The sequence below is a fragment of the Pontitalea aquivivens genome (genome assembly GCF_046507575.1).
Lineage (GTDB): Bacteria > Pseudomonadota > Alphaproteobacteria > Rhodobacterales > Rhodobacteraceae > Pontitalea > Pontitalea aquivivens.
The window spans coordinates 1-42469 of the sequence record NZ_JBKFEY010000022.1; the positions used below are offsets into that span (position 1 = coordinate 1).

The window sequence follows — 42469 nt, forward strand, 5'->3', positions numbered from 1 at the left end:
TCGTATTGTTCGCGGTGCAGCAGTGGCCCTGCTGACCAGTGGCTTCGTTACTGGCGCTGCGATGGCGCAAGACGTGACCCACAAGGTCGGTTCGACGCCCTCGGGCGTTCCCTTCACCTTCCTGGATGTGAAGACCAACCAGATCGATGGGGTGATGGTCGACATCATCCGGGCGATTGGCGAAGATCAGGGTTTCAAGCCGGAAGTCGAAGCGACGCAATGGAGCGCGTTGATTCCCTCGTTGACCAGCGGAAAGATCGACATCATTGCCGCCGCCATGTATGCGACCGAGGAACGCGCCAAGGTCGTAACGTTCACTGACACCGTTTACACCTATGGCGAGGGCCTTTTCGTCAAGAGCGACGATGCCGGCAGCTACAAGAGCCTGGATGATCTTGCGGGCAAGACCGCCGGTGTTCAGGTCGGAACCGCTTATGTCGAACCGCTCAAGGCCAGTGGGAAATTTGCGGATGTGAAGGTCTATGACACCATTGCCGATATCATGCGCGATGTGGCGCTTGGGCGGATTGATGTCGGTTTCGGGGACCGGCCAATCGTGGCCTATCAGCTGTCCCAGAGCGCGTCCGACGTGCGCCTTGTTCCGGAATACGAAAGCCAGGTGACGGGCAACGTTGCGATCGCAGTTCGTCAGGATGACACGGATCTTCTTGCCAGGATCAACGCAGGCCTTGCCAACATCAAGGCCTCGGGGACGCTTGACGAAATCATCGCGAAATGGGGTATCAACTGACCCCGCATCGGGGCGGCGCAGCTTTGCGCTGCCCCTTTCGGCATGAACTATTTCCGCAGGAGGTTGAATGACGGGGTTTTTCGCTAAGGCGGGTGATTATCTGCCGATCCTGATGGATGGTGTGTTCCTGACGCTGATCGTCACGTTCTTCTCGGTCATCCTCAGCACGGTTCTGGGTTTCGTCTGGGCCATCATGATGTGGTCACGGATCCCGGTTCTGGCGGGCATCAGTCGGACGTTCATCACAGTCATTCGCGGTATCCCGATCATCGTGCAGCTGTTCTACATCTACTTCGTCATGCCTGAAGTCGGGCTCAATCTCACCGCCGTGCAGGCCGGGATCATCGGGCTGGGCATCGCCTATTCTGCGTATCAGGCAGAGAATTTCCGCGCAGGGATTGAGGCGATCGACCGCGGGCAGATTGAAGCCGCCCATTCGATCGGCATGACCGATAGCCTGGTGATGCGACGGGTCATCATGCCACAGGCCGTCCGGATCGTCCTGCCGCCGTTCGGCAACACGATCATCATGATGCTGAAGGATTCCTCGCTCGTCTCGACCATCACGGTTGCGGAACTGACCCGACAGGGCCAGCTCATCGCGGCCTCGACGTTCGACAACATGACCGTCTTCACCCTGGTTGCATTCATCTACCTTGCCCTGAGCCTTCCGCTCACCTTCCTGACCCGGCATCTTGAACGGAGGTATTCCCAGTCATGATTTCAGTTCAGGACATCTACAAATCCTTCGGATCGCTCGAGGTGATCAAAGGGGTCAGCTTCGACGTTGCCAAGGGTGAGGTCGTCTGCATCATCGGACCGTCAGGATCGGGGAAATCCACCATTCTGCGCTGCATCAATGGCCTCGAGACGTATAACCGTGGCGCGATCACGATCGAGGGGGCAAAAGTCGACCCCGAGGATCGTTCGATCGTCGACATCCGAACGCAGGTCTCGATGGTTTTCCAGCGCTTCAATCTGTTCCCGCATCGAACCGCGCTGGAAAACGTCATGGAAGGCCCGGTTTTCGTCAAGGGCGTGAAGCGTTCCGAAGCGCGCGATCAAGCGGCAGAGCTGTTGGAAAAGGTCGGCCTGGCGGGCAAGTTCGATACGCGCCCGGGTCAGCTGTCGGGCGGACAGCAACAGCGCGTTGCCATCGCGCGCGCGCTGGCGATGCGGCCGAAAGCCATTTTGTTCGATGAACCGACCTCGGCCCTGGACCCCGAACTTGTAGGTGAGGTTCTCTCTGTCATGCGCGATGTCGCCTCGGAAGGCATGACGATGGTTGTCGTGACCCATGAAATGGGCTTCGCCAAGGCCGTGGCCGATCGGGTCTTGTTCCTGGAATCCGGGACAATCGTCGAACAGGGATCCCCTGATGAGGTGTTGCGCAATCCGCAGCATCCGCGCACGCAGGACTTTCTGCATCGGGTGATCCATCCAATGGATTGATGTCCAGGTGCAAGAAGCGGCCGGGGCCTGCCGGCCTCGTCATGCTGTCAGGACGAATTTTACCGGGTCGCTCAGCGGCCCGAAGTTTCCCGCCGGTCCGATGATCGTGCCGACATCTGGCCCCGGATTGCACAGTGCCGCAAGCGCACCGCCGCACGTCCGCCAAAGGCGCCAATGCTGTCGGCCCGGGCCATCCTTTGGCCGCTTGTGCCGATCGTCATGAACCAGCATAGATTGTGCCGGGCGACAATGAACATGGGTCCAGCCTGCGGCAGGCGCTGGCCGGTGCGCGGTGCGCGCTTGCCGCGAACGGCGCGCTCATGCACCCCGAACTGCCCGCCGGACAGGAGACCGACATGGCCGCGATCATCTTTGACCTCGATGGAACGCTTGTGGACAGCGTGCCCGACATTCACGCCGCGGTGAACCGGATGCTGGCGGACCATGGCGATGCCCCGATGGGCGTCGCGCAGGTGCGCAGCTTCATCGGCAACGGGGTTCCGGCCCTGATCGGCAAGGTGATGGCCGCACGGGGCGAGAACCCCGGCGATGCCGCGCGCCATGCCGGACGCGAAGCCTGTTTCATGCGCCACTACCTGGCCGCCCCGACCGAACTGGGCGCCCTGTTCCCCGGTGTTGTCGCCGCGCTGGATGCGCTGGCCGCGGCAGGGCACCGGCTGGGGGTCTGCACGAACAAGCCGGTGGAACCTGCCCGCGCCATCCTGCGCGATCTTGACCTTGCCGATCGTCTGCCGGTCGTGATCGGGGGCGACAGCCTGCCCGTGCGCAAGCCCGAACCGGCCCCCCTTCTGGCCGCCGCCGAGGCGCTGGGCGGCACGCCGGTCATCTATGTGGGGGACAGCGAGGTCGACGCCGAAACCGCGCAGCGGGCTGGCCTGCCGTTTTTGCTGTTTTCCGGCGGCTATCGCAGGATGCCTGTCGCAGAGCTTCCGAATGACGGGGTGTTCGACGCGTTCCCGGACCTGCCCGGTCTGGTTGCAAGGTTTCGTTGAAGCCCTGCGGTGGCCCGGCCCCGGTTCACCGGAACCCGGGGGACAGCCGGGATCTTTCAGCCGGGCCACCATGCGCGGAGGGGCGGGAAATACGTTCGGCCGCGATGGGGTATCGCGGCCGTTCGGTCGGATCGGGGACGCGCGGCGGGCGGGGCCGGCCGCGCGCGGGGATCATTCGGTCGGCGGGGCCAGCTTGGGCGTGCCCTGGCCGTTCGACAGCGGGTCATCCTGACGCTGGACCGAGCCTTCGAAATGCGCGCCGGATTCGATCGCAATGGTCTTGTGGATGATGTCGCCTTCAACCCGCGCGGTCGAGGTCAGGCGCACCTTCAGCCCGCGCACGCGGCCCACCACGCGCCCGTTGACAACCACGTCATCGGCCACGATCTCGCCCTTGATGGTGGCGCTTTCGCCGACCGTCAGCAGATGGGCGCGGATGTCGCCTTCGACGACGCCTTCCACCTGGATGTCGCCAGTGGTCTTGATGTTGCCCACCACCGTCAGATCCGACGACAGCACCGAAGCCGCAGGCTTGGCGCGCGCCGGTGCCGGCATGAAATCGCCTGCGGGCCGCGAGGGTGCCGCGTCAGGGGATTTGGCCTTTTCGGGTTCTGCCGCGGCTTTCGGGCCGGGATCGTGAATCTTGCTTTTAGAAAACATCTTTCGCCGCCTTGATGAAGGTCATCGGATTGACGGGCTTGCCGCCGACCCGGATTTCATAGTGCAGATGCGGCCCGGTGGACCGCCCGGTATTGCCCATATCACCGATCCGTTCCCCGCGCGAGACCTTTTGGCCGGTCTTCACATGCATTTTGGACAGGTGGCCATAGACGGTCTGGACGCCGAAATCATGTTCGATCCGGATCATGTTGCCATAGCCCGATTCCCAGCCTGCCTTGATCACGTGGCCATCGGCGGGGGCCACGATCGCGGTGCCGACGGGGGCTGCGAAATCCACGCCCGCATGCAGCCGGCCCCAGCGATAGCCATAGGGCGAGGTGAAGCGATGGCTTGCCCGCACGGGCATCGCAAAGGGCAGCTGGTCGGCCGCGATGCGATACATGTTCATTTCATCCAGGCGGCGCAGGATGTCCGCGGCGCGTTCTTCCTCGGGGGTCAGCCGGCCCTTGGACGAAAAGGCCACCGGCATCAGCGGCCCGCCCTTGCCCGAATAGCCGCGCCGGACCTGCGACAGGATCTGGTCGGGGTTCATGCCGGCGGCCTTGAACATCTTGTCCAGCGGTGCCATCGAGACGCTGACCGCGCCTTCCAGCGTGGTGAAGATTTCGTCGTTGCGTTCTTCCAGCAGGCGCTTTTCCAGGGCGATCTGATCGGCCTCGATGCGCGCGGTTTCGGCATCGCGGGCCAGCGCGTCGCGTTCGGCCGCGGTCTGGCCAAGCGCCACCGACAGCACATCCAGCGTCTGCGCCAGATCTTCGGATTGCGCGACCGCCCGGGCGGGGCCGTCCGCATCGCCCGCGGCAGCCGTGGCCAGTTCCGCCCGCGCGGCATCGCGTTCGGTCATGGTGCGGCGCAGGGTGGTCTGGATCACCTTGATCCCGGTTTCCAGCTCGCGCCGGCGTTCCTCGCTGTCCAGCAGCGCCGATTGCATGGCCGAGACCTGTTCCAGCGCGGTCTGGAACCGGCCCTGGGCGGCCAGCGCCTCGGCGGCGCGGGCATCGCGTTCGCGCGACAGGCTGTCCAGCCGGCGTTCGAAGGCGGTCTGCGCCAGCACCGCCTGTTCGCGCGCGGTGCCCGAACTGATCCCGTCGATGAACAGCAGCGAGGTGGCGATCACCGCCCAGCCAAAGACCACCCCCGTCACCCCCAGCGCCGTCGCCTGTGTCAGCGGCCGCAGCCGCACGAAGCGCGTTGCGGTGTCCGATTTCAGAAACAGCCGCTGTTCGGGCAGCCAGCGTTCCAGTGAACTGTTCAGTCGGTCGATGATGCGTCTGGGCAAACCCTGCGTCCTGTCCTGTCTTTAAACTGGTCCCTCCGCCGGATCGCCGGCGCCCCTTGCCGCCTGCTGCGGTCTGTCGGTTGTTGGCAGGGGCTTAGCAAGCGGCCGGACCGTCGCGCAACCGATTTTGCCCGCCCCGGGGGTCAAAGGGACGGGCAGGGCGCGCATTTGGCGGTTTCCCGCCGATCCCCGCGGGGGCGGGGAACCGGGCCTAGCGGGGCAGCGCGCGCACCGCGGCCAGCACCTCTTCGGCATGGCCCTTGACCTTGACCCTGGGCCAGACCTGCGCCACCCGGCCGGTGCCGTCGATCAGCACGGTGGACCGTTCGATCCCCATGTAGGTCTTGCCATACATGTTTTTTTCCACCCAGGCGCCATAGCGTTCGCAGGTGTCGGACGCCTCATCGGACACCAGGATCACGCCCAGCCCGTGCTTGGCGCAGAATTTTTCGTGCCTGGCCGGGCTGTCCTTGGACAGGCCCACCACCACCGCGCCCGCGGCGGCGAAATCGGTGGCCAGGCGGGTAAAGTCCAGCGCCTCGGTGGTGCAGCCGGGGGTGTCGTCCCTGGGATAGAAATACAGCACCACCGGCGCCGGGCGCAGCGCCGACAGCGTCAGCGTGTCGGTGGCGCCGCCATTGGCGGTGCGGGGCAGGGTAAAGTCAGGCGCGGTTTCGCCGATGCCGATCATGTCATCCTCCTGTCACGGGGTTCGGGATTTACGTTCTATGGCGTTGCGCGCAAATATAAAGGCGAAGTTGCGGCCCGGTCGCGCGGCCCCGGTGGGGCGTGGCGGCGCGGGGCCGCCCGGATTGGCCCGTTCGAGGTGGAATGACACAACCAGACGCCGCGCATCGGACCGAGGGGGCCGACCGTCCCGGGGCTGTGCCCGACGCACCCGCCCGCGGACCCGGACCCGCCCGCGGACCCGCAGGCGCGGGTGCTGCGGGTGCGCCGCGCCCGCGCGGGCGGGTCGGCATCTGGCTGTTGCTCAGCCTGCCGCTGATCGTGGCGGCGATGGCCTTTGCGGTGATGGCGCTGACCCATCGCCCGCTGCCCGCGCCCGACTGGCTGATCACCCGGCTGGAGGCGCGCGCCAATGCCGCGCTGGCGGGGCGGTTGTCGCTGCGGCTGGCCGAGGGTGCCGATCTGATCATCGATGAGGGATTCGTGCCCCGGCTGCGGTTTCACGGCGTGGTGCTGATGCGCCCCGATGGCCGGCCGCTGGCGGTGTTGCCCGAATTGCGCAGCACGCTGCACGCCCAGCCGCTGCTGCGCGGCAAGATAGCCCCCAAAAGCTTTCGCATCCGCGGTGCCAGCCTGTCGCTGCGCCGGCTGGCCGATGGCACGCTGGATCTGGATCTGGGCGGCGGCGCGATGGCCCTGCCGCGGCCTGAATCGCTGGCCGAACTGTCCGACCTGGTCGAGCGTGTCTTTGCCACGCCCGCGCTGGCCGCGCTGGAACGCATCGAGGTGCAAGAGGTCGCCCTGCGCCTGGATGACCGCCGCCTGGCCCGGGTCTGGCAGGTGTCGCAGGGCCAGATGATGCTGACCCAGACCGATCAGGACATCTCGGTCACGCTGGGGCTGGATGTGGGGGCGCATGACGAAAGCCCGGCGCGCGTGTCGCTGTCGGCCAGCACGCGCAAGGGCAGCGCCGAGGCCAGCTTTGGCGCGGCGGTCACGGGCGTGAAGGCGCGCGACCTGGCGGTGCAATCGCCCGCGCTGGCCTGGCTTGGGGTGCTGGAGGCGCCGATTTCCGGGGCGATCCGGTCGGGGATCGATGCGGCCGGACGGGTGGCGCGGCTGGATGCGATGCTGGAAATCGGTGCGGGCGCGCTGTCGCCGGTGCAGGGCGCGCGGCCCTTGGCCTTTGATGGCGGCAAGGTCTATCTGGGCTATGATCCGGTCAGCCGGCGCGTGACCTTCACCGACCTGTCGGTGCAAAGCCGCGCGCTGCGGCTGCGTGCCACGGGTCATGCCGATCTGAAGGATTTCGCCGCCGGTTTGCCCGGCACGCTTCTGGCGCAGGTGGCGATCAGCGATCTGCAGCTTGACCCCGAGGGGCTGTTCGAACAACCCGCGCGCTTTACCCGGGGCGCGCTGGACCTGCGGCTGCGGCTGCAGCCTTTTGCCATCGATCTGGGCCAGCTGCAGCTGATCGAGGGCGACCGGCAGATTTCGGCCAAGGGGCGCGTGGGTGCCGATGCGGCGGGCTGGCGGGTGGCGCTGGACATGGGGGTGAACCGGATCGGGCAGGCGGATCTGCTGGCGCTTTGGCCGCCGGCGCTTGTGCCGCGCACGCGGGTCTGGGTGGCCGACAATGTCGCCACCGGCCAGCTGCACAACGTGCAGGCCGCGTTGCGCCTGGCCCCGGGGGCCGAACCGCGGCTGGCGCTGGGCTATGAATTCCAGGGGGCCGAGGTGCGGGTGCTGCGCACCCTGCCGCCGGTGCAGGACGGGCGCGGCTTTGCCACGATCCGCGACACCACCCATGCGCTGCTGGTCGAACGGGGCCATGTTATCGCGCCCGCGGGCGGGCGGGTGGATGTGACCGACACGGTGATGACCGTGCCCGACATCCGCATCAAGCCCGCGCCCGCGCGTGTGCGGCTGGTCACCCGTTCCAGCATCCCCGCGGCGCTGTCGCTGCTGGATCAGCCGCCCTTCGAATTCCTGACCAGGGCCGGCCAGCCCACCGACATCGCGCAAGGCATGGCCCATGCGGTGACCGACCTGGATTTCGTGCTCAAGCCCAGGGTTCCACCCGATGAGGTGGGCTATGCCGTCACCGCGCGGCTGACGGATGTGCGATCGGACAAGATCGTCCCCGGCCGGCTGCTGGAGGCCGAAACCCTGTCGCTGCGCGCCGATCGTGCGGGCGGGCTGGTGCTGTCGGGGCGGGGGCGGCTGTCGGGCGTGCCTTTTGACGTCGCCTGGCGCCAGCAGTTCGGGCCCGAACACCGCGGGATTTCTTCGGTCGAGGGGCAGATCGGGATTTCCCCTGCCGCGCTGGACGCCTTTGGCATCGGCCTGCCGAAGGGCGCGTTGACGGGCACCGGGCAGGGGCGGATCGCGCTGGATCTGCGCCGGGGGGAACCCACGCGCTTTCGTCTGCAATCGGACTTGCGCGGGCTGGCGCTGGCGATCCCGCAGATCGGCTGGTCCAAGGGCGCGGCGAGTGCGGGCCAGCTGGACCTGTCGGGTCGGCTGGGCGCGCCGCCCGCGGTCGAGGCGCTGCGCCTTGAGGCGCCGGGCCTTGCCGCCGAGGGCAGCATCAGCCTGCGCGCAGGCGGCGGGCTGGACCTTGCCCGCTTTGGTGCGGTCACCATCGGGCGGTGGTTTTCCGGTGCGGCCGAATTGCGCGGGCAGGGTGCGGGGCAGGCGGCGGATGTCTTTGTCACCTCGGGGCGGGTCGATCTGCGCCGCGCCCCCTTTGGCGCGGGCGGCGGCGGCGGCGGCGACGGCGGTGGGGGCGGCGGTGGGGGCGCGGGCGGTGCGGTCCGGGTGGCGCTGGACCGGCTGACCGTCTCTGACAGCATCGCGCTGACCGGCTTTCGCGGCGATTTCGGCACGCGTGGCGGTTTCCAGGGCCGCTTTGCGGGCCGGGTCAACGGCGCCGCCCCGGTCGAGGGCACGCTGACCCCCGGCCCGGGCGGGCGCGCGGCGGTCAGCCTTAGCGCGCCCGATGCGGGGGCGACGCTGGCCGCGGCGGGGATCTTTGCCCGCGCGGGCGGCGGCAGCCTTGATCTGCGGCTTACGCCGGTGGGTGACCCGGGCAGCTATGACGGGGTGGCGGTGATGCGCGACCTGCGGGTGCGCGATGCCCCGGTGCTGGCCTCGATGCTGTCGGCGGCCTCGGTGATCGGGCTTCTCGAACAGTTGAACGGCGAAGGTATCCTGTTCTCGGATGTCGAGGGCGCCTTCCGCTTGACGCCGCAGGGTGTCACCCTCACAAGGGGCGAGGCCGTCGGCGCCTCGCTTGGGGTGACGATGACGGGCCGATATATTCCGGGGCAGGGCACGGGCGGCGGGCAGATCGACATGGCAGGCGTGGTTTCGCCCTTCTACCTTCTCAATTCCATTGGCCAGATCCTGACCCGCCGGGGCGAGGGGCTGTTCGGCTTCACCTATACGATGGCCGGCCCCACCGTGGCGCCGCGGGTGACGATCAACCCGCTGTCGATCCTGACGCCGGGGATGTTCCGCGAGATTTTTCGCAGGCCGCCGCCGAAGGTCGCGCAATGAAACTGTCGGATTTCGATTTCCACCTGCCCGAGGCGCTGATCGCCACGCGTCCCGCCCGGCCGCGCACCGCCGCGCGGCTGCTGCTGGCCGAAGGCGACCGGATCAGCGATCTGCATGTGGCCGATCTGGTCGATGTCTTCCGCCCCGGCGACCGGCTGGTTCTGAACAACACCAGGGTGATCCCCGCGCGGCTGACGGGCACGCGCATGCGCGCCACGCCCCAGGGCGCGGCGGTGGCGAAGATTGAGGTGACGCTGCTGGAACCCGCCCCGGGGGGCGAATGGATGGCCCTGGCCAAGCCGCTGCGCAAGCTGCGCGCGGGTGAGGTGGTCCGCTTTTCCGATACGCTGTCGGCCACGGTGCAATCGATTGGCGATGCGCAATTGCGGCTGGCCTTCAACCTGACGGGCGATGATTTCGACGCGGCCCTGGCCCAGGCCGGCGCGATGCCGCTGCCGCCCTATATCGCCGCGCTGCGCCCGCCGGATGAGGCCGACAAGGACGATTACCAGACCGTCTTCGCCCGCCATTCCGGCGCGGTGGCCGCCCCCACCGCCAGCCTGCATTTCACCGCCGAACTGCTGGCGGCGCTGGCCGCCAGGGGCGTCGGGTTCACCGAGGTCACGTTGCATGTCGGCGCGGGCACCTTCCTGCCGGTCAAGGTGGACGATGTGACCACCCATCGCATGCATGCCGAATGGGGCGAGGTCAGCGCCCGCGCAGCCGCCGAGATCAATGCCACGCGCGCGGCCGGCGGGCGGGTGATCCCGGTGGGCACCACCGCGCTGCGGCTGATCGAAAGCGCCGCAACCCCGGGCCGGGTCGCGCCGTTTTCCGGCGCCACCGACATCTTCATCTATCCCGGCTACCGCTTTCAGGTGACCGACGCGCTGATGACCAATTTCCACCTGCCGAAATCGACGCTGCTGATGCTGGTCTCGGCGCTGATGGGCAAGGACCGGATCGACCGGATCTATGCCCATGCGGTGGACAAGGGCTATCGTTTCTTTTCTTATGGCGATGCGTCGCTTCTGATCCCCGAAGGTCGCTGCGGCGCGTGACGGCCCCCCCCGGGGGGGCAGACTGGCCCGGCACTGGATTGTTCGCGAAAGGTTTTTCAGATGCTGTCGGTATTGCGCAGTTCCTGGGCCCTGCTTCTGGGCATCATGCTTCTGATGGTCGGCAACGGCATGCAGGGCACGCTTCTGGGCATCCGCGGCGAGATCGAGGCGATTGGCACATTCGAGATGTCGGTGGTGATGTCGGCCTATTTCGCGGGCTTCCTGCTGGGGTCGCGCACGGTGCCCGACCTGATCCGCAACGTGGGCCATGTGCGCGTCTTCGCAGCCCTGGGCAGCCTGATTTCGGCGGTGCTGATCCTTTATGCCGCCGCCCCGCACTGGATCGCCTGGGCGCTGATGCGGGTGCTGATCGGGTTTTCCTTTTCCGGGGTCTATATCACCGCCGAAAGCTGGCTGAACGCGGCCGCGACCAATGAAAACCGCGGCCAGGCGCTGTCGGCCTATATGATCGTGCAGATGATCGGCATCATCGCGGCGCAGGTGCTGCTGAACACGGCCGATCCGGCGGGATTCCTGCTGTTCGTGATCCCCTCGGTGCTGGTGTCGATCGCCTTCACGCCGATCCTGCTGTCGGCCGCGCCCGCCCCCGCCTTCGCCACCATCCAACGGATGAGCTTTGCGCGCCTGTGGGTGGCCTCGCCGCTGGGCTGCGTCGGCATCTTCCTGTTGGGCGGGATCTTTTCGGCGCTGTTCGGGATGGCGGCGGTCTGGGGCACCCGCGCGGGGCTGTCGGTGCCCGAGATTTCCGCCTTCGTGGCGGCGATCTATGTGGGCGGACTTTTGTGCCAATACCCGATCGGCTGGGTCTCGGACCGGATGGACCGGCGCAAGCTGATCCTGGGGCTGGCGGTGGCAGGGACGGTGGCGATGGCGCTGACCTTCGTGATGAATCCGCCCTTCGTGGTGCTGCTGGTCATGGCCGCGTTGATCGGGGGCATCGCCAACCCGCTTTACGCGCTGCTGCTGGCCTATACCAACGACTTTCTGGACAATGCCGACATGGCGGCGGCCTCGGCGGGGCTGTTGTTCATCAACGGGGTGGGGGCGATCGGCGGGCCGATCGTCACCGGCTGGCTGATGGCGGCGGTCGGGACGAACGGCTTTTTCCTGTATCTGGCGTTGCTTAACGCGGCGCTTGCGGCCTATGCCGGCTGGCGCATGACCCGCCGCCCGTCGTTGCCGGCCGAGGAAACCGGCGCCTTCGCGGTGATCTCGCCCACCGCCACCCTGCTGGCGGTCGAGGCCGCGCTGGAGGCCGCGCAGGACATTTCCCCCCCCGAAGCGCCGCCACAGGATTGATCGCGCGCCCCGCCTCTGTCAGCCTGTGCCAAAAGGGGGGGGCGCCATGGATCACATTACCGACATCCTTCAGTTCTGGGACCGGATCGGCCCCGAGGGCTGGTATCGCGGGGGCGATGCGCTGGACCATGATATCCGCGCGCGCTATGCGGGCCTGTGGGAAGAGGCGCGCGACGGGGGCTTTTCCGGCTGGCTGGCCACCGCACCGGGGGCGCTGGCGCTGATCCTGCTGCTGGACCAGTTTCCGCGCAACATGTTCCGCGATCATGCCGACAGCTTCGCCACCGATGCCCGCGCCCTGGACGTGGCCGATCATGCCATCGCCGCCGGCCACGACCTGGCCACCGACCCGCCGTTGCGCCAGTTCTTCTACCTGCCCTTCATGCATGCCGAGGATGGGGCCGCCCAGGACCGCTGCATCGCCTTGTTTGCCGAACGGATGCCGGGCGACAATCTGCGCCACGCCCGGGCGCATGCCGATGTCATCGCCCGCTTTGGCCGCTTTCCCTGGCGCAACGCGGCGCTGGGCCGGGTGACCGGCGCGACCGAACAGGCCTTTCTGGACGCCGGCGGCTATGGCGCGGCGCTGCAACGGATCGGCCCGGCGGAAGCGGGCCATTGAAGCGTGCGGAAAAATAGTTTAAGGCCAAACTAGTTTTTGATGGGGGAATGACATGGCAGCCGGAAGCTTCGACATGATCGTGATCGGCGCAGGCCCCGGCGGCTATGTCGCCGCCATCCGGGGCGCGCAGCTGGGCCTGAACGTGGCCATCGTCGAGCGCGAACATCTGGGCGGCATCTGCCTGAACTGGGGCTGCATCCCGACCAAGGCGCTTCTGCGTTCGGCCGAGGTGTTCCACCTGATGCACCGCGCCAGGGACTTCGGGCTCAGCGCCGAAAAGATCGGCTTCGACCTGGACGCCGTGGTGGCCCGGTCGCGCGGGGTGGCCAAGCAGCTGTCGGGCGGCATCGGCCATCTGATGAAGAAGAACAAGATCACCGTGGTGATGGGCGAGGCCAGCCTGCCGAAGCAGGGCATGGTCGCGGTCAGGACCGACAAGGGAACCGAAGAGCTGACCGCGAAGGCGATCGTGCTGGCCACCGGCGCGCGCGCGCGCACCCTGCCGGGGCTGGAAGCCGATGGTGATCTGGTCTGGACCTATAAACACGCGCTGCAACCCAAACGCATGCCGAAAAAGCTCCTGGTGATCGGATCGGGCGCGATCGGGATCGAATTCGCCAGCTTCTTCAACACGCTGGGCGCCGATACCACGGTGGTCGAGGTGATGGACCGCGTGCTGCCGGTGGAAGATGCGGAAATCTCGGCCTTCGCGAAAAAGCAGTTCGTGAAGCAGGGAATGAAGATCCTGGAAAAGACCACGGTTAAGAAACTTGACCGCGGAAATGGCAAGGTGACGGCGCATCTTGAAGACGCCAGGGGCACCACCACGGCGGAATTCGACACGGTGATCTCGGCCGTGGGCATCGTCGGCAATGTCGAGGGCCTGGGCCTTGAGGCGCTGGGTGTCCGGATCGACCGCACCCATGTCGTGACCGATGAATACTGCCGCACCGGGGTGGATGGGCTTTACGCCATCGGCGACATCGCCGGCGCCCCCTGGCTTGCACACAAGGCCAGCCATGAAGGGGTGATGGTCGCCGAACTGGTCGCGGGCAAACACCCCCATCCGATCAGGCCCGGTTCGATCGCGGGGTGCACCTATTGCCATCCGCAGGTGGCTTCGGTCGGCCTGACCGAGGCGAAGGCGAAGGAACAGGGCCATGAAATCCGCGTCGGCCGCTTTCCCTTTGTGGGCAACGGCAAGGCCATCGCGCTGGGCGAGCCTGAAGGGCTGATCAAGACCGTGTTCGATGCGAAAACCGGCGAATTGCTGGGCGCGCATATGGTCGGCGCCGAAGTGACCGAGCTGATCCAGGGCTATGTCATCGGCCGCACGCTGGAAACCACCGAGGAAGACCTGATGAACACCGTCTTCCCGCACCCGACGCTCAGCGAAATGATGCACGAATCCGTGCTGGACGCCTACGGCCGCGCGCTGCATTTCTGACAGGGATTTCTGACCGGATCGGGCAGGGGGCGCCGCCCCCTCTGGCCTGCGGCCATTCACCCCCGAGGTATTTGTGGCAAGATGAAAGACACCTGTTCATCTTGCCACAAATACCTCGGGGGGAGTCGCGCAGCGACGGGGGGCAGCGCCCCCCGCCTTGGGCGCTTGATCAGCGCTCGATTGCGCCGCCCGCGGCGTGCCAGTCATGCAGGCCGCCCAGGTTGTAGACCGTCTTGTAGCCCATCTGCGCCAGCATCTGCGCCGCCCCCGCGCTGCGCCCGCCGCTGGCACAATACAGCGCCACCGGCTTGTCCACCGACAGGCCGGGCAGGCATTCCGGGCTGGCGGGGTCGCATTTCATCCGCAGCGCCATCAGCGGCACATGCAGCGCGCCCGCCGCCTTGCCCGAGGCGCGCAGTTCCGCGACCTCACGCACGTCGATCAGGGTCATGTCCCCCGCCGCGACCTGGCGGACGGCCTCTTGCGGGGCGATCCGGTCGGTGCGCGCGAAGGACGGGCGCAGGAAGTTCAGCATGTCGAAACCTTTCATCGGGCTGCTTGCATCGGGCAACTTGCATCGGACTGGGCGCGTGGCTTTGGCGCTGATCTGGCAGATCGCGGGCGGGAATCAAGGGGTGTTCGGGAAATTATATTCACAAAGTGGAATTTGACGAGCGGAATTCGGCGCGCCATCCGGTGGCCCCGGTCGTGTTCATTTTTCGTTCGCATATTTGGGTTGGAGACTCGGGCGCCATGCCCTATCTAGGGCGGGGATCACCGGCGGGGTCACGGGGGCTGCCATGGCAGAGCAGAAGTTCATCGAAGTGCGCGGCGCGCGCGAACATAACCTGAAGGGCGTGGATCTGGACATCCCGCGCGACCAGCTTGTGGTGATCACCGGGCTGTCGGGATCGGGCAAATCCAGCCTGGCGTTTGACACGATCTATGCCGAGGGGCAGCGGCGCTATGTCGAAAGCCTGTCGGCCTATGCGCGCCAGTTCCTCGACATGATGGGCAAGCCCGATGTCGACCATATCTCGGGCCTGTCGCCGGCGATTTCGATCGAGCAGAAGACGACCTCGAAGAACCCGCGGTCCACCGTCGGCACGGTGACCGAGATCTATGACTATCTGCGCCTGCTGTTCGCGCGTGCGGGCACCCCTTACAGCCCCGCCACCGGCCTGCCCATCGAGGCGCAGCAGGTTCAGGACATGGTCGACCGCGTCATGGCCATGCCCGAGGGCACGCGCGCCTATTTGCTGGCCCCCGTCGTGCGCGACCGCAAGGGCGAATACCGCAAGGAATTTCTGGAATGGCGCAAGGCGGGCTTTCAGCGGGTGAAGGTGAACGGCGCTTTTTACGACCTTGAAGAACCGCCCACGCTGGACAAGAAGTTCCGCCACAGCATCGATGTGGTGGTGGACCGGATCGTCGTGCGCGCGGGGCTGGAAACGCGGCTGGCCGACAGTTTCCGCACCGCCCTTGATCTGGCCGACGGGATCGCATTGTTCGAAACCGTCGTCCCCGGGGGCGAGGCGCCCGAGGTCATTACATTCTCGGAAAAATTCGCCTGTCCTGTGTCCGGCTTCACCATCCCCGAGATCGAGCCGCGGCTGTTTTCCTTTAACGCGCCGCTGGGCGCCTGTCCGGTCTGTGACGGGCTGGGGGTCGAGCTGTTCTTTGACGAACGGCTGGTGGTGCCCGATGTGTCGCTGTCGGTGGCGGCGGGGGCGCTGGCGCCCTGGGCCAAGTCGAAAAGCCCCTATTTCACCCAGACGATCGAGGCGCTGGCCAGGCATTACGGTTTCGACAAACGCAAACCCTGGAAGGACTTGCCGGACGACGTTCAGAAACTTTTCCTCTATGGCTCTGGCAAGGACGAGATCAGGTTCCGCTTTGATGAGGGCGGTCGCGTCTATGAGGTCAGCCGCAGTTTCGAAGGCATCATCCCCAATATGGAGCGCCGCTACCGCGAGACCGACAGTGCCTGGTCGCGTGAGGAGATGGAGCGTTATCAGAACAACCGCCCCTGCGGCACCTGTGGCGGCCACCGGCTCAAGCCCGAGGCGCTGGCGGTGAAGATCGGGGGCATGCATATCGGCCAGCTGGTGGAACTGTCGATCCGCGATGCCCATGCGCGGATCGAAGACGTGCCCGGCCAGCTGAGCGCGCAGAAGAATGAAATCGCCCGGCCCATTCTGAAGGAAATCCGCGAACGCCTTGGTTTCCTTGTCAATGTCGGGCTGGATTATCTGACGCTGTCGCGCGCGGCGGGCACGCTTTCGGGCGGTGAAAGCCAGCGTATCCGGCTGGCCAGCCAGATCGGATCGGGGCTGACGGGGGTGCTTTATGTGCTGGATGAACCCTCGATCGGGCTGCATCAGCGCGACAATGACCGCCTGCTGGGCACGCTGAAGAACCTGCGCGATCAGGGCAATTCGGTGCTGGTCGTCGAACATGACGAGGATGCGATCCGCCATGCGGATTATGTGTTCGACATCGGCCCCGGCGCAGGCGTCCATGGCGGGCGCGTGGTCGCGCAGGGCACGCCCGCGGCGATCGCTGCCGATCCGGCCAGCCTGACGGGGCAGTACCTGTCGGGCAAGCGCGCGATTCCCGTGCCGGCGGAACGGCGGGCGGGAAATGGGAAAAAGATAACTGTTGAAAGGGCTTGCGGAAACAACCTAAAGCATGTGACCGTGGATTTTCCGCTGGGCGAATTCGTCTGTGTCACCGGTGTGTCGGGGGGCGGCAAATCCACACTGACCATCGAGACGCTGTTCAAGACCGCCTCGATGCGGCTGAATGGCGCGCGCCAGACGCCCGCGCCCTGCGACACGGTCAGGGGGCTGGAACATCTGGACAAGGTCATCGACATCGACCAGCGCCCGATCGGGCGCACGCCGCGGTCAAACCCCGCGACCTATACCGGCGCCTTCACGCCCATCCGCGACTGGTTCGCCGGTCTGCCCGAGGCGCAGGCGCGCGGCTACAAGCCGGGGCGGTTTTCCTTCAACGTCAAGGGCGGGCGGTGTGAGGCCTGTCAGGGCGATGGCGTCATCAAGATCGAGATGCATTTCCTGCCCGATGTCTATGTCACCTGCGAAACCTGCAAGGGCCAGAGATATAATCGCGAAACGCTGGAAGTAAAGTTCAAGAACAAGAGCATAGCTGACGTTCTTGACATGACGATTGAAGATGCGCAGGCGTTTTTCCAGGCCGTTCCCGCGATCCGCGAAAAAATGGATGCGCTGGTCGAGGTGGGCCTTGGCTATATCAAGGTGGGCCAGCAGGCCACGACCCTTTCCGGCGGCGAGGCGCAGCGCGTCAAGCTGGCCAAGGAGCTAAGCCGCCGCGCCACGGGCCGCACGCTCTATATCCTGGACGAACCCACCACGGGCCTGCATTTCGAGGATGTGAAGAAGCTGCTTGAGGTGCTGCACAGCCTTGTCGATCAGGGCAATACCGTCGTGGTGATTGAACATAATCTGTATGTCATCAAGACCGCCGACTGGATTATCGACATCGGTCCCGAGGGCGGTGACGGCGGCGGTGAGGTGGTGGCCGAGGGCACGCCCGAAACCATCGCGACCATGCCGCGCAGCCATACCGGGCGCTATCTGGCGCCGATGCTCAGGGCGCGGCGGGTGGCGGCGGAATGACCGCCGCCGCCAGGCCGGTATCCTAGTTCAGAACCCGCGACAGCGCGCCCATCAGTTCCAGCACCTCGCCGGTCTTGCGGTTGACGCGATAGAAATCGTCGCCCACCCGGTAATAGGTCGCGTCGCGGTTCAGGCCATAGCGCCAGGGATCGCGGACCAGCACATAGCCGTCGCGGATGCGGTCGCCCTTGCGAAAACCGGACCACCTCCTGGCCTGACCGGGCGGTACGCAGGGCGGGTTCTTCTTGGCCAGCCCCGGCGGGCAGCCTTGCACGCGATGGTCGTGGCGAAACTGGTCCTGATGGTTGAAACGGTGCTTGCCCTTGCCATCGGCCAGCGCCACGGCGGGCGCCAGCGCGATCAGGGCTGCGAGGGTCATGATCTTCATCGGTTGCCTCCGAAAGCTTTCCCCCTCAATGCATCAGGCCCGCCGCCGGTTCCAGTCACCTGGCGGTGAAGCGGCGGAACCTTGCCACCGGCGTCGTCCGGCTTATTTGCGCGGGCAGGTATTCATCCCAAGGATCGAATACAGCGGGCAGGTCGAGAAGATCCCGGTCAGCAGCGGCACGATGCCAATCAGATAGGCCCAGCGATAGGTTGCTTCGGCGTTGAGGAAAAACCCCAGCAGCAGGGCGGCCCCCACGACGATGCGCAGGATGCGGTCGATGCCGCCGACATTGGTCTTGAACATGGCACACTCCATCAAAAAGGCGGGCGGTTCTGCCCGCCTTTCCGCAGTTTAGCGCAAGAAAGCCCGATCTGTCAGTGGCTTGTTTCGGCGCCGCGCGTTTCAGCCGCGCCCGCGCTTTTCAAACCGCGGCAGCATGGCCGAGAAATCGCGGCCCTTGCCGTCCTCGGCTTCCACGAAGGCGGTGTAAAGTGCCGCGGCCAGCTGGCCCATCGGGGTGTCGGCATCGGCGGCCTCGGCGGCCTGCTGGGACAGGCGCAGGTCCTTCAGCATCAGTTCGGCGGCAAAACCGGGCTTGTAGCCATTGTCGGCGGGCGAGCTCGGCCCGACGCCCGGCGCCGGGCAATAGGCGTTCATCGTCCAGCTGTAACCCGATGAGGTGGACACCACGTCAAACATCTTCTGCCGGTCCAGCCCCAGCTTGTCGGCCAGCGCAAAGGCCTCGCAGGTGGCGATCATGGTCACGCCCAGGATCATGTTGTTGCAGATCTTGGCGGCCTGGCCCGCGCCCGCGGCCCCGCAGTGAACCGCCTTCTGGCCCATGATGTCAAAGAGCGGCCTGACCGTGGCAAAGGCCGCGTCCGACCCGCCGGCCATGAAGGTCAGCGTTCCCGCCGCAGCCCCGCCGATACCGCCGGACACGGGGGCATCCAGCGCGCCCAGCCCCGCCGCTGCGGCCTGATCGGCCACCGCGCGCGCGCTTTCGACATCGACGGTGGAACAATCGCACAGCACCGCGCCGGGGGCCATCGCCGGGATCACCTCGGCCGCCACGGCGCGCAGGATCGCGCCATTGGGCAGCATGGTGATGACCACATCCGCGCCCTTTGCGGCCTCGGCGGCGCTGGCGGCCCTGGTGACGCCTTCGGGCATGGGCGCGGCCAGGTCAAAGCCTGTCACCGCGTGGCCTGCCCTGACCAGGTTCACGGCCATCGGGCCGCCCATGTTGCCAAGGCCGATAAATCCGATTTTCATCCTTCACTCCTCCCAGATGGCCGCCTCGGGGCCCAGTGGTTCCAGCATTGCCGCGATCTCTTGCGGGCGCAGGCTGTCGATGGTGTGTTGCCAGCGCGGGTTGCGGTCCTTGTCGATGATCTGCGCGCGCACGCCTTCCAGAAAGTCGCCCTGTGCACAGGCCCGCCAGGTAAAGCGGAATTCATGCGACAGCGCCGCGCGGATCGTGGGATTGGCCCGCGTCATCCGCACCAGCGCCAGGGTTGCGGCCATCGACAATGGCGAATTGCGCCCGATCGCCTTTAACGTCTCGGCGCCAAAGGCATCGCCCTGCGCCCGAAGCGATGCGACGATGCTGGCAAGATCGGCGCCGCCAAAGGCCGCATCCACCGCCCCCTGATGGTCCGCAAGCCGGCTGGCCGGGGCAGGGTGGGCGGGGATCACGCCCGGATCGCCGGTTTCAATCAGCCGGTTCTTCAGCGCGGGCCAGTCGGCCTCGGGGACGAAGGCATCGGCAAAACCCGCATGGATCGCATCGCCCGCGTCCATCCGTGCGCCGGTGACGCCCAGATATTCGCCCAGATGCCCCGGCGCGCATGCCAGGATCAGCGTGCCGCCCACATCGGGGATCAGGCCGATGCCGCTTTCGGGCATCGACACTTGCGTGCTTTCCCCCACGATGCGGTGGCTTGCATGGCCGCCCACGCCCACGCCGCCGCCCATCACAAAGCCCTGCATGAAGGCCACGATCGGCTTGGGGTAATCGGCGATCTTGGCGTTCATGCGGTATTCGTCGCGCCAGAATTCGCGCCCCAGCGTGACATCGCCCGCCCGGCCCGCGTGATAGACCGCCGCGATGTCGCCGCCCGCGCAGAAGGCGCGATCGCCCGCCGCGTCGATCAGCACGATCTGCACCTCTTCATCCTCGCGCCAGTCATCCAGCGCGCTTTCGATCACCAGCGCCATGTCGTGGCTGAGCGCGTTGAGCGCCTTTGGCCGGTTGAAGGTCAGCCAGCCCGCGCGGCCCTGCTTGCGGGCGATCATCTCGGGGGGGGAAGCCTCGGTCATCTCAACCCCTTTCCGCCAGCAGCGTGCGCGCCACGATCACGCGCATGATCTCATTCGTGCCTTCCAGGATCTGGTGCACGCGCAAATCGCGCACGATCTTTTCAATGCCGTAATCGGCCAGATAGCCATAGCCGCCGTGCAGTTGCAGGCACTGGTTGGCCACATCAAAGGCCGCGTCGGTCACATGCATCTTGGCCATGGCGCAGAACTTGGTGGCATCGGCCGCGCCCTGATCCAGCTTCCAGGCCGCCTGGCGCAGGAAGGTGCGGGCGGCCTGCAGCCGGATCTCCATCTCGGCCAGGCGGAACTGCAGCGCCTGGAACCGGTCAAGGCTCTGGCCGAAGGCGCGGCGTTCGCCCATATAGGCCAGCGTCTGGTTCAACGCCTGTTGCGCGCCCCCCAGCGCCGAGGCCGCGATGTTCAGCCGCCCGCCATCAAGGCCGGCCATGGCATAGGCAAAGCCCTTGCCCTCAACCCCCAGCAGGTGATCGGCCGGCACGTCGCAATCGTCGAACTGGACCTGCGCGGTCGGCTGGGCGCGCCAGCCCATCTTGTCCTCCAACGCGCCAAAAGACAGCCCCGGCGCGCCGTTTTCCACCAGCATGGCGGAAATGCCCCTGGGACTATCGTCCCCGGTGCGGACCATGCACAGATAGACATCGGAATAGCCCCCGCCCGAGATGAAGGCCTTGGTGCCGTTGATCCGAAATCCCGTGTCGGTCCGGTCGGCACGGGTGCGCAGCGCCGCCGCGTCCGATCCCGACCCCGGCTCGGTCAGGCAGTAGGAAAACACCCTGGTCATGCTGCAGGCGTCCGGCAGCCAGCGTGCCCTGGCCTCGTCGCTGCCATAGCGGTCGATCATGCCCGCGCACATGTTGTGGATCGACAGGAATGATCCGACCGATGGGCAGGCCATCGCCAGCGCCTCAAAGACCAGCGTCGCATCCAGCCGCGACAGCCCCGATCCGCCATGCGCCTCGTTGACATAGATCCCGCCCAGGCCCAGTTCAGCCACCTTCCCCCACAGGTCGCGCGGGATCGTGCCCGCCGCTTCCCACGCGCGGGCAAAGGGGGCGATCTGTTCCTGCCCGAAAGTCAGGGCCATGTCGAAAATCGCCTGCTGCTCCTCGCTCAAGGCAAAATCCATTCTCTCCTCCCAAAGTTCTGGTCGATGTCCCGGAAATCCACCGCCTGTCTGACTGTGAAACCTTGCAGGAATTTTGCAAGGGCCGCGCCGCGGGCGGGCGAAGGCGGGGGCGCTGCCCCCGCACCCCCGAGGTATTTTCGGCAAGATGAACAAGATGAAGACGACAGCCTTTCATCTTGCCCCAAATACCTTCGCCGAAGGCAAGGCCGCCCGGGGGGCGGCCTTATTCCGTCAGTCCATGGCCTTGAAGTTGAAGGCCGACCCTTCCTTGATCCCGCTTGGCCAGCGCGAGGTGACCGTTTTCGTGCGGGTATAGAAGCGGAAGGCATCGGGGCCGTGCTGGTTCAGGTCGCCGAAGGCCGATTTCTTCCAGCCGCCGAAGGTGTGATAGGCCAGCGGCACCGGGATCGGCACGTTGATGCCGATCATGCCGACATTGACGCGGGCCGCGAAATCGCGCGCGGTGTCGCCATCGCGGGTGAAGATCGCGGTGCCATTGCCGTATTCGTGGTCCATCGCCAGCTTCAGCGCCTCTTCATAGGTCTTGGCGCGCACGGTCGACAGCACAGGCCCGAAGATTTCCTGCTTGTAGATGTCCATGTCGGGGGTGACATGGTCAAACAGGTGCGGGCCCACGAAGAAGCCATTCTCATAGCCCTGCAGGCTGAAGTCACGCCCGTCGATCACCAGCCTGGCGCCCTGCGCCACGCCGGTTTCCACCAGCCGCAGGATATTGGCCCTGGCCGCGCCGGTCACCACGGGGCCGTAGTCGACATCGTTGCCCGCCGTCCAGGGACCGACCTTCAGCTTTTCGATCCGCGGGACCAGCTTCTCGATCAGGCGGTTGGCGGTTTCCTCGCCCACCGGCACCGCGACCGAGATCGCCATGCAGCGTTCCCCCGCAGCCCCATAGCCCGCGCCCACCAGCGCGTCGGCGGCCTGATCCAGATCCGCATCGGGCATGATGATCATGTGGTTCTTGGCGCCGCCAAAGCATTGCACGCGCTTGCCGTTCGCCGTGCCGCGCGAATAGATGTAATGTGCGATCGGGGTCGAGCCGACAAAGCCGATGCCCTGGATCGTTTCATTGTCCAGGATCGCGTCGACCGAGTCCTTGTCGCCGTTGATGACCTGCAGCACGCCATCGGGCAGGCCCGCTTCCTTGAACAGCGCCGCCAGCATCAGCGGCACCGAGGGGTCACGCTCGGACGGTTTGAGGATATAGGCGTTGCCCGCGGCCAGCGCCGGGCCCATCTTCCACAGCGGGATCATGGCGGGGAAGTTGAACGGCGTGATGCCCGCGGCCACGCCCAGCGGCTGGCGCATGGAATACATGTCGATGCCGGGGCCGGCGCTGTCGGTGAATTCCCCCTTCAGCAGATGCGGCGCGCCGATGCAGAATTCGATCACCTCCAGCCCGCGCTGGATGTCGCCTTTGGCGTCGGGAAAGGTCTTGCCATGTTCCGACGACAGCACCTCGGCCAGCTGGTCCATGTCGCGGTTGATCAGGCGCACCATCTCCATCATCACGCGGGCGCGTTTTTGCGGGTTGGTGGCGCCCCAGGCGACCTGGGCGCGCGCGGCCTCGGCCACGGCCGCATCCAGTTCCGCCTTGGTGGCCAGCGCCACGCGGGCCTGCACCTCACCGGTGGCGGGGTTGAAGACATCTGCGAAGCGGCCCGACGTGCCCGCGACCAGCTTGCCGTTGATCCAATGTCCGATCTCTTTCATGGTATCCTCCCGAGGATTGATCTGCCGGATCTTAGGCTTGCAAATTTGGCGGCAAAAGAGGAAGGATGGCAAAAGCATTTTGCATTTTTGCAAAGGTGACCCGATGCCCGACTGGGATGACCTGCGGATTTTCCTGGCTGTTGCCCGGGCCGAAAGCCTGTCGGGGGCGGGGCGGGGGCTGAAGCTGGACGCCGCGACCGTGGGCCGGCGCATCGCGCGCCTGGAAGAGGCGCTGGCCGCCAAGCTGTTCGTGAAATCGCCACAGGGCTATGCGCTGACCGATGCCGGGGCGCGGCTTTTGCCGCATGCCGAACAGGCCGAACAGGCGCTGGCGCGCGCGACCGAGGATCTGGGCGGCGAAGCGGGCCTGTTGTCGGGGCAATTGCGCATCGGCGCGCCCGATGGCTGCGCCAATTACCTGCTGCCGCAGGTCTGCGCCGATCTGTGCGATGCCCATCCGGGGCTGGAAATCCAGATCGTCGCCCTGCCGCGCGTCTTCAACCTGTCCAAGCGCGAGGCGGACATGGCAATCGCTGTCTCGCCCCCGGCCGCGGGGCGGCTGACCGTGCAGCGGCTGACCGATTACCACCTGCATCTGGCCGCGCATGAGGCCTATCTGGCGCGCCATCCGCCGATTCGGTCCAGGGCGGATCTGCGCGGGCACCGGATGATCGGCTATATCCCCGACATGATCTTTGACAAGGAACTGGATTACCTGGCCGAAACCGGGGCGGAAACCGTGGGTCTGGCGTCGAATTCCGTTTCGGTGCAGATGCAGGCGGTGCGCGCCGGCGCGGGCCTGGCGATCGTGCATGATTTCGCGATCCCCTTCACGCCGGGGGTGCGCAAGGTGCTGACCGATCAGATCGCGCTGACCCGCGCCTTCTGGTTGATCCGCCATGCCGATGACCGCCGCTCGGAACGGCTGACGCGGCTGGCCGAGGCGCTGGGGCAGGGGCTGCGGCGTGAGGTGGCCCGGCTTGAAGCCCTGAGCGGGCCACCGCCCGTGCAACCCTGCGCTGAACGCCCCGCTTGACAGAACGTCCCGGGGGAAGGACGCTGGATCTCCGCGTTGCAGATGGGAGATTGTCATGCAGGTGCTTCAGATCCTCAAGTCCAAGGCCGATGACGGGGTGGTCACGATCGCCCCCGGCGCAAGCGTCACACAGGCGGCCGAGCTGCTGTCGACGCGCCGGATCGGCGCGGTGATCGTCTCGCCCGATGGCAAGGCCGTCGCGGGCATCCTGTCGGAACGCGACATCGTGCGCGAACTGGGCCGGCGCGGCTCCGGTTGCCTGGCCGACCGGGTCGATGACCTGATGACACGCGAAATCGTGGGTTGCCGGCGTGACGACAGCGCCGATCAGGTTCTGGAACGCATGACCGAAGGCCGGTTCCGCCACATGCCGGTGATGGAGGGCGATGAGATGATCGGCCTGATCTCGATCGGCGATGTGGTCAAGGCGCGGCTGTCGGAGCTGTCGATGGAAAAAGAGGCGCTGACCGGCATGATCATGGGCTCCTGACGCCGCATTGCGGCACGCAGCCTCTTGCAATTTGTGACGCAATATTGTTGCGTGCCGCAAAGACGACGCGGGCTCAGGAGGATCCCCATGCGCATCGGCCTCTATCCCGGAACCTTCGACCCGGTAACACTTGGGCATATCGACATCATCCAGCGCGCCCTGGCGCTGGTGGATCGTCTGGTGATCGGCGTGGCCATCAACCGCGACAAGGGACCACTGTTCCCGCTGGACCAGCGCGTGGCCATGCTTGAGGCCGAATGCGCCGAAATCACCGCCCGCTGCGGCGGCGAGATCATCGTGCATCCGTTCGAAAACCTGCTGATCGATTGCGCCCGCGATGTCGGCGCCCAGGTCATCATCCGCGGCCTGCGGGCGGTGGCGGATTTCGAATATGAATTCCAGATGGTCGGCATGAACCGCGCGCTTGATTCCAGCATCGAGACGGTGTTTCTGATGGCCGACGCGCGCCGCCAGGCGATTGCCTCGAAACTCGTCAAGGAAATCGCGCGGCTGGGCGGGGATGTGTCGAAATTCGTCACCCCCGCCGTGTGCGATGCGCTTGTGGCCCGCTACGCCTGAGGTCCCATGGGGCCGTGCCTCTGGCCGGCCTGCGCCTCCGGCGGGAGTATTTGGGCCAAGAAGAAGGCCGCTGGCCTTTTCATCTTGCCGAAAATACCTCGGGGGTGCGGGGGCGGCGCCCCCGTCGCGTCAGCGCCAGAAGGCGACGTAAGAGACAAGATCCAGGAATTTCCGCGCCAGAAACATAAAACCGCCCCCGCCGCTGGCCAGGCCATCGACAAGGGCGATCAGCACGATCAGGGCCGCGAGGCCAAAGGCGACGCGGTTGGGCATGGTTATTGCAGCAGGCGCCCCATCGCGGCGGCGACATCGGCCATCCGGCACGAGAAGCCCCATTCATTGTCATACCACGCCAGCACCCGCACCAGCTTGCCGCCGGTGACCTTGGTCTGGTCGGGCGCGAAGATCGAGGAATAGGGGGTGTGGTTGAAATCGATCGAGACCTTGGGTTCCGGGTCATAGGCCAGGACCATGCCCATGTAGCCCTGGGCGGCCTCGCGTACGATTTCGTTGACTTCGTCCCTGGTCACCGACTTGCCGGCGATGAAGGTCAGGTCCACCGCCGAGACATTCGGGGTGGGCACGCGCAGCGCGGTGCCATCCAGCTTGCCGGCCAGTTCGGGCAGCACCTCGCCGATCGCCTTGGCGGCGCCGGTCGAGGTGGGGATCATCGACATGGCGGCGGCACGGGCGCGATACAGATCCTTGTGGCGGCGGTCCAGCGTCGGCTGATCGCCGGTGTAGGAATGCACCGTCGTCATGATGCCCGATTCGATGCCGATCGTGTCATTCAGCACCTTGGCCAGCGGCGCCAGGCAGTTGGTGGTGCAGGACCCGTTCGATACGACCAGGTGTTCGGGCAGCAGCTGGCGGTGGTTCACGCCATAGACCACGGTCTTGTCGGCGTTCTTTGCCGGGGCCGAGACCAGCACGCGTTTCGCGCCGCGGGTCAGGTGCACGGCGGCCTTGTCGCGGTCGTTGAACTTGCCGGTGCATTCCAGCACGACATCGACGCCGTCCCAATTCAGTTCCTCGGGGTTGTAGGTCGACATCACCTCGATCGGGCCGCGGCCCAGATCCAGCGTGTTGCCGCTGACCTTGACCGGGCCGGCGAAGCGGCCATGGACGCTGTCGTATTTCAGAAGATGGGCATTCGTCTCGATCGGGCCGGTGGCGTTGATCCTGACCACCTGCACGTCGTTGCGCGAAGCTTCGGCGATATGGGCCAGGGTGCAGCGGCCGATCCGACCGAAGCCGTTGATCCCGATGGTGACGGTCATGTGCGCTCTCCAAATCCTGCGACGCCCATCCTGCAGGCCTGGGCCCGCGGCATCGTTCCTGGACCCGGATACCACGCCCTGAGCTTTGGGAAAACCCGTGCGAACAAGGTGATAGCGGAAACATCCCGCCGTTGGCGATAACGTGAGCGACCGACAGGGGCCGCCCGGGCGCCTGTCGCACCTGCGGCCCATCGCCGCCGGGGCCATGCGGGCCAGAGCAAAGGGGTGAGTCGGCCCGCCCCGATGCGCGCGCGCCCCCGGCCGTGGCATCAGTCGCCGTCTTCGGCGACCAGGAACAGCTCACCCGCCGCCTCCATCCCCCGGATCGCGGCGACGATGGCGGCCATCGCCTCTTCGGCGTCCTTGTCCTTGACCTTGCCCAGGCTGGCCATTTCCTCACGCAGGCTGGCGGCCATGCGCTGGGACATGTTGGCCAGGATGAATTCAGCCGATTTTTCATCGGTGTCCCTGGCGCCGCCCAGGGCGGTGACCAGCTGTGCCTGATCCACCACGCGCAGGATCCGGGGAATGTCGCGCGGGTTGATGCGGGTGGGGATGTTGGTGAAGGTGAAGATCGCCTTCTTCACCTGGTCGGCAAAGGCCTGATCGTCTTCTTCCAGCCCCTTCAGCACGGCATCGCGGGTGGCGGCGGGCGAATAGTTCAGGATCGCGCCCACGCGTTCCACGGGGCCGGTGTCGAAGGCCCTGGGCGGGATTGCATCCAGCTGTGCCGCGATCGCCTGGCCGATGCGTTGCACCGTTTCGGGGATGACATTGCCGGTCAGCGACACCGCATAGGCCACGCGGCGGGCCTTTTCCCCCGGCAATTTCCCCAGAAGTTCCGCGGCCTTCGCGACCGACAGTTTCGAAAGCATGACGGCCCCCACCTCGATGCTTTCCTCTTCCAGGATTGGCAGCAGCAGGTCGGCCGACAGGCCCGAGATCCGGTCCCACGGATCGCCGCGGCCGCTGGCGCCGGCCATCCGGCGCAGCCGGTTTGCCGCCGAGGCCGACAGATGCCCGTCCAGCAGCGACAGCGCGCCATCCAGCCCGCCGGGAAAGGACAGGCCCACCGATTCCAGATGGTGGCAGAATTCCTCGACGACCGACGACAGGGTGTCGCGGTCGACCATCCGCATCGCGGCGATTTCCTCGGTCAGGCGGGTTTGCATGTCCTCGGGCAGGTCGGCCAGGGGCAGCCGCGCCCCTTCCGACATCAGCAGGCGCACGATCACCGCGGCCTTCTGGCGCCGCGACAGGCGCGCGGGCGCAAAGACCGACCCGATTTGCCGCGCGGGCGCCCCCGCCGGGGGCGATATCTGGCCAGGACCGTTCAGCGGTGCGATTGCGTTCACAACATCCTCCGTCGCGCATTCCGAAGGGAAGGCTCGCACAGAGGCGTTAAGGTGCGGTTACGTCAGCTGGACTGAAGTACACAGGCCTTGCTGGCGCTGTCCCAGACCTGACCTTGCGGGCAGGACATGGCGGCATGGGTTTCGCTGCAGCGGGCAGTCGCGCTGGCGGTCATCGGAACAAGGGCCAGCAGGGCGGCAAAGAAAAGACGGGTCATCGTGATCTCCCTGATCGCTTGGGATTACAGCAGACCACGATTCCCGGTTTACGCAAAGTCACGCGACCGTGAGGCCGGTCGCGTGACCGATCAGGCGCAGGGGGCGATCAGGCGCCGAAGACGCGGGCGAAGATCGTGTCGACGTGTTTGGTGTGATAGCCAAGGTCGAATTTCTCTTCGATCTCGGCCGGGCTCAGCGCGGCGGTGACCTCGGGGTCGGCCAGCAGCTCGGTCTTGAAATCCGCCCCCTGTTCCCAGACCTTCATCGCGTTGCGCTGCACCAGGCGATAGCTGTCCTCGCGCGACACACCGGCCTGGGTCAGCGCCAGCAGCACCCGCTGCGACATCACCAGCCCTTTGAACTTGTTCATGTTCTTGAGCATGTTTTCCGGATAGATCACCAGCTTTTCGACCACACCGGCCAGCCGGTTCAGCGCGAAATCCAGCGTGATCGTGGCGTCGGGCGCGATGCCGCGTTCGACCGAGCTGTGCGAGATATCGCGTTCATGCCAGAGCGCGACATTCTCCATCGCCGGGATCACCGCCATCCGTACCAGCCGCGCAAGGCCGGTCAGGTTTTCGGTCAGCACGGGGTTGCGCTTGTGCGGCATGGCGGACGAACCCTTTTGCCCGGGGCTGAAGAATTCCTCGGCCTCCAGCACCTCGGTGCGCTGCATGTGGCGGATTTCAATGGCGATGTTCTCGATGCTGCTGGCGATCACGCCCAGCGTGGCAAAAAACATCGCGTGGCGGTCGCGCGGGACGACCTGGGTGCTGATCGGTTCGGGGCGCAGGCCCAGCATCTTGCAGACGTGTTCCTCTACCGCCGGGTCGATATTGGCAAAAGTCCCGACCGCGCCGGAAATCGCGCCGGTCGCCACTTCCCAGCGGGCCTTTTCAAGACGGTTCTTGTTGCGGTCCATTTCCGCGTAGAAGCGCGCGAAGGTCAGGCCCATCGTGGTGGGTTCGGCATGGATGCCGTGGCTGCGGCCGATGCGAATGGTGTCCTTGTGTTCATAGGCGCGCTTTTTCAGCGCGGCCAGCACCTTGTCCATATCGGCCAGCAGGATGTCGGCGGCGCGCACCAGCTGAATGTTCAGCGTGGTGTCCAGCACATCCGACGAGGTCATGCCCTGATGGACAAAGCGCGCATCCTCGGCCCCGATATGTTCGGCCAGATGGGTCAGGAAGGCGATCACGTCATGTTTGGTCACGGCCTCGATTTCATCGATGCGGGCCACGTCGAATTCCACATCCCTGGCGCGCCAGACCGCTTCGGCATTGGCCTTGGGGATCACGCCAAGCTGGGCCTGGGCGTCACAGGCATGGGCCTCGATCTCATACCAGATCCTGAACCTGGTCTCGGGCGACCAGATGGCGACCATTTCGGGGCGGGCATAGCGCGGGATCATCGGCGGGCCTTTCGGTTGTGGCGGGGTTGGCGGGCTAATAGACTGGGGCCGCGGCTGGGGCAAGGAAAAGGGGGCGGCGATGGTGCCGGCATTGGCGGATTTCGAGGGCGGCTGGCGGCTGGTGCGGATGATCCGGCAGGCGGATGGCCAGACGATGCGGTTTCAGGGCGAGGCGGTCTTTGCCCCCGTGGAGGCGGGGCTGCGCTATCGCGAGGCGGGGGTGCTGGTGATCCCGGGCGAGGGCACGCTGCGGGCCGAGCGCGAATATCTGTGGCGGGATGCGGGCGGGCGGATCGCGGTGGATCATGCCGACGGGCGGGCGTTTCACGATTTCGACCCCGCCGATCCGCAGGCCCGGCACTGGTGCGACCCGGATGACTATCGGGTGTGCTATGATTTCGCGCGCTGGCCGGCATGGCGGGCGGACTGGGCGGTGACGGGGCCGCGCAAGGATTATGCGATGACCTCTGATTACACGCGCGCCTGAGGCGGGGCAGGGGGGCGCTGCCCCCCTCGGGCTGCCCCCCTCGGGCTGCGCCCTCACCCCCCGGGATATTTGGACAAAGCCGAAGGGGATTTGCCTTGCATGGGGGGCGCGGTTCCCCTAAAAGCCAGCATCCTTCCGCATTCGCGAAACCGGCGCAGCCTCTCGTGGCGGGGCGCGGAAGGGGGGACCCGCCTATGAAGCGCGCCTGCAAAGACAGGAGCACACATGCCGCTTTACGAGCATGTCCTCATTGCGCGTCAGGACCTTTCCAACGCGCAGGCCGAAGGCCTGGTTGAACATTTCTCTACCGTCCTGGCGGATAACGGCGGCAAGGTCGTCGAATCCGAATACTGGGGCGTGAAGACCATGGCCTACAAGATCAACAAGAACCGCAAGGGCCATTACGCCTTCCTGAAAACCGACGCGCCCTCGGCCGCGGTGCAGGAAATGGAACGTCTGGCCCGTCTGCATGACGACGTGATGCGTGTGCTGACCGTGAAGGTCGAAGCGCATGAAGAGGGCCCCTCGGTCCAGATGCAGAAGCGCGACGAGCGTGGTGACCGCGGCGAGCGTGGCGACCGGGGTGACCGGGGCGAGCGCCGTGAGCGTTCCGACCGCGGCGACCGCGGCGACCGTCGCTGATCCGGCCTGAAGGAAAGGACATAACCCATGGCGAACAAACCGTTTTTCCGCCGCCGCAAAGTCTGCCCCTTCTCGGGCGAAAATGCGCCGAAGATCGACTACAAGGATGTGCGTCTGCTGCAGCGCTACATCAGCGAGCGGGGCAAGATCGTGCCCGCCCGTATCACCGCCGTTTCGGCCAAGAAACAGCGTGAGCTGGCCCGTGCGATCAAGCGCGCCCGCTTCCTTGCGCTGCTGCCCTATGCCGTGAAGTAAGGAGAGAGGCACATGCAAGTCATCCTTCTGGAACGTGTGGCCAAGCTTGGCCAGATGGGCGAGGTCGTGAACGTCAAGGACGGTTACGCCCGTAACTTCCTGCTGCCGCAGGGCAAGGCGTTGCGCGCCAACGACGCGAACATCAAGTCGTTCGAGACCCGCAAGGCGCAGCTGGAAGCGCGCAACCTGGAAACCCGCAAGGAAGCCGAGGCGCTTGGCGAAAAGCTGGATGGCCAGCAGTTCGTGGTGATTCGGTCCGCCTCGGATTCGGGCGCGCTTTATGGGTCGGTCACGCCGCGTGACGCGGCCGATGCCGCCACCGCCGCGGGCTTCAGCGTCGACCGCAAGCAGGTCGTGCTGAGCGCGCCGATCAAGTATCTGGGGCTGCACAGCGTGTCGGTCGTGCTGCATCCGGAAGTCACCGTTTCGATCGCGCTGAACGTCGCGCGTTCGGCCGAAGAGGCCGAGCTGCAGGCGTCGGGCAAGTCGATCCAGGAACTGGCCGCCGAGGCCGAGGCCCAGGCGGAATTCGAGATCGCCGAGCTGTTCGACGAAATCGGTGCTGCCAACGAGTCCGAAGACGAGCGTTGATCGCGCCGTTGCAGGTATCAGACCGCGCCCTTCGGGGCGCGGTTTTCTTTTGCGAACCGGGTGCACCGGGGGCCTTGTGGGGGCTGTCCACATTTCATAGTGATAGGTAACCGTCGTCTGGCGCAGGCCAGGACACCCCGTCACCCCAGGCTTTCACCGAGTTGAACATGAGCACAGGCCGGACCCACGCGCTGCGCACCGGCGCACTTTCCCTGGTGCTTGTCCTGAGTTTCACGATGACGTCCGAGGTGCTGTATCCGCTGCAGCGCCTGTTCGTGCCCGAAGCCTGGCAGTTCTTTCATGTTCTGTATTTGCCCCATGCGGTGCGGGTCATCGCGGCCTGGCTGTTCGGCTGGACCAGCATCCTGTATCTGGCGCCGGGCAGTTTTCTTGTCATTTTGATCTGGAATCCGATTGAGGCCAGTGTCTGGCAAGCGGCGCTGGTCTATCTGGTGGTGAACGTGTCGTCGCCGCTGACCTTTCAGATGCTGTGCATGGGGCGGGGCAGGTCCACAACCGGCATGCGCCGGGCGATGAACTGGCGTGGGCTGGTTCTGGCCGGGCTGATCGCGGCGCAGATGAACGCGCTGGCCATTGTGGCGATTGCGGGTTCGCAGCTGTTCCCCTCGCAGCTTCAGGTGATTTTGGGCATCGTGCTGGGCAATGTTCTGGGTATTGTCGTCAGCCTGTTCCTGTTGCTGGCGCTGTTTCGGTCGAACGAAAAGCGCCTGCTGGCCCCGGGGCGGGGCCGCGATCAGGCGTGACTGATCCCGGCGCGCGGTCCCAGAACATAGGCCCGGGCCCGGGTTTTCGGCGCGCGCGCGACAAAGCCTTTTTCGATCAGTGATCGCAGGCCGCGGTGAAAGGTCGGTGTCGGGATCTTTGCGCAGAGCGAATGCTTGCGGATCGCCTCGGACCGGATGATGCCGTCACTGTCAACCGCCAGAAGGCGCACCGCATACAGGATGTCCAGTTCGTTTTGCGACAGGGTGTCTATCCCCAGATCGCGTTCAAGACCGAACAGCAGCTCTCGCAAACGGGCGACGCTTTCGAAGCGTTTTATGCTGAAATTCTGATCGTCCATCATTGGCTCACCCTGGAATACTGATATTAGCACACGGCAACCGCGCCGTGGGTTCCTGATACTGTCAGCCTTTCATCAGGTTTTCAATTGCAACTCAACCGTGAAATTGGCTGCGGGCGGCTTGCGGTCAGGCTGCGCCATTTCGCGCCGATCGGGCGGGGGGGCCGTGGCCCGCACGCATGAAAACGGCCGCGCCCGAAGGCGCGGCCCGATTCCTTGATACGGCGCCTGGGATCAGAGTTCGTCCAGCGCCTCGACCGCCTTTTGCAGATCGTCCTTCGAGACGTCCTTGTCCGAGACTTCGGCGCCCGAGACGATGAGATCCACCACCTTGTCTTCGAAGATCGGCGCGCGCAGCTGCTGTTGCATCTGGGCGTTCTGCTGCACGAATTCGAAGAAGGCGCGTTCCTGGCCCGGGTACTGGCGGGCCTGGTTCAGCACGGCCTGGGTCATTTCGGCGTCGCTCACCTCGACCTTTTCCTTGCGGCCGACTTCGGCCAGCAGCAGGCCCAGACGCACGCGCCGTTCGGCCAGCTTCTTGTGCTCGTCCGTCGGTTCGATCGACCCGTGGTTGTGGTCGTGAACCTCGGGGTTTTCCTCGTGCCACAGCTGGTGGGCGATCTGGGCGGCCTCGGCCTCGACCAGGCTGGGGGGCAGGTCGAATTTCACCTGGGCATCCAGCTGATCCAGCAGCGCGCGCTTCATCACCGCGCGGGCGGCGCCCTTGTATTCGGCTTCCAGACGCTCGGCGATCTGTGCCTTCAGCGCGGCCAGATCCTCGGCGCCATAACGCTTGGCCAGTTCGTCATCGACTTCGGCCGGCTTGGGGGCCTTCACCGCCTTGACCTTGCACTTGAACACGGCGTCCTTGCCGGCCAGATGCTGCGCGCCATACTGTTCGGGGAAGGTGACCTTGACCTCAATCTCTTCCTCGGCCTTGGCGCCGACCAGCTGTTCTTCGAAGCCCGGGATGAACGAGCCAGAGCCCAGAACCAGCGGGTAATCCTCGCCCTTGCCGCCTTCGAAGGCGACATCGTCGACGAAACCTTCAAAGTCGATCACGACCTGATCGCCGTCCTTGGCCTTGGTGCCCTTCTTGCGATCTTCGAAGTTCTGGGCGCTCTTGGCCAGGTTTTCCAGCGCCTCGGTGACCGCGGCCTCTTCGGCCTTTACGGTCAGGCGTTCCAGCTTCAGGCCCTTGAGGTCGATTTCCGGGATCTCGGGCAGCTTCTCATACGAGACGCTGACCACGACATCCATGCCTTCCTTCCAGCTTTCGCCGTTTTCCATCTCGATCTTCGGCTGCATCGCGGGGCGGTCGCCGGACTTCTCGAAGTGATCATTCATCGCGCCATCGACGGCTTCCTGCATCGCATCGCCCAGAACGCGGGCGCCGAATTGCTTGCGCAGCATCGGCAGCGGCACCTTGCCCTTGCGGAAGCCCTTGATCTCGACCTCGGGCTGCGCCTCAAGGAGTTTCGCGGTGACTTGCTCGTCCAGCTCGGCGGCGGTGACGGTGATCGTGTAGCCGCGCTTGAGGCCTTCGTTGAGGGTCTCGGTGACCTGCATTGGCATTCCTCTGTGTCTTGGGCCGCCTCACGCGGCTTCGTGCAAAATCAGCCGCCCTTCTATTGGGCGCGGGCTTTGGTGGCAAGGTGAAAACGGGGCTGTGGCGCGCATTCGGCGCACCGGGGAACCGGATCGGGGGCCGGCGCGTTATGGGGCCGTGACGTCCCCGGGGCGCTACCCTCACAACAAGGAGAGATATGATGACCCGTTTCCTGTTCCTTCTTCCCGCGCTGGGTCTGCTGGCCGCCTGCGAAGACCCGACCCAGTCGGCCCTGGCCGGGGCGGCGACGGGCGCCGTGGTCGGCGCCGCGGTGGCCGATGATGACGACCGCTGGGCGGGCGCGGCGATCGGCGGCACGCTGGGCGCGATCGCGGGCGATTACATCGGGCGCACGCAGGATGGAACGCGGTGCATCTACCGCGATGCCTATGGCCGCGAATATGTCGCCGCCTGCCCGTAAGGGCGGCCGCTGACACCCGCGTGCAACGCGTGATCGGTGGCGGGGCCGGTGGTGGTGCGGGTGGAGGGACTTGAACCCCCACGCCTTGCGGCGCCAGAACCTAAATTGGGCGAAGATTTCGAGCGATCAGGAAGTTAGCGGAAAAGTTTCGCAGGACATTGCGGGAACGCATCATAAATCTGCGAAACGGCCAAAATCGACATCTAGACAAAGAAAAACCGCTGAGGGGGCGGCCACCCACCTCAACGGCAATATCAAAGTCTTCATCCAAACAGCCTACTCCATCCGCTCTTGCGCCTCAAGCCTTCTGGGGGCGCTGGCATGAGCTGGAAGGTGGCGAACCTCTGCGCCGAGAGGAAATTCGGCAGCCCCGTGCGTAAGCAGATCATCATGTTCTTGGCCGACAAGGCGAGCGACGATGGATCGGGGATCTGGTGCTCGAAGGGCACCGTCCAGCGCCATACTGAGTTGGGCGAGTCGACGGTCAAGCGGACGATCACAGAATTCCTGCGCGAAGGTCTTCTGGTCGAGACTGGGCGGCGCCCCTGCAAGAACGGCTACACGGTGATTTACCGGATCGTTCTGGGCGTGGTGAACGGCCTGGAAGCGATCTCCGAACCGGACGACGAACCCGAATTTTCGACGGGGTCCACAGCGGACGGGGTTCCGCATGGCCCCGGAACGGGGTCCGCTCCGGACGGGGTACCGGGTCCAGAGCGGGCCCCAAACCATCCTAAAACCATCCAGAAACCACCTACGCGCGCAGACGCGCGCGAGGCGGAGGATCGGGATTTCGAGAAAGCATGGAACGCCTATCCGGCGGATCGGCAGCGGGACAAGGCCACCTGCCACCAGCATTTCGAACGTGCCATCGAGGAGGGCGCGACGGCAGAGGAAGTCGTCGATGCGGTCAAAGCCTATGCGGCCGAGACCGCAGGATACACCCGCTCGAAGGTTTGTTTCTCCGACAACTGGTTTCGTGAGAGCCGCTGGCAGCGGCACGTCGAAGAGATGCGCGAGACCCAGGTCGAGGAAGCGAAGCGCCAAGAGGAGCATTTCCGGCAGCTCGCCGGGTGGGTCAAGGACCGCCATTGGATGTGCAAGCACATCTCGCGCACCCAGGCTGGGGAATTGCTGTCGCGTGGATTGGTTTCCGGGCCAGAGCTTCAGGGTGCGGAGGTGGCATCGTGACCTCTGCCATCGGTCAGTCTGAGCAAAGAGCAAGGCGACCCGGTTCTAGGTCTTCGACCGTCGAACCGGGGCCTTGCGAGGGGCGGCAAGCCTCCCCTTCGAACCCCAACCGGACCGCGCGGGGCGCGGTCCCCTCGGAAAAGCAGGAAGCCGTATTCTTCTACTGCTCCTCCGAGGAAAAGGCGCTGATCCGGCAGGCGGCTGCGGATCGCGGGCTGTCCATGTCCGCCATGCTTCGGCAGCTCGCCACGGGTGCGGCTCCGAAGCGGCGCAAGCCTGCGCCCCGTGTCGATCCCGCGCTCGTGCTGGCTGTGTCCCGCTATGGCGGGAACCTCAATCAGATTGCGCGGTGGCTCAACACGGCGACCCGCGCGGGCCGGGCCAGCGAGATCGAGGCCCTGCGCGTTGCGGCGGCGCTGGTCGGCATCGAGCGGCGGTTGGCGGAGATCCTTGCACAGCACCGGAGGCCGCCCGGATGCTGATCAAGTTCTTCCCCAACGGCAAGGGCGGCGGCGCGGGGCCGGTCGAATACCTGACCGCCCGCACCGTGCTTGCCTATGACGACAACCGCGACCTGATCCGCGATGCGGCAGGCCGGCCCATGAGCGTCACGCGCGAGCCGTTGCCGGAGGTCGTGCGCGGCGATCCCCAAGGCATGATTGACCTGATTGACGCGTGCCCGCACAAATGGACCTATCGCGCCGGCGTCGTCAGCTTCGCCCGCGAGGACGCCCCCTCCGAAGACCAGCAGCAGGAGGTGATCGACCGTTTCGAGGAGATCGCCTTCGCCGGGCTCGATGCCGACCGCTACGCCTGCCTCTGGGTGCGCCACACCCACGAGGATCGCGTCGAGCTGCATTTCTGCACGCCACGCATGGAGCTGCACAGCGGGCGCAGCCTCAACATCGCCCCGCCCGGCTATGAGCGCGCCTTCGACAGCCTGCGCGACCTGATGAACAAGACCCACGGCTGGGCCGATCCCATGGACGTGGAGCGCGCGGCCGAGGTCAAGCCGGTGTCGGAAACCCCGGACCGCGCCGCCGGACGCGACGGGCTCCATGCCTGGATCGCCGACCAGATTTCCATGGGGTTGATCGAGGATCGCACCGGAATGGTCGCGGCCTTGACCGATGCGGGCTTCGAGGTGCCCCGCGCGGGCACGAATTACCTGACCGTCAAAGACCCCGAGACCGAAGAACGGTTTCGCCTGAGAGGAGAGATTTTCCATGAAGACTGGAGAGCCGAAGCAACGGCTGAGCGAGAAGCTGAACGCGGACATGGAGCGGATCAGGGCAGAGAACGCCGCCTTGATCGACGCACAGTTGCAGAGCTTCAGGACCGATTTGAAGACCACTGCCGAAAACGCGCTGGCTACAATCAAGACCGATACGGAAGGCTACCTGCTACGCGTGAGGAAGCACCTCATGCGGCAGAGCGCGAACGCAGCACGGCCGGAATGGAAGGCCCTGATGTGGCCGATGCTGGTGGCCTGCTGCCTGATGATCAGCGCCGGGGTTTCGACCTGGACGGTGATGACCTGGCTGATGCCCAACCTGAACACGATGGGGCTCCGTGTGATCGAGCGTCAGGAGGCGACCTATCTGATCCCGCGCAGCGGCGGGGCGACGTTGACCCGTTGTTCGCTGGCGGGGGAACCCGTGGACTGCCTGATGATTCCGAAGGAATGAGCGATGGATGGTCTGACGCCGCTCGAACGCGAATTACTGGGCTACGTCGAGCAGTTGACGGAAGCCTCGAAGGCATCCGTGCAGGAATTGGCCGCCTCCGGTCAGGACAAGCGAACGGAACTGGATGGGTTGCGCGGCTCCATGATCGCGTTGCTCAGGTCGCAGCTCTCATTGGTCGAAGCCTTGAACGGCTGGATGCAGGATGGCCCCGACACCACGCAGGCCCCGTCGAAGCTGAAGGACAGCCTGTCGCTCGCGCTGGAGGCGCAGAAGCGCCTCGGGACGCGGTGACCGACGAGATCGGGGAGGACGTGCATGGCCTGCGCCATTGATCGGCAAATCCGGCTCTCCGCCGGACACGCAACACTGAACAAGCGACACGCGACACGCGACACGCGACCGTGGCCACTCAACACCGGACAGTCAACACGCAACAGGCGACACCGGACAAGCGACAGGCAACACGCAACACGCAACACCGGACAAGCAACACTGAACACTGAACACTGAACAAGCGACGGGAGTAACCGTATGATTTATCGAGCTATCTTGTTTCTCGCTTTGACTGCCGCTCCGGCGATGGCGGATCAGATCGAGTTGAACAATTCCATCCAACCCGTAGAGACCGACCGCTACGGCTGCGCGATCCGCCCGCGACCGGAACATCTGACCTTCCGGTCGTTTCGAGATGCATGGCGCTCGGTGGCGGCGGACGACCTCTATAGCCTGAAGCGGCATGAGATGGCGCTGGAGGCCGGTTCTTGCGATTGCGAGACTCTGTGGCCCGACTGGTCCATCATCGAGGGCGAGTTCGAGGAGCTGGGCTTTGCCGCCCCGACCGGCACCGACAGCCTGCACATCGCATGGTCGGCAGAAGAGTTTTTCCCGGTCATTTCCGATCTTCGGGATCGGTTGCGCATCCAATGCCTGGAGGCGGAGTGATGGGTATCGTTTCCTTTATCGTTGAAGCGGCCGACCAAGGGCTCGAAACCGTGGCGACCTCTCAGTTTGCGGCGGTCGCGGAGGTTTCCGGCACGGTGGTCGTCGGAGCCGCGACCCTCGCGATGATTGTCTTGTTCATCAACATGGCCTGGCAAATCCGTCCGATGGATGGGAGGGAGCTGTTGGTCTTGTCGCTCAAGATCGGCCTGATCAACACATTCGCGTTCAACTGGGCGAACTTCAACTTCGTCAGCGGGCACATCATCGACGGCCTCGATGAACTCGCGGGAAGCCTGATCGGCTCCGCCACCGGGGACGACGGTGCGGGGCCAGAGTATTTCGCTGCGCGCTTCGACCTTCAGCTCGACAGGCTGGCCGAATACGGCAACTCGGCCACATCGCATATGGGGGCGGTCAGCAAGGCCGTGATGGGGGTGTTCTTCATGGCTCTCCTGGCTGTGGTCAGCGGCGCGGCGGGTGCCGTTCTCGTCCTCGCAAAGATGATGATGACATTCCTGATCGGCATCGCCCCCATCATGATCCTCTGCTCGATGTTCCCGGTGACGAAGGACTATTTCCATCGCTGGCTGTCCTCGCTGGCGAGCTTTGCCCTTTACCCGGTCGTGATGGCTGGCATTTTCTCGATGGTCTTCGGCCTGGTGGGGCTATTGGTCAGCCAGATCGGATCGGCGGATTCTGTCGAACAAGTCGGTGGGACCATCCCGTTTCTGGCGGTGGTCATCCTCTCGCTTGCGATGGTCATCGCAATCCCCTTCATCGTGCCGATGATCTCGGGCAACTTGCAGGCGGGCTGGGCCGCGGCGGCCGTCGGCGGCAGCATGAGGAGAATGATGCCGCAATCCCGTCCGCAGCAATCGAACCGAGCATCCTCGAACGCAACGAGCGATACGAGCCGGAGGTTGAATGCCGGAGCAGACGCAACCCGTTCCTCAAACTCCGCAACAGATCCTCGCCCTTCGACCGGCACGGGGGCCAAGATGCAACGCATGATGGACCGCGCGGAACGCCTGAGTGAAGACGCGAAGAAGAAGCGGTGATGGGGCGACGGCTCACGATCAGGCTGCGGCTTAGGAGACCATGCTTTGCCGTGGCCCGATTTCATCTTCCCCTAAATATCCTCGGGGGAGCGCCGTAGGGCGCGGGGGCAGACAGCCCCCATCCTCTCCTGAAGACAAAAGGGGCGCGGCCAGCCGCGCCACAGCTATCCTTTTGAAGGGGGAAGGAGTTTCGGCTTCCTTCCCCCTGAAGCGAAATAGACAGGGCCGTGTCCTCGGCTTCGCCTGCGGGCCGCACCACCCCTGTCGATTTCGCTTCACCCCCATCCTCTCACGCTCGCCGCTCGGCAGGGGTAAGCGGGCGCTTACCCTCCCTTCAATGATGAAGAGGGCGCGGGATTGGGGCGCTCCGTGGATCAAAAAAACGGAGTGAAAACCATGCCAAGGCAAAATAGACTGGAAGCGAAAGCAATCAAGCGTATCCTCGATGCCAGGACGCGCGAAATCGTCGGATGGCTCTACGAGTGGAACACCGGCGAGATACTTCCGCGCTGGAAGGACGGGCGTAGGGAAAATGTCATTTACGAGTAAGGCCCCGAGGCGCGCGCGGTTACGTCTTTCTACGTATGGCAGGACAAGTGGTCGGAAGCCCTTGGTCATGCACGAACAGCTTGCGCCACTATATCCGGGTGGCGCTCGATCACCTTCAGGAGCAACACCGCAGCCCGATCCGGGCTGCGCCGGTTTTGCTCCCAATCCCTGATGGTGCTTTCTGCCAGCCCATATCGTTCAGCAAAAGCGGACCGAGTAAGCCCTTGCTGCCTGCGGATCGCGGCTACGTCAACGGTCTCGGGCACATAGACAGCGGCAGGTTCCGCATCGCCCCGTGCGATTTCCAGCGCCTCATTGGCGCTCTGGATCAGCTCTTTGCCGAAACTCATGCTCGTGTTCCTTTCTATTTCGATGGGCATCTGCCAACGTGGGAAAGAGGCGGGCCTGTTCGTTTTGCTCGCCTTGCGCCAGGTTCGCATTGTCTTTCCGGAGTAGGAACATCGCCAAGAGGCCACGATCATGACACATGGACCCAAACCGGACCTTACCATTGGCGGTCACGCCGAGGAACCGACGACTCCCAGTCATCCCGATCAGCACGCTTTAATCGATTGGGGGACATTCGGACCGAAAGACTCTCGCATCGAGCAGTTGGTATGGGAACTCGCGCATGATCACGGCCTACGGCTATCAGAAATCGAGAACATAATCATTGACGCGCTCGAAAAGCGACTTCGGTAGACTTCGAAAGCTCGCGCCTTTGGGATCGGATCAGATCTTCTGCAACAATGCTTCCAAGCCTCCAACCTGTTGGCTTGCATCTAGATAGGACTGGTAGGCATTCGTCGCATCAGTAATCAGTTCATCGTATGTTATGATTTTCGCGTTTTGCTGAGCCATAGACAGCCTATCATTCTCATCAAACCCTACGGGCGGTTGCGAAATGAGAAGATAGATGTCGAGTGGCGGCTTCGGTTTGTTCGGATGTTTGTCAGCGTAAAACTGTTCGACGGCTTTCCTATATTTTCGAGCTTGCTCATATAGGTCATCAAACTTCAGATTCTTGAGTTTAGGACGTTTAAGCTCAACAACCACATGTCTTCCACTACTAGCTCTGTAGGAAATATCGAGACGAGCTCCTGTCGAATCTGGATCAACATTTTTAATATGCTCGGTAAGCGTCAATTCCATTTCCGCACGTCCAGACACGCGATCCCAGGCGGGGTCCAAGAGCCAAAGGTGGTCAAATAGGTATTTTTGCGCCACTTTTTCCAACGCTTCGGTGTCGTCTTTGATGCTTCGAAATTTTCGGATTATTTCGAGTCTCTGTTTCGTAATATCTGCATAAGCGGCTTCTTCAACTTCGCTTAAGCTTCCGAAGATCGCTGCGAACTCCGGCCCCAATACATCGGTAATCCTTTCAAGTTCGTCCAACTGGTTTTTAATACGAAGTTTCTCAAATCCTATGATAGCGCCTCGGTACAATGTTGCTTTAGCGGAATTATTTTTGCTTTCATCAGAGTGAATTGTGGCGTTTTGAATTGAGGTCATCATTCGACGAGCGGTTCTTTGATCCCGCTTATCTTTGAGCCCTTCCAACCATTCAATGACAGCTTCGTTGCCCGGCGTGCCCTTTTCTAAACCAAGTGCCAACCGCCAATCATCCCACTGGCCGCCTATAGATTCCAGCGTGGACATAGCAAAGCCGATCAACGCACGGTATTTCGGATCATCCTTTTTAATCGCCTCCCGGCTTGCGGTTGCGCGATCAGTGTCATCTTCATCCAAGAAATCGGCATGAATTTCGCCTACCAGATAGTTTTGATAGTATTTCGCACTATTCAAGCCTCCGAGGACATTTTCGGCAAATACCCGCCCGTTGGCAAAAATTGCCAAGGCATTGGCACTATCTTCCTTAGCGCCAAGATTACTCGGCTTGACGACGCTGGCCACAAATCCAGTGACTTTTGCCGAGGAGCCATCCGGTAGCGATACGATATTTGAAAGCAACTTTTTGCAAGTCTCGGGAGGTGTTTCCTTAGTGACGGCTATGTTCGTCGCAAGTTCTGAAACCCGATCCATTGTTTCTTGGTCAAATGCCCACAAAAATTGGACCTTGTCGTAAATATCCCTATCCGCTTCTGTGATCTCTTTATCTTGAAGGAATACGCGAAAATCGTGCTTTTTACCCAAGACACTAAATCGTCGCGCGAGCTTTGTTCGAAGATAAGTCTCAGTTCTATTTAGAGTTTTAAGGACTTGAGTAAGTTCGATTCTGGTCCCTTGTCCGCTCTTCAAAGGAGTTGCGTTAAACTCGTCAAGAATGATGGGATTTCTTTTCTCAAGGTTCCTTTTCAGATCTGGTACATCCACCTCAAAGGCGATCTGCTCTCCGCCCAAGGTCTGAGACGTAACGCGAACGAAGTTAGATAGTGCGAACATCGAAAGTTTACCGATGCCTTTCCGCCCCATAACTTTGCGCTTCCCAGAACGACTATAG

The 42469-nt window shown here is 64.5% G+C and carries 44 protein-coding genes; 25 read left to right on the forward strand and 19 right to left on the reverse strand.

Annotation, left to right across the window (positions count from 1 at the left end; genetic code table 11):
* The 4 genes from ACK8OU_RS16215 to gph all read left to right on the forward strand — a co-directional run.
* Window positions 1-751, forward strand: a 751-nt coding sequence (locus tag ACK8OU_RS16215; RefSeq protein ID WP_410304460.1) for an ABC transporter substrate-binding protein, incomplete at its 5' end; no start/stop codon positions are given.
* Between the two features lie 67 nt (window positions 752-818).
* A complete protein-coding gene (locus tag ACK8OU_RS16220) occupies window positions 819-1472 on the forward strand; it encodes an amino acid ABC transporter permease (RefSeq protein WP_410304461.1) in 654 nt (217 codons plus the stop codon).
* The gene (locus ACK8OU_RS16225; protein ID WP_410304462.1) at window positions 1469-2203 is read left to right on the forward strand and encodes an amino acid ABC transporter ATP-binding protein; all 735 of its coding nucleotides are present in this window, start codon (window positions 1469-1471) and stop codon (window positions 2201-2203) included. Before ACK8OU_RS16220 ends, ACK8OU_RS16225 begins: the two co-directional genes overlap by 4 nt.
* A gap of 356 nt (window positions 2204-2559) precedes the next feature.
* Window positions 2560-3216, forward strand: a complete 657-nt coding sequence (gph, locus tag ACK8OU_RS16230) for a phosphoglycolate phosphatase (protein ID WP_410304499.1) — start codon at window positions 2560-2562, stop codon at window positions 3214-3216.
* Between the two features lie 171 nt (window positions 3217-3387).
* Here the strand turns inward: gph and ACK8OU_RS16235 are convergent, their stop codons facing one another.
* The 3 genes from ACK8OU_RS16235 to ACK8OU_RS16245 form a co-directional block, all read right to left on the reverse strand.
* Window positions 3388-3876, reverse strand: a complete 489-nt coding sequence (locus tag ACK8OU_RS16235) for a bactofilin family protein (protein ID WP_410304463.1) — start codon at window positions 3874-3876, stop codon at window positions 3388-3390.
* Complete coding sequence (locus ACK8OU_RS16240; RefSeq protein WP_410304464.1) at window positions 3866-5176, reverse strand: DUF5930 domain-containing protein; 1311 nt, start codon at window positions 5174-5176, stop codon at window positions 3866-3868. The genes ACK8OU_RS16235 and ACK8OU_RS16240 overlap by 11 nt, the downstream gene beginning before the upstream one ends.
* 211 nt (window positions 5177-5387) lie before the next feature.
* Window positions 5388-5867 (reverse strand): peroxiredoxin, encoded by a 480-nt coding sequence (locus ACK8OU_RS16245; protein WP_410304465.1) that lies wholly within the window; start codon window positions 5865-5867, stop codon window positions 5388-5390.
* A gap of 140 nt (window positions 5868-6007) precedes the next feature.
* On the opposite strand from ACK8OU_RS16245, the gene ACK8OU_RS16250 reads away from it, so the two are divergent.
* The 5 genes from ACK8OU_RS16250 to lpdA are packed head-to-tail and all read left to right on the forward strand — an operon-like array spanning window position 6008 to window position 13874.
* A complete protein-coding gene (locus ACK8OU_RS16250; protein ID WP_410304466.1) occupies window positions 6008-9424 on the forward strand; it encodes a hypothetical protein in 3417 nt (1138 codons plus the stop codon).
* A complete protein-coding gene (gene queA / locus ACK8OU_RS16255; RefSeq protein ID WP_410304467.1) occupies window positions 9421-10485 on the forward strand; it encodes a tRNA preQ1(34) S-adenosylmethionine ribosyltransferase-isomerase QueA in 1065 nt (354 codons plus the stop codon). Before ACK8OU_RS16250 ends, queA begins: the two co-directional genes overlap by 4 nt.
* 60 nt (window positions 10486-10545) lie before the next feature.
* Complete coding sequence (locus ACK8OU_RS16260) at window positions 10546-11805, forward strand: MFS transporter (protein ID WP_410304468.1); 1260 nt, start codon at window positions 10546-10548, stop codon at window positions 11803-11805.
* 46 nt (window positions 11806-11851) lie between these two features.
* The gene (locus ACK8OU_RS16265; protein WP_410304469.1) at window positions 11852-12427 is read left to right on the forward strand and encodes a DUF924 family protein; all 576 of its coding nucleotides are present in this window, start codon (window positions 11852-11854) and stop codon (window positions 12425-12427) included.
* A gap of 52 nt (window positions 12428-12479) precedes the next feature.
* Window positions 12480-13874, forward strand: a complete 1395-nt coding sequence (gene lpdA, locus ACK8OU_RS16270) for a dihydrolipoyl dehydrogenase (RefSeq protein WP_410304470.1) — start codon at window positions 12480-12482, stop codon at window positions 13872-13874.
* A 169-nt stretch (window positions 13875-14043) separates the two neighbouring features.
* Here the strand turns inward: lpdA and ACK8OU_RS16275 are convergent, their stop codons facing one another.
* Window positions 14044-14424, reverse strand: a complete 381-nt coding sequence (locus tag ACK8OU_RS16275) for a rhodanese-like domain-containing protein (protein WP_410304471.1) — start codon at window positions 14422-14424, stop codon at window positions 14044-14046.
* Window positions 14425-14674: 250 nt separating this feature from the next.
* Between ACK8OU_RS16275 and uvrA the strand changes: the two genes are divergently transcribed.
* Window positions 14675-17536 carry an excinuclease ABC subunit UvrA gene (uvrA, locus tag ACK8OU_RS16280; RefSeq protein ID WP_410304472.1) on the forward strand — a complete coding sequence of 954 codons (2862 nt, stop codon included), beginning with the start codon at window positions 14675-14677 and terminating at the stop codon, window positions 17534-17536.
* A 22-nt stretch (window positions 17537-17558) separates the two neighbouring features.
* Here uvrA and ACK8OU_RS16285 read toward each other — a convergent pair whose 3' ends face one another.
* The 6 genes from ACK8OU_RS16285 to ACK8OU_RS16310 form a co-directional block, all read right to left on the reverse strand.
* The gene (locus ACK8OU_RS16285) at window positions 17559-17924 is read right to left on the reverse strand and encodes a hypothetical protein (RefSeq protein ID WP_410304473.1); all 366 of its coding nucleotides are present in this window, start codon (window positions 17922-17924) and stop codon (window positions 17559-17561) included.
* A gap of 102 nt (window positions 17925-18026) precedes the next feature.
* Window positions 18027-18227 (reverse strand): YgaP family membrane protein, encoded by a 201-nt coding sequence (locus tag ACK8OU_RS16290; protein WP_250042733.1) that lies wholly within the window; start codon window positions 18225-18227, stop codon window positions 18027-18029.
* Between the two features lie 99 nt (window positions 18228-18326).
* On the reverse strand, window positions 18327-19199 hold the full coding sequence (gene mmsB, locus ACK8OU_RS16295) for a 3-hydroxyisobutyrate dehydrogenase (RefSeq protein WP_410304474.1): 873 nt from the start codon (window positions 19197-19199) through the stop codon (window positions 18327-18329).
* A 3-nt stretch (window positions 19200-19202) separates the two neighbouring features.
* Entirely contained in the window at window positions 19203-20246 is a 1044-nt protein-coding gene (locus ACK8OU_RS16300; RefSeq protein WP_410304475.1) for an enoyl-CoA hydratase/isomerase family protein, read from the reverse strand.
* 1 nt (window position 20247) lies between these two features.
* Entirely contained in the window at window positions 20248-21393 is a 1146-nt protein-coding gene (locus tag ACK8OU_RS16305) for an acyl-CoA dehydrogenase family protein (protein ID WP_410304476.1), read from the reverse strand.
* Between the two features lie 231 nt (window positions 21394-21624).
* Window positions 21625-23124, reverse strand: coding sequence for a CoA-acylating methylmalonate-semialdehyde dehydrogenase (locus ACK8OU_RS16310; protein ID WP_410304477.1), 1500 nt, complete (start codon window positions 23122-23124; stop codon window positions 21625-21627).
* Between the two features lie 103 nt (window positions 23125-23227).
* Here ACK8OU_RS16310 and ACK8OU_RS16315 point away from each other — a divergent pair, with 103 nt between their 5' ends.
* The 3 genes from ACK8OU_RS16315 to coaD all read left to right on the forward strand — a co-directional run bounded on the left by ACK8OU_RS16315 (window position 23228) and on the right by coaD (window position 25229).
* Window positions 23228-24160, forward strand: coding sequence for a LysR family transcriptional regulator (locus ACK8OU_RS16315; protein WP_410304478.1), 933 nt, complete (start codon window positions 23228-23230; stop codon window positions 24158-24160).
* Window positions 24161-24215: 55 nt separating this feature from the next.
* On the forward strand, window positions 24216-24650 hold the full coding sequence (locus tag ACK8OU_RS16320) for a CBS domain-containing protein (RefSeq protein ID WP_410304479.1): 435 nt from the start codon (window positions 24216-24218) through the stop codon (window positions 24648-24650).
* 87 nt (window positions 24651-24737) lie between these two features.
* A complete protein-coding gene (coaD, locus tag ACK8OU_RS16325; protein ID WP_410304480.1) occupies window positions 24738-25229 on the forward strand; it encodes a pantetheine-phosphate adenylyltransferase in 492 nt (163 codons plus the stop codon).
* A gap of 129 nt (window positions 25230-25358) precedes the next feature.
* On the opposite strand, the gene ACK8OU_RS16330 is transcribed toward coaD, so the two are convergent.
* The 5 genes from ACK8OU_RS16330 to purB form a co-directional block, all read right to left on the reverse strand.
* Entirely contained in the window at window positions 25359-25502 is a 144-nt protein-coding gene (locus tag ACK8OU_RS16330) for a hypothetical protein (protein ID WP_410304481.1), read from the reverse strand.
* Between the two features lie 2 nt (window positions 25503-25504).
* Window positions 25505-26509 carry a type I glyceraldehyde-3-phosphate dehydrogenase gene (gene gap / locus ACK8OU_RS16335; RefSeq protein WP_410304482.1) on the reverse strand — a complete coding sequence of 335 codons (1005 nt, stop codon included), beginning with the start codon at window positions 26507-26509 and terminating at the stop codon, window positions 25505-25507.
* Between the two features lie 269 nt (window positions 26510-26778).
* Complete coding sequence (locus ACK8OU_RS16340) at window positions 26779-27864, reverse strand: flagellar motor switch protein FliG (protein WP_410304483.1); 1086 nt, start codon at window positions 27862-27864, stop codon at window positions 26779-26781.
* Window positions 27865-27926: 62 nt separating this feature from the next.
* Window positions 27927-28079 carry a hypothetical protein gene (locus ACK8OU_RS16345; protein ID WP_410304484.1) on the reverse strand — a complete coding sequence of 51 codons (153 nt, stop codon included), beginning with the start codon at window positions 28077-28079 and terminating at the stop codon, window positions 27927-27929.
* Between the two features lie 107 nt (window positions 28080-28186).
* Window positions 28187-29491, reverse strand: a complete 1305-nt coding sequence (gene purB, locus ACK8OU_RS16350) for an adenylosuccinate lyase (protein WP_410304485.1) — start codon at window positions 29489-29491, stop codon at window positions 28187-28189.
* A gap of 79 nt (window positions 29492-29570) precedes the next feature.
* On the opposite strand from purB, the gene ACK8OU_RS16355 reads away from it, so the two are divergent.
* From ACK8OU_RS16355 to ACK8OU_RS16375, 5 genes are all read left to right on the forward strand, one after another.
* Window positions 29571-29978, forward strand: coding sequence for a DUF6314 family protein (locus ACK8OU_RS16355; protein WP_410304486.1), 408 nt, complete (start codon window positions 29571-29573; stop codon window positions 29976-29978).
* A 225-nt stretch (window positions 29979-30203) separates the two neighbouring features.
* Window positions 30204-30620 carry a 30S ribosomal protein S6 gene (gene rpsF / locus ACK8OU_RS16360; RefSeq protein ID WP_410304487.1) on the forward strand — a complete coding sequence of 139 codons (417 nt, stop codon included), beginning with the start codon at window positions 30204-30206 and terminating at the stop codon, window positions 30618-30620.
* A 27-nt stretch (window positions 30621-30647) separates the two neighbouring features.
* Window positions 30648-30875 carry a 30S ribosomal protein S18 gene (gene rpsR / locus ACK8OU_RS16365; protein ID WP_068765176.1) on the forward strand — a complete coding sequence of 76 codons (228 nt, stop codon included), beginning with the start codon at window positions 30648-30650 and terminating at the stop codon, window positions 30873-30875.
* 12 nt (window positions 30876-30887) lie between these two features.
* Complete coding sequence (gene rplI, locus ACK8OU_RS16370) at window positions 30888-31466, forward strand: 50S ribosomal protein L9 (RefSeq protein WP_410304488.1); 579 nt, start codon at window positions 30888-30890, stop codon at window positions 31464-31466.
* Window positions 31467-31633: 167 nt separating this feature from the next.
* Window positions 31634-32230 (forward strand): hypothetical protein, encoded by a 597-nt coding sequence (locus ACK8OU_RS16375; RefSeq protein ID WP_410304489.1) that lies wholly within the window; start codon window positions 31634-31636, stop codon window positions 32228-32230.
* On the opposite strand, the gene ACK8OU_RS16380 is transcribed toward ACK8OU_RS16375, so the two are convergent.
* On the reverse strand, window positions 32221-32553 hold the full coding sequence (locus ACK8OU_RS16380; RefSeq protein ID WP_410304490.1) for a hypothetical protein: 333 nt from the start codon (window positions 32551-32553) through the stop codon (window positions 32221-32223). The two genes, ACK8OU_RS16375 and ACK8OU_RS16380, sit on opposite strands and share 10 nt — an antisense overlap.
* A 231-nt stretch (window positions 32554-32784) precedes the next feature.
* The gene (gene tig, locus ACK8OU_RS16385; RefSeq protein ID WP_410304491.1) at window positions 32785-34119 is read right to left on the reverse strand and encodes a trigger factor; all 1335 of its coding nucleotides are present in this window, start codon (window positions 34117-34119) and stop codon (window positions 32785-32787) included.
* A 200-nt stretch (window positions 34120-34319) separates the two neighbouring features.
* On the opposite strand from tig, the gene ACK8OU_RS16390 reads away from it, so the two are divergent.
* The 7 genes from ACK8OU_RS16390 to ACK8OU_RS16420 all read left to right on the forward strand — a co-directional run bounded on the left by ACK8OU_RS16390 (window position 34320) and on the right by ACK8OU_RS16420 (window position 39459).
* Window positions 34320-34580, forward strand: a complete 261-nt coding sequence (locus ACK8OU_RS16390) for a glycine zipper 2TM domain-containing protein (protein WP_410304492.1) — start codon at window positions 34320-34322, stop codon at window positions 34578-34580.
* A 321-nt stretch (window positions 34581-34901) separates the two neighbouring features.
* Entirely contained in the window at window positions 34902-35771 is an 870-nt protein-coding gene (locus ACK8OU_RS16395; protein WP_410304493.1) for a hypothetical protein, read from the forward strand.
* On the forward strand, window positions 35768-36253 hold the full coding sequence (locus ACK8OU_RS16400; RefSeq protein WP_410304494.1) for a plasmid mobilization protein: 486 nt from the start codon (window positions 35768-35770) through the stop codon (window positions 36251-36253). Before ACK8OU_RS16395 ends, ACK8OU_RS16400 begins: the two co-directional genes overlap by 4 nt.
* A gap of 744 nt (window positions 36254-36997) precedes the next feature.
* On the forward strand, window positions 36998-37459 hold the full coding sequence (locus tag ACK8OU_RS16405; protein ID WP_410304500.1) for a hypothetical protein: 462 nt from the start codon (window positions 36998-37000) through the stop codon (window positions 37457-37459).
* Window positions 37460-37462: 3 nt separating this feature from the next.
* Window positions 37463-37750: a hypothetical protein gene (locus ACK8OU_RS16410; RefSeq protein ID WP_410304501.1), complete on the forward strand. Its 288-nt coding sequence runs from the start codon at window positions 37463-37465 to the stop codon at window positions 37748-37750.
* A gap of 288 nt (window positions 37751-38038) precedes the next feature.
* Complete coding sequence (locus tag ACK8OU_RS16415) at window positions 38039-38401, forward strand: hypothetical protein (RefSeq protein WP_410304495.1); 363 nt, start codon at window positions 38039-38041, stop codon at window positions 38399-38401.
* The gene (locus ACK8OU_RS16420; protein WP_410304496.1) at window positions 38401-39459 is read left to right on the forward strand and encodes a TrbL/VirB6 family protein; all 1059 of its coding nucleotides are present in this window, start codon (window positions 38401-38403) and stop codon (window positions 39457-39459) included. The genes ACK8OU_RS16415 and ACK8OU_RS16420 overlap by 1 nt, the downstream gene beginning before the upstream one ends.
* Window positions 39460-40073: 614 nt before the next feature.
* Here the strand turns inward: ACK8OU_RS16420 and ACK8OU_RS16425 are convergent.
* Together ACK8OU_RS16425 and ACK8OU_RS16430 are read right to left on the reverse strand one after the other, a co-directional pair.
* Window positions 40074-40358 carry a helix-turn-helix domain-containing protein gene (locus ACK8OU_RS16425; RefSeq protein ID WP_410304497.1) on the reverse strand — a complete coding sequence of 95 codons (285 nt, stop codon included), beginning with the start codon at window positions 40356-40358 and terminating at the stop codon, window positions 40074-40076.
* 382 nt (window positions 40359-40740) lie between these two features.
* Window positions 40741-42469: Shedu immune nuclease family protein (locus ACK8OU_RS16430; RefSeq protein WP_410304498.1), on the reverse strand; the 1729-nt coding region annotated here is incomplete at its 5' end.

Coding starts and splice junctions, on each gene's coding strand:
- ACK8OU_RS16260 (WP_410304468.1), top strand. CDS start 10,546: ATGCTGTCGGTATTGCGCAGTTCCTGGGCCCTGCTTCTGGGCATCATG.
- ACK8OU_RS16375 (WP_410304489.1), top strand. CDS start 31,634: ATGAGCACAGGCCGGACCCACGCGCTGCGCACCGGCGCACTTTCCCTG.
- ACK8OU_RS16355 (WP_410304486.1), top strand. CDS start 29,571: ATGGTGCCGGCATTGGCGGATTTCGAGGGCGGCTGGCGGCTGGTGCGG.
- ACK8OU_RS16235 (WP_410304463.1), bottom strand. CDS start 3,876: ATGTTTTCTAAAAGCAAGATTCACGATCCCGGCCCGAAAGCCGCGGCA.
- lpdA (WP_410304470.1), top strand. CDS start 12,480: ATGGCAGCCGGAAGCTTCGACATGATCGTGATCGGCGCAGGCCCCGGC.
- ACK8OU_RS16415 (WP_410304495.1), top strand. CDS start 38,039: ATGGCGGATCAGATCGAGTTGAACAATTCCATCCAACCCGTAGAGACC.
- ACK8OU_RS16405 (WP_410304500.1), top strand. CDS start 36,998: ATGAAGACTGGAGAGCCGAAGCAACGGCTGAGCGAGAAGCTGAACGCG.
- ACK8OU_RS16395 (WP_410304493.1), top strand. CDS start 34,902: ATGAGCTGGAAGGTGGCGAACCTCTGCGCCGAGAGGAAATTCGGCAGC.
- ACK8OU_RS16225 (WP_410304462.1), top strand. CDS start 1,469: ATGATTTCAGTTCAGGACATCTACAAATCCTTCGGATCGCTCGAGGTG.
- rplI (WP_410304488.1), top strand. CDS start 30,888: ATGCAAGTCATCCTTCTGGAACGTGTGGCCAAGCTTGGCCAGATGGGC.
- ACK8OU_RS16380 (WP_410304490.1), bottom strand. CDS start 32,553: ATGATGGACGATCAGAATTTCAGCATAAAACGCTTCGAAAGCGTCGCC.
- mmsB (WP_410304474.1), bottom strand. CDS start 19,199: ATGAAAATCGGATTTATCGGCCTTGGCAACATGGGCGGCCCGATGGCC.
- ACK8OU_RS16285 (WP_410304473.1), bottom strand. CDS start 17,924: ATGAAGATCATGACCCTCGCAGCCCTGATCGCGCTGGCGCCCGCCGTG.
- ACK8OU_RS16305 (WP_410304476.1), bottom strand. CDS start 21,393: ATGGATTTTGCCTTGAGCGAGGAGCAGCAGGCGATTTTCGACATGGCC.
- ACK8OU_RS16290 (WP_250042733.1), bottom strand. CDS start 18,227: ATGTTCAAGACCAATGTCGGCGGCATCGACCGCATCCTGCGCATCGTC.
- purB (WP_410304485.1), bottom strand. CDS start 29,491: ATGATCCCGCGCTATGCCCGCCCCGAAATGGTCGCCATCTGGTCGCCC.
- ACK8OU_RS16220 (WP_410304461.1), top strand. CDS start 819: ATGACGGGGTTTTTCGCTAAGGCGGGTGATTATCTGCCGATCCTGATG.
- ACK8OU_RS16250 (WP_410304466.1), top strand. CDS start 6,008: ATGACACAACCAGACGCCGCGCATCGGACCGAGGGGGCCGACCGTCCC.
- ACK8OU_RS16420 (WP_410304496.1), top strand. CDS start 38,401: ATGGGTATCGTTTCCTTTATCGTTGAAGCGGCCGACCAAGGGCTCGAA.
- gph (WP_410304499.1), top strand. CDS start 2,560: ATGGCCGCGATCATCTTTGACCTCGATGGAACGCTTGTGGACAGCGTG.
- ACK8OU_RS16320 (WP_410304479.1), top strand. CDS start 24,216: ATGCAGGTGCTTCAGATCCTCAAGTCCAAGGCCGATGACGGGGTGGTC.
- ACK8OU_RS16310 (WP_410304477.1), bottom strand. CDS start 23,124: ATGAAAGAGATCGGACATTGGATCAACGGCAAGCTGGTCGCGGGCACG.
- rpsR (WP_068765176.1), top strand. CDS start 30,648: ATGGCGAACAAACCGTTTTTCCGCCGCCGCAAAGTCTGCCCCTTCTCG.
- tig (WP_410304491.1), bottom strand. CDS start 34,119: ATGCAGGTCACCGAGACCCTCAACGAAGGCCTCAAGCGCGGCTACACG.
- ACK8OU_RS16390 (WP_410304492.1), top strand. CDS start 34,320: ATGACCCGTTTCCTGTTCCTTCTTCCCGCGCTGGGTCTGCTGGCCGCC.
- coaD (WP_410304480.1), top strand. CDS start 24,738: ATGCGCATCGGCCTCTATCCCGGAACCTTCGACCCGGTAACACTTGGG.
- ACK8OU_RS16315 (WP_410304478.1), top strand. CDS start 23,228: ATGCCCGACTGGGATGACCTGCGGATTTTCCTGGCTGTTGCCCGGGCC.
- ACK8OU_RS16330 (WP_410304481.1), bottom strand. CDS start 25,502: ATGCCCAACCGCGTCGCCTTTGGCCTCGCGGCCCTGATCGTGCTGATC.
- uvrA (WP_410304472.1), top strand. CDS start 14,675: ATGGCAGAGCAGAAGTTCATCGAAGTGCGCGGCGCGCGCGAACATAAC.
- ACK8OU_RS16410 (WP_410304501.1), top strand. CDS start 37,463: ATGGATGGTCTGACGCCGCTCGAACGCGAATTACTGGGCTACGTCGAG.
- ACK8OU_RS16265 (WP_410304469.1), top strand. CDS start 11,852: ATGGATCACATTACCGACATCCTTCAGTTCTGGGACCGGATCGGCCCC.
- rpsF (WP_410304487.1), top strand. CDS start 30,204: ATGCCGCTTTACGAGCATGTCCTCATTGCGCGTCAGGACCTTTCCAAC.
- ACK8OU_RS16345 (WP_410304484.1), bottom strand. CDS start 28,079: ATGACCCGTCTTTTCTTTGCCGCCCTGCTGGCCCTTGTTCCGATGACC.
- ACK8OU_RS16245 (WP_410304465.1), bottom strand. CDS start 5,867: ATGATCGGCATCGGCGAAACCGCGCCTGACTTTACCCTGCCCCGCACC.
- ACK8OU_RS16300 (WP_410304475.1), bottom strand. CDS start 20,246: ATGACCGAGGCTTCCCCCCCCGAGATGATCGCCCGCAAGCAGGGCCGC.
- ACK8OU_RS16275 (WP_410304471.1), bottom strand. CDS start 14,424: ATGAAAGGTTTCGACATGCTGAACTTCCTGCGCCCGTCCTTCGCGCGC.
- gap (WP_410304482.1), bottom strand. CDS start 26,509: ATGACCGTCACCATCGGGATCAACGGCTTCGGTCGGATCGGCCGCTGC.
- ACK8OU_RS16425 (WP_410304497.1), bottom strand. CDS start 40,358: ATGAGTTTCGGCAAAGAGCTGATCCAGAGCGCCAATGAGGCGCTGGAA.
- queA (WP_410304467.1), top strand. CDS start 9,421: ATGAAACTGTCGGATTTCGATTTCCACCTGCCCGAGGCGCTGATCGCC.